The following is a 57,671-nucleotide window of genomic DNA, read 5'->3' as shown; positions in this document are numbered from 1 at the left end:
AGGGTGAGCTCGTCCTCCAGACGCGCCCTGACCTCGGGGTCCGTGCCGGGGAACTCCAGGTTGTCGACGGCCCCCCGGACGTAAAGGCCGGAGCCGCCGACGAGGATCGGCCAGCGGCCCTGGGCGAGCAGGGCGTCGATCCGCTCCCGGGCCAGTCTCTGGTACTCGGCGACCGAGGCCGTGACCGTGACGTCCCAGATGTCCAGGAGGTGGTGCGGGACACCGCCGCGCTCCTCGGGCGTCAGCTTGGCGGTGCCGATGTCCATCCCCAGGTAGAGCTGCATGGAGTCGGCGTTGACGACCTCACCGCCCAGTCGCTGGGCGAGAAAGACGCCCAGATCGGACTTTCCGGCCGCGGTCGGTCCGACGACGGCGATGACTCGGGGGGCGGAGGGTGCGCTGCTCACCGCACCAGTCTCGCAAACCCCGGGCAGTGTCCTCGAACGAGTTACGTGACGGGGCGTGACCGGCGTCGTTGCCCGTTGCGAGGTTCCGTCGCCGGTTTCGGGAGACGGCGACCCGGGCGACGCAAACGGACGCACCGGACGACGCGGGATTTCCCCCGCACGAGTAACGTATGGAGTGGATATGGGCGTTTTCGCACGACTTCTCCGGAGGTCGAAGGCTACGCAGGAGGCGTCAGCCGCCGAGGCTCAGGCCGGTGCACCGACGGCCGAACCCGCGGCGGAGGAGGCGGCAGAGGCGAAGGGGTCGGCCGAGGCCGGAGTCGTGGAGCGGACCGAGGCCGAGGAGAAGGCGGCGGAGACCGCCGAGGCCGACTCGGGCGAGGGCGTCGAGATCCCCAAGCAGCAGTCCGCCGAGGAGGCGGCCGACAGCGAGGCCGGCGAGGGCGCCCGCACGTAACCGCGCCGTGCGCGGGTACCCCCGGGAGCGAAACCGGACCCGGGCTACAGGGAAGGTGGACCATGGGTCTCCTGAACAATCTGAAGGCCAAGCTCTCCCCGGCCAAGGACAAGGTCTCCGGCCTCGCGCAGCAGCACGGGGACAAGATCTCGCACGGTCTCGACAAGGCCGCCAAGGTCGTGGACGAGAAGACCAAGGGCAAGTACAGCGGCAGGATCCAGACCGGGACCGGCAAGGCCAAGGGCGCCATGGACCGACTCGCGCACAAGGGCGACGCGGGAGCGGACGGCGGGGCGGTACCGCCGGACACCTCGACACGGCCGGCTCCCTGACGGCGGCACGGCACATCGGCAGCACGGCACATCGGCAGCACGGCCGCGGAGCCACGGAGGCTCCCGGCCGTCCGCCGTTTCCGGGTTGCGACGGCGCCCCCATGCATGGGAGCCCATACGAGGGGCCCCCATGCGACGACGGCCCTACGACCAGGTCGCGACCAGGTACCCCACCCCGTACGGCGCGTCCTCGTACAGCAGCGCGCCGGCGAGGTCCGCGTCCTCGGCCGCGCCCGCGAGGACCTGCCAGGGGGCGCGGCCCGATGCCTTCAGCTCGTACGCCAGCTCGGCGTCGAGTGCCTTCACGGCCGCCACGTCCGCCGCCCCCAGCGCCCGTGCGACCTCCGCGTCGAAGGGTGCCGCGCGCTCGTCGAGGTAACCGGGTGCCTTGAGCGTGCGGCAGGCGCTGGCGTCGCCCATCACCAGCAGCGCCACCCGCTCGGCCCGGGCGGCGATGTCCCTTCCGACTTGGATACACCGCTCGGCCGCGAGGGGTTCCCCCACACCGAGTCCCTCGACCGGTGCATCGGCCCACCCGGTCCGCTCCAGCAGCCATGCGGCGACGGCGAGCGAGGGCGGCAGCTCCGGCCCGCCCTCCGTGCCCTGCCCCGCGCCCAGCCGTACGTCGACGTCCACCCCGAACCCGCGGAAGGACCCCGGCGTGCCCTGCGGGTGCGTCCCGCGCCCGCTCGGCACGGCCGGGCCCACCGCCACCAGCAGGTCCGGACGGGCGGCGGCCAGCAGCCCGAGCGCGTCCGTGCAGGCGGCACGCGCGGCGTCCAGCTCGGGCGCGGCGCCCGCGGCGACGTCCGGCACGAGGAGGGGCGGGCAGGGGCAGACGGCTGCGGCGACAAGCATGATCGGCAGCCTAGCCCCAGGTCCAGGGCCAGGACTCGGACGCGGAGTCCGGATCCGTGCCCCACACCAGCTCGGCGAGCCGGTACACCACACGCTGTGTGGACATCACGCCTTCGATGCTCACGTAGTAGGACTCTCCGTCCCCGACCCGGTAGACCTGCCGGCGCTTCTGGCGCAGGGCGACGCCCGGGCGGTGGTTGCAGGCGATCTCGTACAGGCGAGCCCGGGCCTCCTCCACGGTGCCCTCGAAGCGCGCCACCTCGTTCAGGTCGTACTGGTTTCCCAAATGGCGGTCGACGACCACCACCCAGCGCCCCATGCCCCCGCCTCCCTGTGCCGCCCCGGTCAGTCGCAGCCGCAGCCGCTCCCCGCCGCCACCGGCAGCGCCTCCGGCACCCCGATCTTCGGGAGGCCCAGCATGACACCCGCCGGCTTCGCCGTCTCCGCCTCGTTCCGCTTCTCCCACGCGTCACCCGCGCGCGTGCGGCGCACATCGAGGACGGGGCCCTCGGCGAGGAGGTGGTGCGGGGCGGCGTAGGTGATCTCGACCGTGACGACGTCTCCGGGGCGGACGTCCTGGTCGGGCTTGGTGAAGTGGACCAGGCGGTTGTCGGGGGCGCGGCCGGAGAGACGGTGGGTGGCGCCGTCCTTGCGGCCCTCGCCCTCGGCGACCATCAGCTCCAGGGTGCGGCCGACCTGCTTCTTGTTCTCGTCCCAGGAGATCTCCTCCTGGAGGGCGACGAGACGCTCGTAGCGCGACTGCACGACCTCCTTGGGGATCTGGCCGTCCATGGTCGCCGCGGGGGTACCGGGGCGCTTGGAGTACTGGAAGGTGAAGGCGTTGGTGAAGCGGGCCTCGCGGACCACGTGCATGGTCTGCTCGAAGTCCTCCTCGGTCTCGCCGGGGAAGCCCACGATGATGTCGGTCGAGATCGCCGCGTCCGGCATGGCGGCACGCACCTTCTCGATGATCCCGAGGTAGCGCTCCTGGCGGTAGGAGCGCCGCATCGCCTTCAGGACGGTGTCCGAGCCGGACTGCAGGGGCATGTGGAGCTGCGGCATCACGTTCGGGGTCTCCGCCATCGCGGCGATCACGTCGTCGGTGAAGTCGCGGGGGTGAGGGGAGGTGAAGCGCACCCGCTCCAGGCCGTCGATCGTGCCGCAGGCGCGCAGCAGCTTGCTGAAGGCCTCGCGGTCGCCGATGTCGGAGCCGTAGGCGTTGACGTTCTGGCCGAGCAGGGTGATCTCGGAGACGCCCTCGTCGACCAGGGCCTCGATCTCGGCCAGGATGTCGCCGGTGCGGCGGTCCTTCTCCTTGCCGCGCAGGGCCGGGACGATGCAGAAGGTGCAGGTGTTGTTGCAGCCGACGGAGATCGACACCCAGGCCGCGTAGGCGCTCTCGCGCCGGGTCGGCAGGGTGGACGGGAACGCCTCCAGCGACTCGGCGATCTCGACCTGCGCCTCCTCCTGCACGCGCGCGCGTTCCAGCAGCACGGGGAGCTTGCCGATGTTGTGGGTACCGAAGACGACGTCCACCCAGGGCGCCTTCTTCACGATGGTGTCCCGGTCCTTCTGCGCGAGGCAGCCGCCGACCGCGATCTGCATCCCGGGCCGCGAGGCCTTCCTGGGGGCGAGGCGGCCCAGGTTGCCGTACAGACGGTTGTCGGCGTTCTCACGGACCGCGCAGGTGTTGAAGACGACGACGTCCGCGTCGCCGTCGGAGCCCTCGGGGGCTCGGACGTAGCCCGCGTCCTCCAGCAGTCCGGACAATCGCTCGGAGTCGTGGACGTTCATCTGGCACCCGTAAGTGCGAACTTCGTATGTCTTGGGTGACTGAACGTCCACTGCCGGGCTCCGGTCGCTGCTGATGGTCATGGGTCAAGGGTAGGCGGTCGTGAACGCCCCCGGCGTCGGCCTCCGGGAGGCACTGGAGGAACTGGCGGTCACCTCGCCACCTGCACGCATTTCCCGCCCCCCGGACCGGTGGGGCGATCGAGCCACTGACGGAGACCGGCGGGACGGTGCCGAAGCGCCGGCCCGCCGGTCGGTCATGCAGGTCGGGACCGGGTCAGGACGCGCAGTAGCGTCCGTTGCCGTCGGGACCGAGGGTGGGAGAGAACTCGCTGCACGGGGTGAAGTAGTTGACGAGCGGGTTGTATCCCTCGGCCTGGAGCACGACGTGGTCCGCGGACACCCCTCCGGAGGTTCCGTAGGGGACGTTCCAGGTGTAGGTGTAACCGCTCCTGCTGATGGTCACGGTGCCGTACGGCGCCCACGACCACTGGGAGTTCGCCGTGCCGGTGTACCTGTACAGGGTGGTGCCCTCCACCATGTAGTAGCCGCAGACGTAGGAGTCCGTTCTGTAGTTGATGGTCCAGGCGGCCCCGCCCTGGCAGCCGGTGATGCCCAGGGTCGGTGTCCAGAAGTAGAGCCGGCGGAACGAGTACGGCACCAGGAAGTCCGCGGAGATCGTGGCGGTCGTCGCCGTCGCGGAGACCCTGACGTTGGTGACGGTCTTCCCGCCGGGCAGCGCCAGGGTCTTCACCACGGCGGTGTTGCTGGGCGCCGAGTCGGTGCCACCGCCGGTCTGGGCGATCACCCTGATCTCGTAGCTGGAGCCGCCCGGCGTCAGCCCGCCGACCGTCGCGCTCGTCATCGAGCCGGGAACGGTCGTGATCACACCATTGACACTGATCTTGTAGCGGGCGGCACCGGCGGAGGCCCCCCAGGTGAGCGTCGCCGAGGTGTAGTCGTACGACTTCACCGTCAGGTTGGCCGGTGCAACGGGCGTGTTGGTGGTGCCGGCGTAGGCGCTGGCACCGGCGACCGTGGGGGTGCCGCCCTCGACCGCGTTCTGCTCGGCGTTCCAGTAGCTGTCCGCGGGCAGTGTGTCGTACGGATTGGACAGGGTGTCGTCGGTGATCTCGACGTATCCGGCGCCGCGGTCCTTGGCCTTGGCGGCCACCTCCGCGACGTGGTCGGCGCTCACGCCGTAGATGATGTGCCAGATCTCCGAGGAGCTCTTCGGGGTCCAGCCCAGGTCCTTGTAGTTCAGGGCCGCGTTGGAGTTGGTGCCGACATATCCGGTGTAGTCGCCCTCGTAGGTCAGCAGCACGTCGGCGGTGCCCTCGTAGCACTGCGGAACGATCGTGCCCGGGTTGAGGACGGTCAGCGCGCCGGGGTGGCTGCGCTTCACGTAGTCGTTGACCTCCGTGTACCAGGACGGGACCTGGTTGCCGGAGCCGCACTCGTTGTAGCCGTCGTCGAAGAAGATGCCGCCCATGGAGCTGCCGTACAGGCTGTACCAGGAGTTGATGTCCTCTTCGATCTGCTGCGTCCAGTCCGCGGGGCTTGTCGAACCCAGTCGGGTGGCGCGCCCGTCGGCCAGCCCGAAGTAGCCGGTGTCGACATAGCCGAGCACCTTCTTGCCCGACGCGGCGGCCTTGTCGATGACGTCACCCCAGGCGCTGTTCTTCTCGGCACCGGGTCCGTTGAGGACGTTGGCCACCACCACGCTGGTCTTGCCGGTGGGTGAGTTGATCAGCCGGGTCCACGCGCTGTCGGTCGGGTAGATGTACGAGGCGACGGCGATCTGCTGACCGATGGCGCCGCCGACCCGCTGGCGGATGGCCTGGATGAGGGCGGGGTCGAAACCCGCGAGGGCGTCGGCGATGGCGTTGAGCGGCTTCGAGAAGATGTTCAGCTTCGCGGCCAGGTTCTTCAGGGAGGTCTGCATGGTCGTCGTGAGCGCCAGACTGCCCTTCGTGGCCCATTCGAGGACCGTGCCGCCCGCTCCGCCGACGACAGCGCTCATCAGGCCGACGGCGAAGGCCTCGGCCAGCACCGAACTGCTGCCGATCGGCCGCCCGTCGAAGCCGACGTTCTGGATCATTTCACCGGAGAAACCGATGGCGAAGCCCATGACGGCTGCGCAGACCGGGGCGACGAAAGGGCCGCCGGTGCTGAGGATGGTCAGGCACGCCGCTCCGGCGACCACGCCGATCCCCCAGGAGGCGGCGGTGCCGATGAGCTTCTGCCACCAGTTCGCGGTGGTGGACACCTGCGCGGCGGGCACCACGAACACCATGCTGTTGCCCTTGGCGTAGACGTTCCCGTCGAAGGTGACGCCGCTGACGCTGGTGTCGCCGTCGTACAGGTGCAGGTCGTACTTGCTCGCCTGGGCGTCGGCGTACCGGCTGAGGATCTGCCCGCCGTCATGGGCGGTGTGGAAGGCGTCGACCGCCTCCTTGATCTTCGCCGACGCGTCGCCGCCGGTGATGTCGACCGACACCACGACGTCGTTGCCGCTGGTGGTCAGCGCGGCCAGGTCAGAGGGGGCGTTCGAGGCGCAGCCCATGCGGAAGGTCGCCCCGAAACCGTCGGACTGGGTGGTCGAGAAACCGGTCGCGGCGTCGACGTCGATTCCGCAGGTGCCGCTGGTCGCCGCCGAGGCGGCGGGGGCCGACAGTCCGAACACGGCCAAGGCGAACGAGAGGGCCGACAGAATCGCGCGTAGGCCGTTTCTCGACCGTGTTCGGTTCAGGCGTAACGGCCGCTGACGATGTGACATGGAGCATTTCCTCTTTCGGCAGCACAGATGTCGCAGCCAGGACGGGGAGCACGGACCGGCAGGACCCGCCCGCCCTCTCACACCGGCGTGACACGGGCAAGGCGGCCAGAGTGCCGCTCCCGAAGGCCGGGACGTGGGTGCACCGGTACCCCTCGCGGAACCCACGCCGCGTTGACCGGTGCAGATCAAGAATGTGCCGGAATCCGACAGTTCACAAAATCGTGAACGCCACGGGAGAGCCGACCGGACAGGCCCCACCCGCCCGAACGGAAGTCCTCCTCTGCCCTGCCGGACGGCTCTGCCCGGTACGCACGGACATCAGCTTCTGCTCCATCGGGCAACCTCGCCGGATCCGACCGGACACCCTGGGGGCGAGTCCGCCGAACATCCCCAGACATAACTTCGGCAAAGCCTCGAACCGTCCGGTCGGGAACGGCGCCGTCACATCCGGACCCCCACGCTCCGGTGGCCGGCACCGTGGAGCGCGGGGCCCGTCGAAGTCTGCTCCTGAGGACGGCGAAAGCGGATCGAACGGCGACTGGCGCCGACCGGGCTCGGACATGGGTGGGTCACCCGTTCTCGGAGCAGCCCCGGATCCGCGTCCTCACCGCGCCGCGCCGATCGGGACCCGTTCGTCCAGCAGGTCCTCGCCGCGCAGGTCGGACCAGAGCCGCGCCGGAATCCCGGCCTCGAAGGCGGCGACGTTGCGCCGTACCTCGTCGGCGGAGCGCATGCCGACCACGATCCCGGTGACGGCGGGGTGGAGCAGAGGGAACGCCATGGCGGCCTGGGGGACGGTCACGCCGTGCGCCTCACAGACGTCCGCGATCCGGTTCACCCGGTCCAGCAGCTCCGGCCCGGCGGGGGCGTAGTCGAAGCGGGCTCCCTCGGCGGGGCGGTCCGTGGCCAGCAGGCCGGAGTTGAAGACCGAGGCGGCCAGGACGGAGACCCCGCGGTCGACGCAGACGGGCAGCAGCTCGTCCAGGGCGCTGTGGTCCAGCAGCGTGTAGCGCCCCGAGAGCATCACCACGTCCGGGTCCGTCTCCCGCACCAGCGTGGCCAGCTTGCCGGGGTGGTACATGCCCGCGCCGATCGCGCCGACCACTCCCTGCGCGCGCAGCTCGGCCAGGGCCGGGAAACCCTCACGCAGGGCGGCCTCGAAGTGCCGCTCGGCGTCGTGCAGGTACAGCACGTCGATCCGGTCGAGGCCCGTCCTGGCCAGCGAGTCCTCGACGCTGCGCAGCACGCCCTCGCGGGTGAAGTCCCATACGCGGCGGTGGGTGGCCGGTACGGCGAACGCCTCGTCCATACGGCCTGCCGGGTCCTGGGGCACGAGCAGCCGGCCGACCTTCGTCGACAGCACGGACTCCGCCCGCGGCCTGCTCCGCAGCAGTTCGCCGATACGGCGCTCCGAGTGCCCGATGCCGTAGTGGGGCGAGGTGTCGAAGTAGCGGATACCGCTGTCCCAGGCCTCCGCCAGGGCCTCTGCGGCGGTGTCGTCGTCCAGCGGCGCGAACAGCCCGCCCAGCGGGCCTCCGCCGAAGCCCAGTTCGGTGACCTCGACGGAGCTGCGGCCGAGTCGACGTATACGCATGCTGCGTTTCCCCTCGTAAGCGGTTTCTACTTCCGTCCGGTCACACCGGTACTACACGGCCCCGGGGTTCTTCAACAGCACGCCCGCCGCACGCCCCGGCGCACCCGCCCCACGCTCCGGCGCGCCCGCCACGGGAACAACCTCCCCCCACGGGAACAACCTCCGGCGTCCCGGGCACTGACAGTCCGTCAGTGGGCGAGTAGATTACGGCCGCCAGCAATCTGCACAACGTCAACCGCCCGGTTCTCCGTCTGGAGGTCCCATGCGACGGCGCGTTCGCGGGACAGTCACAGTGCTGATCATGGTCGCCGGCGCAGCCGCGTGCGGTGGCTCCGGCTCGGGGTCGAGCGGCCCCTCCGCCTCGGACGGGAGCGGGACCACCACTGTCGAGGTCGGCGTCATCCCGATCGTCGACGTGGCCCCGCTCTACCTCGGGCAGCGGAAGGGGTTCTTCGGCAGCCGGGGCATCAAGCTGCGGATGGTGACCGCGCAGGGAGGAGCGGCGATCATCCCCGGGGTGGTGAGCGGGCAGTACCAGTTCGGCTTCAGCAATACGACGTCCCTGATGCTCGCGCAGGTCAAGGGCATCGCGATCGAGTCCGTGGCCAACGGCGCCGCCTCCAACGGCAAGGCGGGTCACGACGTCACCGGTGTGCTGGTCAAGAAGAACAGCCCCATCAAGTCCGCCAAGGACCTCGCCGGACACTCGGTCGCCGTGAACACCCTGCAGAACATCGGGGACACCACGGTGCGCGAGTCGGTCCGGCTGGCCGGCGGAGACCCGGGCGAAGTCAGGTTCGTCGAGATCCCGTTCGACCAGATGCCCGCCGCCCTGGACGGCGGCCGGGTCGACGCCGCCTGGATGGCCGAGCCCGCCCAGACCATCGCCGAGGCGCAGGGCGCGCGGGTCGTCGCCTCGCCGTTCGAGGAGACGGACCCGAAGCTGACGGTGGCGACGTACTTCACCTCCACAAGGCTCGCCCAGCAGAACCCCGGCCTGGTCAAGCGGTTCACCGAGGCGATGAACGAGTCCCTGGGCTACGCCTCCGCCCACCCCGACGAGGCACGCCAGGCCCTCACCACGTACACCAAGATCAGCGGCGATGTCCTGAAGAACCTCGCCCTGCCCAGCTGGCCCCCGCGGGTGGATATGGCCTCCCTGCGGAAACTGGCCTCCCTGAGCGAGCGGGACGGCCTCTTCGGCGGCAAGAAGCCCGATCTGGACGCGCTGTTCCCATGACCCCTTGGCCGTCTTCCCTCATGCCTCATGCCGCCTTGACGGTCGTCTCTCATGACACCGTGACGGTCGTCTTCATGCCGAGCTGCTGATGTCCGTCGACCGGGCAGTAGACCTTGTAGGTGCCCTTCTTCAGCGTCACCGTCACGGACGCCTGCTGCCCGCCCTGGATGTTCTGGGTCCTCACGTCCGCCACCCCGGGGCCGTCCACCTCCAGGGCGTGCGTCGTCTTGCCCTTGTTGTCGGCGGTGAAGGTGTACACGCCCGGCGCGAAGGCGCTCCGGGAGAGCTTCAGGGCGTACTCGGTCTCGGTCACCGTGACCTTCGTACCCGAGCCCGCCTTGGCCGCTCCGGTGCTCTCGGCGGCCTTTCCGCCACCTCCTCCGCCCCCGCTGGAGCAGGCGGCCACGAGAAGGGCGGCGGAGAACCCCAGCGCCGTGGCCTGGAGCGCGGTCCGCTTCGCGATCACCATCTGGCTCATCCCCTTCGGGGCCGCCCGTGAGACGTCGGGCTTGTCTCTTTCTGTGTCGAGAGGCCCTCTATGGGGGATACGAACGCATGGGTCACGTTGTTCAGCCATTCACGCCCGTCGTGACTCCATCAGCGGCTGGATGCGGGTGCCGAAGTTCTCGATGCCCTCCAGGAAGTCGTCGAAGACCAGCATGATCCCCTTGGTCCCGGGCACCGCGGCGATCTCGTCGAGCATCCCCGCGACGGTCTCGTACGAGCCGACCAGCGTCCCCATGTTGAAGTTCACGGCGCCTTCGGGCAGCACGATGGTGCGGGCGGTCGAGGAGTCGTCGGCGCTCGTGTCGGTGGCGGACTCCCCCGCCATGTAGGCGAGCGCCGCGTGGTCGGCGCCGTCGTGGTACTCCTGCCACTTGGCCCGGGCCGCCTCGTCGGTCTCGTCCGCGATGACCATGAAGAGGGACAGCGCCCCGACGTCGCGGCCGCTCTCCCCGGCCGCCTCGACCAGGCTCGCGGCGGTGTCCGCGAAGGCGAGCGGGGTGTTCACTCCGCTGCCCAGGATGAAGTTGTAGTCGGCGTGCTCGGCCGCGAACCGTATCCCGGTACCGCTCTGCCCCGCGGCGACGACATCGATGTGGCCGTTCGCCGGGCGCGGGGACAGCACACAGTCGTCCATCTCGTAGAACGCGCCCTTGAAGTCACTGACGCCGTCGCGCCACAACTCGCGCATCACGGTGACGTACTCGACGGCACGCGCGTACCGGTTGCCGAAGTGCTCGTCGCCGGGCCACAGGCCCATCTGGGCGTACTCGCCGGGCGCCCAGCCGGTGACGATGTTGACGCCGAAGCGGCCGGGGGCGATGGAGTCCACGGTGACCGCCATGCGCGCGACGATCGCCGGCGGCAGGGCGAGGATCGGGGTGGAGGCGTACAGCTTGATCCGGTCCGTCACCGCGGCCAGGCCGGCCATCAGGGTGAACGACTCCAGACAGTGGTCCCAGAACTCCGTCTCGCCGCCGAACCCCTTGAGCTTGATCATCGACAGGGCGAAGTCGAGCCCGTGCTCCTCGGCCTTCCGTACGACGGCCTTGTTCAGCTCGAAACTCGGCAGGTACTGGGGGGAACTCTTGGATATGAGCCAACCGTTGTTGCCTATGGGGATGAAGACACCGATGTCCATGATCGGAGAATTGCCCGCGTCACCGACGTGTACACCGGATGCCCGGTCAACTCTCCCTGCGTGACCGGCCGTTGCCACAGGGGCAGGACAGGAGAAGAACAGGAGACGGATGGCGAGAATCCGTGAAACAGGTTTCGAACTAAAAGGGGAACGATAAGTTCCCAGCATGAACGCACGGCTCGCTCTCCTCGGCACAGTGGCCCCCGGAGTGACGGAGAGCGATGTCTTCCGGCTGGCTCTCGGACACGCGGTCGGTGAGCTCGGCGCGCTGGGCGGAACGATCCATCTGCGCGGCCCGATGTCCGCCCTGCGACTGGTGTCGTCGGTCGGTCTGCCGCCCGCCCTGACCCGCTCCTGGGAGATCGTCGACCAGGAGGGACCGCTGCCCCCGGCCCGCGCCCTCCATCAGGGCAGTGGCCTGTGGACACCGATGGACGCCGTGGCGCCCGAGCCGCCGGCGGACTGGCCCGGCACCGGCCTCGCCGGCCTGCCGCTGTTCAGCGGGAAGCGCAGCATCGGCGCGCTGACCGTCCTGACCGGCGAGCCGGGCGAGCCCACCGAGGAGCAGTGGGAGTTCCTCCGGGCCGTGGTCGCCTGGACCGAGGACCGTATCGCCCAGGCGCCGCCGCCGTCCGGACCCGACCGGTCGGAGTTCCACGGCGAGCGGCTGCGGCAGGCCCTGAAGGAGGTCCGGGTCGGCTCCTGGGACTGGGACATCCGCTCCGGCGAGCTGATCTGGGACGAGGCGGCACTGGAGCTGTACGGCACCCGGCCGGCCGACTACACCGGCCGGATCGAGGACTGGATGCGGATCGTCCACCCCGACGACCTGGCACCCACTTTGGCGGCGGCCCAGCAGGCGATCCTCGACGGCACGGTCTACGAGGCCGAGTACCGGGTACGGCGCCTGGACGGCACGTTCGGCTGGACCCAGGCCCGCGGCCGGGCGACGTACGACGACCGGGGCGAGCCACTGCGGATGATCGGCGTGGGCTGGGAGAGCAACGAGTCGCGCCGGGCGCGGGACGCGCTCAGCCGGGCCCTGAGACACATGAGCGACGGCTTTCTCGCGGTGGACGACGAGTGGCGGATCACCTTCGCCAATCTGGAGGCGGAACGGCTCCTGGGCTTCTCGGAGGAGCAGTTGTTCGGACGCCTGCTGTGGGCGCTGCCCTCGGCGCGCCGGATCCCGGGCCTGAAGGTCCACTGTCTGCGGGCCGCGGCCGAGGAGAAGCCGGCCGGTTTCGACGTCCATCTGCCGGACTCCGGGCAGCGGTTCCATCTCCGGCTGGTCCCGGGGCCCGACGGGCGCACCCTCTACTTCCAGGACGTCACCGAGAAGCGGCGGCTGGCGGAGGAGCGCCAGGCCTCCGAGCGGGCCGCGGCCGAACGGGCCGTGCGTATCGCCGAGCTGACCACGGAGCTCGCCAAGGCCACGACCTCGCAGGACGTGGTGGACGCGGTCGCCCGGCGCGTGCTGCCGCCGTTCGCCGCCACGGGGCTCATGGTCCAGGTCATCGAGAGCGACCGGATGCACCATGTGGGCGCCACGGGCTACTCCGACGCCTTCCTCGACTTCGTCGACGGCCTCCCCCGGTCGCTCAAGGGCCCGATGTGGGACCCGGTCGAGACCAGCACACCGATGTTCCTGTCCTCGCCCGAGGAGTTCGTCGCGCGCTATCCCGCGCTGGGAGACCTGCCCGAGCGCTCCGGCAAACGGGCCTGGGCGTTCCTGCCGCTGACGGCGTCCGGGCACACCTTCGGCGTGTGCATCGTCTCCTTCGACCGGCCGCGCCGGCTCACCGACGAGGAGCGCGCCCTGCTGACCACGATCAGCGCGCTCGTCGCCCAGTCCCTGGAGCGGGCCCGGCTCTACGACGCCGAGCACACCCGGTCCCGCGAACTCCAGCGCAGTCTGCTCCCCCAGGCGCTGCCCGACCTGCCCGAGTGCACCGCCGCCGCCCGCTATCTCCCGGCCGGCCAGGGCGCCGACGTGGGCGGCGACTGGTACGACATCATCCCGCTCTCCGGCGGGCAGGTCGCGCTCGTCGTCGGTGACGTCATGGGTCACGGGCTGCCGGAGGCGGCCACCATGGGCCGGCTGCGCACCGCCGTGCACACCCTGGCCGACCTCGAACTGCCGCCCGGCGAGATCCTGGGCCACCTCAACGACATCGTCGCCGGGATGGGCGAGACGTCGTACGCCACCTGTCTGTACGCGCTCTACGACTCCACCACCGGGCGCTGCTCCCTGGCCCGCGCCGGGCATCCGCCGCCCGCCCTGGTCCACCCCGACGGCAGCGTGCACTTCCCGGAGCCGGACGCCGACCCACCGCTGGGGGCGGCCGAGCCGCCCTTCGAGACGGTCGACCTCCAGGTGCCCGAGGGCAGCCTGCTCGTGCTCTACACCGACGGGCTGGTCGAGTCGGCGAAGCGGGAGATCGACGAGGGCATGGCGGAGCTGGCACGGCTGCTGGGCACGGCCCACCGGGACGGGACCGCGGTGGACCTGGAGCGGCTGTGCGACACCCTGACGGCCGGTCTGCTGCCCACCGAGCAGCAGGCCGCCGACGACGCCGCCTTCCTGGTCGCCCGGCTGCACGCCCTGCCCACCGAGCGGATGGCCTCCTGGCCGCTGCCGGACGACCCGAAGGCGGCCGGCCTGGCCCGCCGCCACATCCGCGACCAACTCAGCACCTGGGACCTGGACGACCTGGTGCCCACCACGGAACTCCTGGCCAGCGAACTGGTCGGCAACGTCGTCCGCCACGCCAGGGGCCCGGTCCGGCTTCGACTGCTGTACGGCGCCGAGTTGGTCTGCGAGGTCTACGACGGCAGCCAGACCATGCCCCGCATCCGCCGCGCCACCGAGACCGACGAGGGCGGCCGCGGTCTGCAGCTGATCGCGGCCCTGTCCGGTCGGTGGGGTGCGCGCTACACCCCGAGCGGCAAGTGCATCTGGGCCGAGCAGCCCTTGCTGGCCGGGGAGGGGCCGGACCGGGAGGACACGCTGGAGTTCATGTTCCTCGACGCGGCCGGGCTGGACGGCGACTGGGACATATAGCCGCGGCCCAGCCGGTCAGGGCGAGTGGGCCGGGGCGTGGCAGCTCACTCCCCCGTCCGGTATCCACCCCTGCCGTTCCAGCACCGCAGACACGTCCGGCGCCCGGTAGTGCTCCCCCTTGAGGACCTTGCCGTCGGCGCGGCGCGCGACGCTGCCGTCGGGGCCCAGCTTGGTCATGTTGGAGCGGTGGATCTCCGCGATGACCGCGTCCAGGTCGATGCCGTGCACGAGGGCCGTGCCGTACGCCACGTAGACGACGTCGGCCAGCTCGTGCGCCAGTCTGTCCAGCGGGCCGCTCACCGAGACCTCGGCGACCTCCGCGGCCTCCTCGGCGAGCAGCTCACCGCGGTGGGCGGCCAGCCGGGGAGAGACCTCGGTCGGCGTGGCAGGGGCGTCCAGGCCGAAGGCGAGGTGGAACTGGCGGACCAGGTCGGCGGGCGATGAGCTCATACGGCGACTCTAGCGATCGCCACTGACAGTCACCCTGCCCTGCGGCCGGGCCGGCCGCCCTGGTCACCATCGTGTCCCGGCTGGCAGGATCGCCCGCATGTCGAGAGTGTTCCGCCGGGTCAGCAGGCGCCGGGCCCTGCAGGGCGCGGCCGCCGGGTTCGTCGTGGTCGGCCTGCTGCTGTGGTGGCTGCTGCCCCTGGGCGAGGCCCCGCCGAGCGGAACGATCACCTTGAGCACCGGGACCAAGGCCGGTGTGTACCAGGACTACGGCCAGCGGCTGCGCAAGGCGTTCCGCCAGGACATGCCGGGCCTCACGGTGGAGCTGCAGACGAGCGACGGCTCCCAGGAGAACGTCAAGCGGGTGGCGACCGGTGGGGCCGACTTCACCATCGCCGCGGCCGACGCGGTGGAGACGTACATACTCGGCCACCAGCCCGGTGCCGACCGCTTGCGCGGGGTCGCCCGGCTCTACGACGACTATGTGCAGCTGGTCGTCCCGCGCGACTCGGACATCCGCTCGGTCGCGGACCTGCGCGGCAAGCGGGTCGCCATAGGGCCGACCCGCTCGGGTGTGCGACTGATCGCCGACCGGGTCCTCACGGCGGCCGGCATCGATCCGGGGAAGGACATCACGCCCAGCTCCTACGGCATCGCGGACGGGCCCGAGCGGCTGAAGGCGGGCAAGCTCGACGCCTTCTTCTGGTCGGGCGGGCTGCCGACGGAGGGCCTGGCGAAGCTCGCCGACTCCTTCACCTTCCGGTTCGTGCCCATCGGCGCGGATCTCGTCGCCAAGCTGCACGCGCAGGGCGGCGCCACCCGCTACTACCGGTCGACCAACATGCCGGAGTCGGCCTACCCCAGCATCCAGAACGGTCTCGCCGTGCCGACGATCGCGGTCGCCAACCTGCTGATGACGCGCGAGGACATCAGTCCCCGGCTCACCGAGTGGGTGACCCGCACCGTGATCAAGAGCCGTGACGAGATCGGCGCCCATGTCCACTCCGCCCAGCTCGTCGACCTGCGCACAGCGATCTACACCGACCCGCTGCCCCTGCAGGAGGGCGCCCGGCGCTACTACCGGTCGGTGAAGCCGTAGGGCGGGCGGTGAGCCTACGGCAGCCGACAACATCCCGCGCGGAGTCGGCGGCGGCCCGCGAGGCCGGATCCGCCGCCAGTCCGCCGGCTAGGGCGTCGGCGACCTCGGCACCGACACCGTGACCGTCAGTCCGTGCGGCTCGTGATGGCCGTAGGAGAGGGTGCCGCCGCCCGCCGCGAGGAGGGTGCGCGAGATGGACAGACCGAGGCCGGAGCCCTTGATGTTCTGGTGGCGGCCGCTGCGCCAGAAGCGGTCGCCGACGCGGGCGAGCTCCTCGTCGGTCAGGCCGGGGCCGCTGTCGCTGACGACGACCGTCGAGGTGGCGCCGTCGGCCACGACCGTCACCTCCACGCACTGGTCCTCCGGCGTGAACTTGACCGCGTTGTCGATCACCGCGTCCAGGGCGCTGGAGAGGGTGACGGGGTCGGCCCAGGCGGTGGTCGGCGGGCAGTCGGCCACCAGCCGGACCCCCTTGGCCTCGGCGGTCGGGGTCCAGGCGGCGACACGCTCGGCGGTCAGCGCGCCGATGTCGGTGACCCGGAGGTCGGCCTCGGTGTGCTCGGCCAGGGCGAGGTCGAGCAGGTCGTCGAGGACCTCGGCGAGGCGCTTGCCCTCGGTACGGACGGATGCGATCTCCTCGTTGTCCTCCGGAAGTTCGAGCGCGAGCAGTTCGATCCGCAGCAGCAGCGCCGACAGGGGGTTGCGCAGCTGGTGCGAGGCGTCGGCGACGAAGGCGCGCTGCTGCTCGAGCACGTCCTCGACGTTGTCCGCCATCTCGTTGAACGCCTGGGACAGGCGCCGTAGTTCCGGCGGCCCGCCGGCCGCGGCGACCCGGGACTTCAGCCGGCCGCTGGCGATCGCGTGAGCGGTGGTGTCGAGGACACGAACCGGCCTGAGCACCCACCCCGTCAGCCGGAGGGCGGCACCGACCGCCAGCAGCATCGCGGCGATCTCACCGAGCCCGACGACGAGCCAGCCGTGCAGGATCCGCGAACGCATCGGTCCGGTCGGCGAGTCGGTGACGACGACCGCGACGACGTCGCCGTCCCGGATCACCGGCGAGGCGACGACGAGACGGTTGCGCTGCCAGGGCCACACCTGCTTCGGGTCGTGGCTGCGGCGACTGAGCTTGGCCTCGTCGAACGCCTCGCGCACCTCGCCCTCGCGGGGCAGGAAGAAGGTCGACGGCGCCATGGCCATGGGGATGTCGGTACGGCAGAACACCCCGGCACGGATGCCGTAGACGCCGTAGTAGCTGGTGAGTTCGCTGCTGAGGGTGGAGAGCCGCTCGTCCGTGGAGGTGGCCGTGGAACTGCAGGCGTCGGTGACGAACTGGGCGAGCGCGGCGAAGCGCGCGGTGTCGTCGATCCGGTCGACGACCACCTTCTGCTGCTGGGCCGCCGCCACGCTCACGGCGAGCGGGATGCCGAGGGCGAGCAGCACGGCCGCCATCAGGACGATCAGCAGCGGGAGGAGTCGGGTACGCACCCGTGCACGTTACGAGGCCGGGGCGACGAGCCGGTAGCCGACGCCGCGTACGGTCTCGATCAGGGCCGGCATGCGCAGCTTGGCGCGCAGGGAGGCGACATGCACCTCCAGGGTGCGTCCGGTCCCCTCCCAACTGGTGCGCCACACCTCGCTGATGATCTGCTCCCGGCGGAAGACCACCCCGGGACGCTGTGCGAGCAGGGCGAGCAGATCGAACTCCTTGCGGGTCAGCTGGACGACCGAACCGTCCACGCTGACCTGGCGGGTGGGCAGTTCGATGAGCACCGGGCCCAGGCGCAGCGCGCTCTCGCCACCGGCCTCGGCGTCCTCGTGGGCGGTGCGCCGGCTGACCGCGTGGATGCGGGCGAGCAGCTCACCGGTGTCGTACGGCTTGACCACGTAGTCGTCGGCGCCCAGGTTGAGGCCGTGGATGCGGGAGCGGACGTCGGAGCGGGCCGTGACCATGATGACCGGGGTGCTGGTGCGCTTGCGGATCTTGCCGCAGACCTCGTAGCCGTCCTGGTCGGGCAGGCCGAGGTCGAGCAGGACGACACCGAAGCCGGCGCCTTCCGGAACGAGTGCCTGGAGGGCCTCCTCGCCGCTGCGCGCGTGCGTGACGTCGAAACCATGCCGTGCCAGAACCGCTGAGAGAGCGGCGGCGACATGGTTGTCGTCCTCGACGAGGAGCAGTCTCATCCGGGCCTCCTTCGGTTCATCGGCCGTACCAACAGGATGGGTAGAAACGCGTCCACGCGCGCGTGCACCAAGGCAGTCACGCTGATGGACGAGGACGGCGTCAAGCCGGTTCCGGTTGCGCGCCGGTTCCGTTACCCGGCCGATACGGGTTGCGCTCGCAAGTGCCACAACACGTGTCCGATTGCTATCGGATCGTGATGCTCAGATCTCCCTCAGATGTAATGACGCTGGTCGCGGCCCGTCATTACTGTCCTCCGAAACCGAGGAGGACGGAGCCCGATAGCGATGACCGAAGTATCGGTGGCCAAGAACGATGTGGTCCCAACCGGCGAGCTGGTCGTTCTGAAGAGTGTCAACAAGCACTTCGGCGCGTTGCATGTACTCCAGGACATCGACCTGACGATCGCCCGCGGCGAGGTCGTCGTGGTCATCGGGCCCTCCGGGTCCGGCAAGTCGACCCTGTGCCGCACCATCAACCGCCTGGAGACCGTCGATTCGGGCACGATCACCATCGACGGCAAGCCGCTGCCCCAGGAGGGCAGGGAGCTGGCCCGGCTGCGGGCCGACGTCGGAATGGTCTTCCAGTCCTTCAACCTCTTCGCGCACAAGACCGTGCTCGAGAACGTGATGCTGGGCCAGATCAAGGTCCGCAAAGCCGACAAGAAGCAGGCCGAGGAGCAGGCGCGCACGCTCCTGGACCGCGTGGGCGTGGGCACGCAGGCCGACAAGTACCCCGCGCAGCTCTCCGGCGGTCAGCAGCAGCGTGTAGCGATCGCGCGGGCGCTGGCCATGGGACCCAAGGTCATGCTCTTCGACGAACCGACCTCGGCGCTCGACCCGGAGATGATCAACGAGGTCCTCGAGGTCATGCAGCAGCTGGCCCGCGACGGCATGACCATGATCGTCGTCACCCACGAGATGGGCTTCGCGCGATCGGCCGCGAACCGCGTGGTGTTCATGGCCGACGGCCGGATCGTCGAAGAGGCCACGCCCGAGCAGTTCTTCAGCAACCCGCGCAGCGACCGTGCCAAGGACTTCCTCTCCAAGATCCTGCACCACTGACGCTCCGCCCCGTTCCGCCCGCGACGGCCCCCATCTCTTCACCAGCCAAAGGATGTTCATGATGAAGCTCCGCAAGGTCACCGCCGCCTCGGCCGCCGTCCTCGCCCTCGCCGTGGCCGCCACGGCGTGCGGGTCCAGCGACAGCGACGACAGTGGTTCCTCCGGTGGCGGCAAGAAGATCAAGGTCGGCATCAAGTACGACCAGCCCGGTCTCGGCCTGAAGGAGCCGAGCGGTTCCTTCTCCGGTTTCGACGTGGACGTGGCGACGTACGTGGCGGGCAAGCTCGGCTACAAGCCCAGCCAGATCGAGTTCGTCGAGACCAAGAGCGCCGACCGTGAGAACGCGCTGGCCCGTGGTGACGTGAAGTTCATCGTGGCCTCGTACTCGATCAACGACGAGCGCAAGCAGAAGGTCGACTTCGCCGGCCCGTACTTCCTGGCCCACCAGGACCTGCTGGTGAAGTCGGGCTCGGACATCTCCAAGGGCACGGACCTCAACGGCAAGCGGCTGTGTTCCGTGACCGGCTCGACCTCCGCGCAGAACGTCCAGAAGACGATCGCCCCGAAGGCCCAGCTCAAGGAGTTGAGCGGCTACTCGGAGTGCATCGCGGGCCTGCAGAGCGGCGCCGTCGACGCGGTGACCACCGACGACTCGATCCTCGCGGGCTACGCCTCGCAGGACAAGTACAAGGGCCAGTTCCAGCTCGCCGGGCTGAAGCTCAGCAACGAGAACTACGGCATCGGCGTGAAGAAGGGCGACAGCGCGACCCTCGACAAGATCAACAAGGCGCTGGAGACGATGGTCAGCGACGGCACCTGGAAGACGGACGTCGAGAAGAACTTCGGCCCGTCCAACTACAAGTACGAGCCGGCGCCGAAGATCGGCCAGATCGTCAAGTAAGGCAGGCAGACCCAGCCACGCAGGGTTCCTCGGGCGTGCCGCCGCCCACCGCGATCACGGCGGCGGCCCGCCCGAGCTGGGGCCTGGCCCTCCTCGTACGCCACACACCCGGAAGCGCGGGAGATCGTGTTCGACTTTCTTCAAGGTTATGACGTTTTGGGGGCGTTCTGGATGACGGTGAAACTCACCGTCCTCTCCGCCCTCGGCTCCCTGGTCTGGGGCACTCTGCTGGCCGCGATGCGGGTCAGCCCGGTCCCGCTCATGCGCGGGTTCGGCACCGTCTACGTCAACATCGTCCGCAACATCCCCCTGACGGTCATCATCGTCTTCACCTCGCTCGGTCTGGCCGACATCTTCGGCATGACCCTGGGCGCGGCCGACGACTTCAAGGCGCAGGGCTTCCGGCTCGCGATCCTCGGTCTCGTCGCCTACCACGCGGCCTTCGTCTGCGAGGCGCTGCGGTCCGGCATCAACACGGTGCCCCTGGGACAGGCCGAGGCGGCCCGGGCGATCGGGCTGAGCTTCAGCCAGACACTCCGGCTCGTCGTGCTGCCGCAGGCGTTCCGCTCGGTCATCGGCCCGCTGGCCAACGTACTGATCGCGTTGACCAAGAACACCACGGTGGCGGCCGCGATCGGCGTCGCCGAGGCCGCGTACCTGATGAAGACGATGATCGAGAACGAGGCACAGACGCTGCTCATCGGCGCGGTCTTCGCCTTCGGCTTCGTGGTACTGACCCTGCCCACCGGCCTCTTCCTGGGCTGGCTGGGCAAGCGACTGGCGGTGAAGCGATGAGTTCCGTCCTCTACGACACTCCCGGCCCGAACGCCAAGCGGCGCAACGTCCTCCTCTCGGTGGTCTTCGTCGTCCTGTTCGCCCTCGCCCTGTGGTGGGTGTGGCAGAAGATGGACGACAAGGGCCAGCTGAAGTGGTCCCTGTGGCAGCCGTTCACCACCTCCGAGGCGTGGACGACGTATCTGCTGCCGGGTCTCGGCGACACCCTGAAGGCCGCCGCCCTGTCCATGGTCATCGCGCTGCCCCTGGGCGCGTTCTTCGGCATCTCCCGGATGTCGGACCACCGGTGGGTGCGGGTGCCGGCAAGCGTCGTGGTCGAGTTCTTCCGCTCGATCCCGGTGCTGCTGCTGATGCTGTTCGCGAACGAGTTCTACGCCCGCTCGACGGGCGTCTCCACCGAGGAGCGGCCGCTGTACGCGGTCGTCACCGGTCTGGTGCTCTACAACGCCTCGGTCCTCGCCGAGGTCGTCCGCGCCGGCATCCTCGCGCTGCCCAGGGGGCAGACGGAGGCCGCGTACGCGATCGGTCTGCGCAAGGGCCAGACGATGACCAGCATCCTGCTGCCGCAGGCGGTCACGGCCATGCTGCCGGCCATCGTCAGCCAGCTGGTGGTCATCGTGAAGGACACCGCGCTGGGCGGTGTGATGATCGGCTACACCGAGTTGCTCAACTCGCGCAGCACACTGGCCGCCAACTACGCCAACGTCATCCCCAGTTTCATCGTGGTGGCGATCATCTTCATCGTCGTCAACTTCATCCTCACCAGCTTCGCGAGCTGGCTCGAGGGCAGGCTGCGCCGCAGCAAGCGCGGCACGGGCGCGGTGCTCACCGAGGACACGGTGGAGGTCAACCCGGCCGCGGTGGGCGGTGGCTTCGGGACCGGTGCGGGTGGCGCCTCGGTATGATCTGATGACCAGTCACCTCGTATGACCCGTACGGAGGCAGTGGCATGATCGCCACTGCCTCCGTCACTTGACGCAAACAACGACAATGGGTTGCATACGTTCTGTGATCGTGCACCCTGCTCAAACTTCCTGTTCACATACGTCCCTCGGGACACCGCCGCGGGCAGGGGGCGCCACGCCGTGGACCCGGTGATCATCGTCGGAGCGGGGCCCGTGGGGCTCACGCTCGCCCTGGCGCTGGCGCGTCAGGAAGTGCCCTCCCTCGTGCTCGACGAGGGTCCCGGCAAGGACGAACCGCGCCCCGCGCGCACGGTGGTCCTGCGCGAGGACACCGCCGCCCTGATGGAGCGGCTGACGGGGCTGCCGGTGGAGCGGGCCGGGGCGCGTTGGGCCGGATGGCGGTCCTTGCGCCGCAAGCAGGTGATGCGCGAGATCACCTTCGACGACGAGGCCGACCCCTCCCCCCTGCACATCGCCCAGCACGTCCTGACCGGCGCCCTGCGGCAGGCCCTGGCGGGCGAGCGGCTCGTCAGGATCGCCACGGACAGCCGCCTGGACACCATCGAGCAGGAGCCCTCCGGCGTCACCGCCCACACCCGCGGCCCCAAGGGCACATGGTGGCGCGGCAGTTACCTGGTCGGCTGCGACGGCACCCGCTCGACGGTCCGCAAGCTCCAGGACATCCGCTTCCCGGGCCGTACCGCGGTGGAGCGACACGCCGTGGCCGCGCTGCGTACGGAACTTCCGTGGGAGGGCCAGGCGTTGCTCCATCGGATGCCGCCGTGGCGGACGTCCGGTCCTTCGGCGGGGGAGGTCACCGGGCGCCCGCTGCCGGACGGGGTGTGGCGCCTCGACTGGTTGCTGCCGCCGGGCAAGGACCTGGTCACACCCGAGCTGCTGCTGGCCCGCATCCGGGAGACCCTGGCCGGCTGGACCGGTGGCTCCACACCGCCGTACGACCTCCTCGACACCGGAGTCCACACCGTCCACCACCGTCTCGCCCGCCGGTGGCGGGTCGGCCGGGTCTTCCTCGCCGGTGACGCGGCACACCTGCTCGGCGCGCTCGGCACCCAGGGACTCGACGAGGGGCTCAGGGACGCCGACAACCTGGCCTGGAAGCTGGCCCTGGCCTGGCACCACGGTCCGCACGAGGCGCTGCTCGACAGCTACCAGGCCGAGCGGCGCGGCGCGGTCGCCGCCCGGCTGCGCGCCGCCGACCAGGTCCTGCCGCTGCTGCGCGGCGGCGGAGGGCTGCGCGCGTACGTCCCCGGCTCGGCCCGGGGGCACGACGCGCTGCTCGCCGACGGCCACCTGGGGCGCGGTGCACTCGGCACGCCGGGGGCGTACGCCGCCTCACCGCTCGCGCCCCGGCACCTGGAGGGCGAGGTCCCGGTCGACACGGCGCCCGGCGCCCCCGTCGCCGACGTCCGGGTGACCGCGGAGGACGGCTCCTTCGTACGGCTGCGCGACCGGCTCGGACGCGGCGCGCTGCTCGTCGTCCTGGTCGCGCCGGGCACCGGCGTGTGGGACCGCAAGCACTGGGTCACCGCGGGTGTGATGCCCCGGCTGGCGGCCGCGGTGGCCGCGCTCCCGTACACGGCCGAGCTGCTGGTCGCCGAGAGCTATCCGGGCGCCGCCGCACACACCGTCCTGCTCGTCCGCCCCGACGGCCACCTGGTCACGGCCCTGAGCGGCGTACGCCCGGCCGACCTGTACGCGGCGGCGGAGGCGACGCTGGGGGGACCGGCGAAGACGGGGGCGGGGGCCGAGACGGGCGCGGGGGCCGAGGCCGGGGCCGGGGCGCGCTGAGGCTGCTGGGCGGCCCCACCGAAGCAGTCATACCTATGAATGTCGTACTCACTGTCACTGTGCGGTCCACATAGTGACAGTGAGTTGACCCGTCCGCACCGTCATGGTGTACTCCGGATCGTGACCGACACCTGTGTGCGCCTGTGGCGGAGGGTCCATATGGACCTCGTCCGCTATGCGGGCTGCGTGTGTCGTCCGTCCTGCTGAATTCGCATCTTTCTCCCTCCGCGCGCGCCGCCGTGCTGCCGCGCGCTCTCGCGAACGCTCTTCAGGACGGTGCCCCTTGTCTGTCTCGCCCTCTGCCTCCGCGCCTACGGCGGTTTCCGCCCCGACGCAGGCCGACCTCCTCGACTTCGTGCGGCGCACGGCCGCCGACGCCGAGCTGATCGCCTCGCTCCCGCTGGACCCCGAGGGCCGCACCTGGGTGCGCCTGGAGGGGCCCGGCGGCAGTGAGGCCTGGCTGATCGGCTGGCCGCCCGGCACGGGGACCGGCTGGCACGACCACGCGGAGTCCGTCGGCGCCTTTGTGACGGCGGCCGGCGAGCTCAAGGAGAACTCGCTCGCCGCACGGCTGCCCGCCGACGGCTGGCGGACCCTCGAACTCACCGACGGAGTGGACCGGGAACGGCGGTTGCCCGCCGGCAAGGGCCGCGCCTTCGGCCGCCACCACGTCCACGAGGTGCTCAACGAGTCCGGCGACGAGCACGCGATCTCCGTCCACGCCTACTACCCGCCCCTGCCGCAGATCCGCCGCTACAGCCGCGTGGGCCAGGTGCTGCGGCTGGAACACGTCGAGCGGCCGGAGGACTGGCAGTGAGCGGCGGGGCGGGCGAAGAACCCCAACAGCCCCTCGGCATCGACGAGTTGCTGGAGCGGGTACGCGAGGGCTACGCGCGCATCGGGCCCGAGGAGGCGTACGACGCCTCCCTCGTCGGCGAGGCGCTGCTCGTCGACATCCGGTACGCGGCCCTGCGCGACCGGGACGGCCTGATCCCCGGCGCCCTGGTCGTCGAGCGCAACGAGCTGGAGTGGCGGCTCGACCCACGCGGCAGCCACCGTGTCCCCGCGGCCACGAGCCATGACCTGCGGGTCGTGGTGATCTGCAACGAGGGCTACGCATCCAGCCTCGCGGCCGCGTCCCTGCACCAGCTGGGCCTGCACCGCGCCACCGACCTGGTCGGTGGCTTCCAGGCGTGGAGGGCGGTGGGCCTGCCGGTGACGTCGTAGCGGCAGCAGCGGGGCCGCCCTCGCCCTCGGCCCCTCCGTTCAGATCCCCTCCGCACGGTCCCCGTCCGTGCACACCCCGTCCGTGCGGACCGCGTCGCTCAGAATCCCTCGTCCCCGAGTGACTCCGTGTCCTCCCCCTCCTCCTCCAGCGCCTGTCGGACCACCCGCAGGGCCATGCCCTCGGAGTAGCCCTTGCGGGCGAGCATGCCGGCGAGACGGCGGAGTCGCTTGTCGCGGTCGAGGCCGCGCGTGGCGCGCAGCTTGCGGGCGACGAGCTCGCGTGCGGTCTCCTCCTCCTGCTCGGAGTCGAGCCGGCCGACGGCCGCGTCGATCAGTGTGGAGTCGACGCCCTTGGTCCGCAGCTCCTGCGCCAGGGCTCTGCGGGCGAGCCCCCGGCCGTGATGCCGGGATTCCACCCAGGCGTCCGCGAACGCGCTGTCGTCGATCAGTCCGACCTCCTCGAACCGCGACAGCACCTCCTCGGCCGCCTCGTCCGGGATCTCCCGCTTGCGCAGGGCGTCCGCGAGCTGCTTGCGCGTGCGCGGGGTCCCGGTGAGCAGGCGCAGACAGATCGCCCGCGCCCGCTCCACCGGGTCCGCCGGAGCCTCCTCCTGCTCGGCCCTCGACGAGAAGGAGGAACCCCCGTCCTCACCGAACGGCTCTCCGCCGCGCCGCTGCCGACGCCCACGGGAGCCGCCCGCACCACGGGCCCGGTCACCACGGCGACGCGAGCCACCACCGGCCGAGGCAGAGTCGCTCACAGAGTGGGCCGAACCGTCACCCGACCACACCCCGCCACCCGACTCGTCGCCGTACGGCTGGTCGGCATACGACTGGTCGCCGCCGTACGCCCCGCCGCCGCGCCGCGGTACCCCGGCGCCGTAGGAACCGCCGTCCTCGTACGACACCCTCGTGCCGTACGAGCCCCCCGCACCCGTGCCGTGCGGCTCCCCGCGGCCGTCTCCCCCGTCCGCGCCGCGCATGGTGCCGTCCCCGTGGTGCTGACCGCCGTGAACACTGCCTCCCGGCCCGGCAGATCCCCCGTCGCCTGTCCTGTCGCCCCGCTCGCGCGGAGTGTCGGGGTAGGCGTACTCGGCCCAGTCGGTTCGCCGTGTCACCGGGTCAGCTCTTGGCCGCCGGTGCCTTGGCCTTCGCCTTGGCCGCCGGTGCGGGCACCGTCTTCGCGGTGTCGTCCGGAGCGGCGGTGACGGCGGCGGCGTCCGCGCCCGGCTCGGCGGTGGGCTCCTCCGGCCGCACACCCACGCCCAGCTTCTCCTTGATCTTCTTCTCGATCTCGTTGGCCAGGTCGGGGTTGTCCTTGAGGAAGTTGCGCGCGTTCTCCTTGCCCTGGCCGAGCTGGTCGCCCTCGTACGTGTACCAGGCGCCGGCCTTGCGGACGAAGCCGTTCTCCACGCCCATGTCGATCAGACCGCCCTCGCGGCTGATGCCCTGGCCGTAGAGGATGTCGAACTCGGCCTGCTTGAAGGGCGGCGCGACCTTGTTCTTGACGACCTTGACGCGGGTGCGGTTGCCGACCGCGTCCGTGCCGTCCTTCAGGGTCTCGATGCGACGGATGTCGAGTCGCACCGAGGCGTAGAACTTCAGCGCGCGGCCACCGGTCGTGGTCTCCGGGGAGCCGAACATCACGCCGATCTTCTCGCGGAGCTGGTTGATGAAGATGGCGGTGGTCTTGGACTGGTTGAGCGCGCTGGTGATCTTCCGCAGGGCCTGGCTCATGAGGCGGGCCTGCAGACCGACGTGGCTGTCGCCCATCTCGCCCTCGATCTCCGCGCGCGGGACGAGCGCGGCGACGGAGTCGATGACGATGAGGTCGAGGGCGCCGGAGCGGACCAGCATGTCCACGATCTCCAGGGCCTGCTCGCCGTTGTCCGGCTGGGAGAGGATCAGGTTGTCGATGTCGACGCCGAGCTTCTTCGCGTACTCGGGGTCCAGGGCGTGCTCGGCGTCCACGAACGCGACCTGGCCTCCGGCCTTCTGCGCGTTCGCCACCGCGTGCAGGGTCAGGGTCGTCTTGCCGGAGGACTCGGGTCCGTAGACCTCGACGACACGGCCGCGCGGCAGGCCGCCGACGCCGAGGGCCACGTCGAGCGCGGTCGACCCGGTCGGGATGACCTCGATGGGCTCCATCGACCGGTCACCCATGCGCATGACCGCGCCCTTGCCGAATTGCCGTTCAATCTGTGCGAGTGCGGCATCCAGGGCCTTCTCGCGGTCGGTTCCTGCCATGGGTTCCACCCGATTTGCTTGAGTCGATCGCTTCACGTCAAAGACGCTAACGCCTGCCACTGACAATGCGCCCCGACGCCCGTCCGGCCTGTGGATAACTCGGGTACTTCTCCATCAAAAACGTGCCGAATCACCCGTGGAGAGCTTCACCGGAGCCTCCATAAGAATGGATGTTCGATTTTCGTGTCAAGCGCACCACGCGGCACCTCCGAGACTGGCTCCGCGGTCCGGCAGTGGGCTACTTCCTCCGGCGTACGGCGGGTGTCTCCGGCGGGACGACGACCGGACGGAGCACTCCCGCGAGGCTGACCGCATGCAGACGCGGACCGAGAAGAGCACCCAGGACAACACCGGGACACGTCCGGTGGAACGCCTCTGCCACGCCACCGGCCTCCTCCTCATCCTCTCCGGCCTGCTGCACCTGGTGGTGTTCGCCGTCGACGGCGGCCCCTGGTACGGCCCCGTCTCCTGGCGCAAGCCCGTGACGTTCGGCCTGTCCTTCGGGGTGACGTTGATCGCGGTCACCTGGGTGACGTCGTATCTGCGCGTCGGATCGCGTCCGCGCACCGTGCTGCTCGCCGTGTTCGCCGCCGACTGTGTCGTGGAGGTCGGCGGCATCACCCTTCAGGCATGGCGCCGGGCGCCCTCGCATCTCGACATGGAGACGCCCTTCGACACCGCGGTGTCGATGACCCTCGCCGTGGGCGGCGGTGTTCTCGTGGTGCTGCTCACCGTGTTCGCGCTCGCCTCGTTCCGGCACCCGCCCACAGGTCCTGCGGGGATGGCGCTCGCGGTGCGGTCCGGGTTCGCGATCCTGCTGGTCGCGCTCGCTTCGGGCGCCGCGATGATCGCGCGCGGGGTGGTGCTCGCCCGTACCGGCCACCAGGAGGTGGCGTACCACTCGACGGCTCCACTCAAGCCGCTGCACGGGGTCAGCCTGCACGCCGTGCTGGTGCTGCCCGCGCTGGCCCTGCTGCTGTCCCGCACATCCTGGAGCGAACCGGTCCGGCGACGCGTCGTGGCCACGGCGACCGGCTGCTACGTCGCCGCCGTCATCGGTGCCGGGGTGTGGGCGGTCCTCACGTACTGAGCCGGCCGGGCGCCTGTCGGCCCGGCCCCGAACCCCGTGGCGGTCCTCAGGACACGCTGTCCCCGGGCTCGCCCTCCTGGGGCACCGCCGCTCCCGGCCGCCGCCCCCACAGCCCCCTCGCGCGCGTGAAGAGGCCCGGCCCCGCCCCGCCGCCCCGGTGACCGTGGACGCGGGGGTCGTCCGTGACCGCGTACCGCTTCACATACGCCCCCAGGAACGCCTGCAGCGTGGCGACCGCCGGGATGGCGATCAACGCGCCGACCGCACCGAGGAGCGCGGTGCCGGCGATGACCGAACCGAAGGCGACGGCGGGGTGGATGTCGACGGTCCTCGCGGTCAACTTGGGCTGCAGCATGTAGTTCTCGAACTGCTGGTAGACCACCACGAAGACGAGCACCCACAGCGCGTACCAGGGATCGACGGTGAACGCGATCAACATGGGCAGCGCGCCCGCCAGATATGTGCCGATGGTCGGGATGAACTGCGAGACCAGGCCCACCCACACACCGAGCACGGGCGCGTACGGGACCCCCAGGATCTGCAGCAATATGTAGTGCGCGATACCGGAGATGAGCGCCATCAGACCGCGCGAGTAGATGTATCCGCCGGTCTTGTCGACGGCGATCTCCCATGCGCGCAGCACCTCGGCCTGCCGGGCGGGCGGCAGTACGGAGCAGATCGCGCGGCGCAGGCGGGGGCCGTCGGCGGCGAAGTAGAACGAGAACAGGGCGATCGTCAGCAACTGGAAGAGACCGCCGAGGACCTGGGCGGACACGTCCAGGACGCCGGTGGCGCTGTGCTGCACGTAGTTGCGCAGCCAGTCGGAGCGGAGCAGCCCCTCCTGGACGTCCACCCGCTTCAGGTCGGTGTGGAAGTGCGTGTTGATCCAGTTGATGACGGAGTCGAGATAGTCCGGGAAGTCCTCGACGATCTTGATGATCTGGCCCGCCAGCATCGACCCGAGCAGGGTGACGAAGCCCGCGGAAAGGATCATGACGGCGAGGAAGACGAGACCGGCGGCCAGCCCCCTGCGCATACCGCGCGAGGCCATCCAGCTCACCGCGGGCTCGATGGCGAGGGCCAGGAAGAACGCGATGAGGATGTTGATCAGCAGGCCGGTGAGCTGGTGGAACGCCCAGGTGCCCAGCTGGAAGGTGGCGTAGAGGGCGAGCACGAGCACCACGGCGCGCGGCAGCCAGCGCGGCATGCGGGCGCTCGACACGGCGTCGGCCGGGGGTCGGTCGGGAGGCGTCGTGCCGAACGGGGATGCCTGCTGGGCCTCGGGCCCGGTCTCGTCAGTGGGTGACACGGACCAAGTCTCGCGCACTTGTCCGACTGCCAGCTGCCGTCCTGCGATCTTCGTGCGCGATCAGTGCTTCTCCCCCGGAACGTTCATGACCGTGCAGACCACCCGCCACACGTCCTTCGCGTCCCAGCCGGAGTCCAGCGCCTCGTGCACCGTGCGCCCGCCGAGCTCCGTCATCACGTGGTCGCGCGCGAAGGTGTCGGCGTACCCGGAACCGAAGTGATCCGCCATCCGCTGCCAGAAGACCGTCAACCGCATGCCTCCAGTATCCCGCCCCTGGGGGTGGGCCTTGGCCGGGACCGCTTGCCGAGACCGCTTTCCGCCCTACGGTCTGTCGCATGTCCGAAACAGGAGCTTCTCCACTCCCCGTCCCGCCCACGGCGCGCTCCCCGCTCTTCCGCGCCGAGCACTTCGTCTGGCTCACCGCGCGCGTGCTGGAACAGCGCCTCTTCGCGCACCACTTCCTGAACGGGGGCGCCGACCCGGTGGAGACCGCGCTGGACGCCTACCGCAACGAGGACGGCGGCTACGGCCACGCCCTGGAGCCCGATCTGCGCGGCCCGGTCAGCCAGCCGCTGCACACCGGGCACGCGCTGCGTGTCCTGGACTCCATCGGGCGCTGCGGCGGACAGCGCGTGGAGCGCGTGTGCCGCTATCTGACCTCCGTCTCCACGGCGGACGGCGCGCTGCCGGCGATCCATCCCAGCCAGCGCGGCTACCCCGCGGCCCCGTTCATGCCGATCGTGGACGACCCACCGAGCGAACTCCTGGCCACCGGACCTGTGGTGGGCCTGCTGCACCGCAACGAGGTGTGGCACGCCTGGCTGTTCCGCGCCACCGACTTCTGCTGGCACGCGGTCGAGTCCCTGGAGAAGTCCCACCCCTACGAGATCGAGGCCGCGGTGGCCTTCCTGGACTCCGCGCCGGACCGCCCGCGCGCGGAGGCGGCCGCCGACCGTCTCGGCCGCCTGGTGCGCGACCACCGGCTCGCGGCACTGGACCCGGACGACCTCGCCGCGTACCCGGTCGCGCCCGGCTACGCCCCCGGGGAGCACCACTTCCCGCACGACTACGCGAGGACGCCGAGCTCCCTCGCGCGCGCGTGGTTCACCGACGAGGAGATGGAACGCTCCCTGGACTTCCTGGCCGCCGCGCAGCAGGAGGACGGCGGCTGGCCGGTCCGCTGGCGCCAGTGGGCGCCCGGTACCGCTCTGGAGGCACGCCCCATGGTGACGATCGAGGCGCTGCGCACCCTCAGGGCGCACGGCCGCCCCATCGGGTGACCGGGGCGCCCTCAGCCGCCGATGGCCCGCACGCCCGCGGTCACCACCACGGCGGCCGCCACCACGAGCAGGAAGGGCGCGCGAAGCACCAGCGCGACGGCGGCCGCGGCGACGCCCGCCACGCGCGCGTCGAGCACGAGCGCGTGCCCGTCGGCGAAGGTCTGCTGAGCGGTGAGGGCGGCCAGCAGAGCCACCGGCAGCAGCGCGGCCAGCCGCCTGACGAGCGGCCGCTCCAGGGTGCCGGCGGGAACGAGCAGACCGGCGAGCTTGACCGCGTAGCACCCGAGGGCGGTCACCCCGATCGCGAGCCAGGTGTTCACCGGTTCTCCCCTGCCGTGTCGTCGGACGAGGAACGGCCGCCACGGGCGCGCCGGCCCTCGAGGAACAGGACGGCCGGCGCCGCCAGCGCGGCGACCAGGACGGGCACCCCGGCCGGGAGGACGGGCAGCAGCCCGAGCCCCAGCAGGACGGCGAGCCCGGCGACGGCCCGCTCGGTGGTGGTCTTCAGCATCGGTGCGAGCAGCGCCAGGAAGACGGCGGGCCCGGCGGCGTCCAGCCCCCATGCGTCCGTGTCGCCGATGGCCCTGGCGCCGAGGGCGCCGAGCAGCGTGGTGAGGTTCCACAGCACGTACAGGCTGAGTCCGGTGACGGCGAAGCCGATCCGAGCGGCCCGCCGTGTGGGCTGCGGGAGCGCGACCGCGGTCGTCTCGTCGATCACCCACTGCGCGGCGAACGGCCGCAGCACGCGCGGCAGGGCCAGCAACTGCGACAGACGCAGCCCGTAGAACGCGTTGCGCACCCCCAGGAAGAACGCGCCGGCGGCCGCCGTGAGCGGGTTGCCTCCGGCCGCGAGCGCGCCGACGAGCGCGAACTGGGAGGCACCGGTGAACACCAGGAGGCTGAGGGCGCAGGTCTGCGGCAGGGTGAGCCCGTTGCCGGCCGAGGTCACCCCGAAGGCGAACCCGGACAGTCCTACGGCGACCCCGACCCCGAGCGCGTCCCGTACGACCGCGGCGTCCGTCTTTCCACCACCGGCACCGGTGTCCGCGAGAGCTGTTTGTTCTGCCACGTCCCGGACGCTACGACCGCGGCGGCCGGGCGTCTTGTACGTTCTTGCGCTCTCGCTGGTAGGCGCCCGGAGGCACGCCGACGATCCGGGCGAAGTGCCGGTTCAGATGCGGCTGATCGGTGAACCCCACCGCGACGGCCGCCTCCGCCGGGGCGATCCCGCCGTCCAGAAGCCGTCGCGCCCGCCGTACCCGGGCGTCCGTCAGCCAGGCGTGCGGCGGCATCCCGTAGGTGTCGCGGAAGGCCCGCAGCAGCGCGAACGGGCTGGTCCCGAGATCACCCGCCAGCGTCTCCAGCGTGGGCGGCTCGGCCATCCGCTCCTCCAGCACGGCACGCGCGCGTGCGGCGACCCGGGCCCCCGCGGTCCGTGCGGGCCGCTGCGGCAGCGGCCCGCCGTTGAGCCGCAGGAGCCTTGTCACAACGACCCGCAGCAAGGTGTCGGCGGCCAGCGCGTTCCCCTCGTCGGCGGCACGCAGCACCTGATGGACGAGCCCGACGGTGTACGGGTCGTCGAGCACGGGACTGACGAACCCGGGCGTCCCCTTGATGAGCGTGGTCTCGCCCGCGATCTCGGCGACCAGCCCGGGCGACGGGTACACGGCCCCGTACCGCCATCCCTCGGGCACCCCCGCCCGCCCGGTGTGCGGGGTGTCGGGATTGACCAGCGCGAGGGCGCCCGCCCCCGCGTACTGATCAGCTCCACGATGGTGAAAGACCTCGACCCCGTCGGCGATCGCGGCGATCACGAAGTTCTCGTGGGTGTGCCGGACGAACTGCTTGCGCACGTACCGGGCGCGCAGCAGATCGACGCCCGGCAACTCGGCGTACCGCCAGTGCCGCGCCGCTTCCCTGCCCGAAGCCGCCATGTCCCCATTCTCCGACAGTCCGACAACCCGCGTCGGGCCCCGGCGCGCGCCCGGCCCCCGGCCGGGCTCCCGGTGGCGAACCCGCAGGTCAGGTTGATTGTCAGTGGTCGGGTGCAGGATGGACGCATGGTCAGCTCCGCACGCCGAGCCCTGGACGGCTTCTCCCCCGCGACCCGCGGCTGGTTCACGGGGGCCTTCTCCGCGCCCACCGCAGCCCAGGCGGGTGCGTGGAACGCCATCAGAGAGGGCTCGGACGTGCTGGTGGTCGCCCCCACCGGCTCAGGCAAGACGCTGGCCGCCTTCCTCGCCGCCCTCGACCAGCTCGCCTCCACGCCCCCGCCGGCCGACCCCCGCAAGCGCTGCCGCGTCCTGTACGTCTCCCCGCTCAAGGCCCTCGCGGTGGACGTGGAGCGCAACCTCCGCAGCCCTCTGACCGGTATCCGCCAGGAGTCCGTCCGCCTGGGCCTGCCCGAGCCCGAGGTGAAGGTCGGCATCCGCTCCGGCGACACCCCGGCCGCCGAGCGCCGCGCGCTGTCCACCCGCCCGCCGGACATCCTGATCACCACCCCGGAGTCCCTGTTCCTGATGCTGACGTCGTCGACCCGCGACGCGCTGACCGGCATCGAGACGGTGATCCTCGACGAGGTGCACGCGGTGGCCGGCACCAAGCGCGGCGCCCACCTCGCGCTCTCCCTGGAGCGGCTGGACGAGCTCCTGCCCAAGCCGGCCCGCCGCATCGGTCTCTCGGCCACCGTCCGCCCGGTCGACGAGATCGCCCGCTATCTCTCGCCGCAGCGCAAGGTGGAGACCGTCCAGCCGAAGTCGGGCAAGGAGTTCGACCTCTCGGTGGTCGTCCCGGTCGAGGACCTCGGCGAGCTGGGCGGCTCCCCGGTGGCCGACGGCTCCGAGGGCACGGAACGCCCCTCGATCTGGCCGCATGTCGAGGAGCGGATCACCGACCTCGTCCAGGCCCACCGCTCCACGATCGTGTTCGCCAACTCCCGCCGCCTGGCGGAGCGCCTGTGCAACAGGCTCAACGAGATCGCGTACGAGCGGGCCACCGGTGAGCCCCTGGAGGAGCACCACGCCCCGGCCGAGCTCATGGGCGGCTCGGGCGCGGCCCAGGGCGCCCCGCCCGTCATCGCCCGCGCCCACCACGGCTCGGTCTCCAAGGAACAGCGTGCCCTGGTCGAGGAGGACCTCAAGGCCGGCCGACTCCCCGCCGTGGTGGCGACGTCCAGCCTGGAGCTCGGCATCGACATGGGCGCGGTCGACCTGGTCGTCCAGGTCGAGTCACCCCCTTCCGTGGCGTCCGGTCTCCAGCGTGTGGGCCGCGCGGGCCACCAGGTCGGCGCGGTCAGCACCGGCGTGGTCTTCCCGAAGTACCGCGGCGACCTCGTGCAGGCCGCGGTGGTCACCGAGCGGATGCGCACCGGCTCCATCGAGTCCCTGAAGGTGCCGGCCAACCCCCTGGACGTCCTGGCCCAGCAGCTCGTCGCCATGACCGCGCTGGACACCTGGCAGGTCGACGACCTGCTCGCCACGGTCCGCCGGGCCGCCCCCTTCGCGTCCCTCCCCGAGTCGGCGTTCACCGCCGTCCTGGACATGCTCGCCGGCCGCTACCCGTCCGACGCCTTCGCCGAACTGCGCCCGCGCGTGGTGTGGGACCGCGTCGCCGGCACGGTCACCGGCCGCCCCGGCGCCCAGCGCCTCGCCGTCACCTCCGGGGGCACCATCCCGGACCGCGGCCTCTTCGGCGTCTTCCTCGCCGGAGCCGACCCCAAGAAGGGCGGCGGCAGGGTCGGCGAGCTGGACGAGGAGATGGTCTACGAGTCCAGGGTCGGCGACGTCTTCACCCTCGGCACCAGCTCCTGGCGCATCGAGGACATCACCCGCGACCGCGTCCTGGTCTCCCCCGCCCCGGGCGTGCCGGGGCGACTGCCGTTCTGGAAGGGCGACCAGCTCGGCCGCCCGCTCGAACTGGGCCGCGCGGTCGGCCAGTTCCTGCGCGAGGTCGGCTCGCTCCCCAAGGAGGACGCCCGGCTGCGTCTCCTGGCGGCGGGCCTGGACGCCTGGGCGGCGGACAACGTCCTGTCGTACCTGGACGAGCAGCGCGAGGCCTGCGGCCACATCCCGGACGACCGCACGATCGTCGTGGAGCGCTTCCGCGACGAGCTGGGCGACTGGCGGGTCGTCGTCCACTCCCCCTTCGGCGCCCAGGTGCACGCCCCGTGGGCGCTCGCCCTCGGCGCCAAGCTCTCCGAGCGCTACGGCATGGACGCGCAGGTGATGCACGCCGACGACGGCATCGTCCTGCGCCTGCCCGACGCCGACCTGATGGGCCTGGACCTGCTCGACCAGGAACCCAGGAAGGCGGGCACGGAGTATGACGCCGAGCAGGCGCCGGTCGGCGCGGCGGACGTCGTCTTCGACAAGGGCGAGGTCGACCAGATCGTCACCGACCAGGTGGGCGGCTCGGCCCTGTTCGCCTCCCGCTTCCGCGAGTGCGCCGCCCGCGCGCTGCTGCTGCCCAAGCGCAACCCGGGCAAGCGCACCCCGCTGTGGCAGCAGCGCCAGCGGGCCGCCCAACTGCTCGAGGTGGCGAGCGAGTTCGGCTCGTTCCCGATCGTCCTGGAGGCAGTCCGCGAGTGCCTCCAGGACGTCTTCGACGTCCCCGGGCTGACCGAGCTGATGGGCGACCTGGAGTCCCGCAAGGTGCGCCTGGTCGAGGTCACCACCCCCGAGCCCTCCCCCTTCGCCCGCTCCCTCCTCTTCGGGTACGTCGCCCAGTTCCTGTACGAGGGAGACTCCCCGCTCGCCGAGCGGCGCGCCGCGGCCCTGTCCCTGGACTCGCGGCTGCTGGCGGAGCTGCTGGGCCAGGCGGAGCTGCGCGAGCTGCTCGACGCCGAGGTGCTGACCGAACTGGAGCGGGAGCTCCAGTGGCTCACCGAGGACCGGCGGATCAAGGACGCCGAGGGCGTCGCGGACGTACTCCGCCTCCTGGGCCCGCTGACCGACGCCGAGCTGGCCGAGCGGGGCGCCGAACCACAGTGGGCGCCCGAGCTGGCCCGAGCCCGCCGCGTGATCAGGGTGCGGGTGGCCGGTGCCGACCACTGGGCAACGATCGAGGACGCGGGACGCCTGCGCGACGCCCTGGGCACAGCCCTCCCCGTCGGCGTCCCCGAGGCCTTCACGGAGCCGGTGAAGGACCCGCTGGGCGACCTCCTCGCGCGCCATGCCCGCACCCACGGCCCGTTCACGTCGGCCACCGCGGCGGCCCGCTTCGGCCTGGGCGTGGCGGTCACGGAGGGCGCGTTGCAGCGTCTCGCCGCGAACGGCCGTGTCGTACAAGGCGAGTTCCATCCCGCGGGCATCGGCCAGGAGTGGTGCGACGCCACCGTGCTGCGCCGGCTGCGGCGCCGTTCGCTGGCCGCCCTGCGGCACGAGCTGGAGCCGGTGGCACCGGCCGCGCTCGCCCAGTTCCTGCCGCAGTGGCAGCACATCGGCAAGGGCCACGGGCTGCGCGGTCCCGACGGTCTGGTGCGGGCCGTCGAGCAGTTGCAGGGAGCGTCCGTGCCCGCGTCGGCCCTGGAGAAGCTCGTCCTGCCGTCCCGCGTCGCCGGCTACACACCGGCGATGCTCGACGAGCTCACCGCGGCCGGAGAGGTCGTCTGGGCGGGAGCGGGTGCCCTGCCCGGCAAGGACGGCTGGGTCTCCCTGTATCTCGCGGACACGGCGCCCCTGCTTCTGCCCGCACCCCACCCGCTGGAGCTGACGGCCCTGCACGAATCCGTCCTGAGCGCCCTCTCCGGCGGCTACGGCCTGTTCTTCCGCCAGATCACCGACCAGGTCCGTGCCACCACCCACCCGGACGTCACCGACCCCCAACTGGCCGACGCCCTCTGGGACCTGGCCTGGTCCGGACGGCTGACCAACGACACCCTCACACCCATGCGCTCCCTGCTGGGCTCGGGCCGCACCGCGGGCTCCACGGCCCACCGTGCCAAGCGCGCGGTACCACGCGGCCGCTACGGGTCCCTGACCGGTGCCGCCCGTCCCGCCTCCCGCACCGGTCCGCCGACCGTCGCCGGCCGCTGGTCCCTCCTCCCGCCCCGCGAGGCCGACGCCACGGTGCGCGCGCACGCGCTGGCCCGCACCCTCCTCGACCGGCACGGTGTGGTCACCCGGGGCGCCGTCGCCGCGGAGGGCGTCGAGGGCGGCTTCTCGGCGACGTACCGCATCCTGTCCGTCTTCGAGGAGAGCGGCCAGGCCCGGCGCGGATATGTGGTGGAGGGGCTCGGCGCGGCCCAGTTCGCGATGGACGGCGCGGTGGACCGCCTCCGTGCGGTGTCCACCGCGCGGGACCGGGGTGAGGCCCTGCCCCTGCCGTCCGCCGACGGGGCAGCGGGCGGCTTCCCGGCCGACCCGTTCGGCTCGCCCCGCTCCTTCACCGCGCCCGGCGACCACGCCGCGGACTCCGACGCGCCCCATGGCCACGCGGCGCACGACGGCGACTTCTTCGACTGGACCGGCGGCGCCACCGGCGAAGGCACCCACCCGGGCGGCCCCGGCTTCGAAGTCACCGGCTTCGGCGACGAGTTCGGTCTCCCGCCCACCCCGTCGGCGCGCGACGAGTACGTCTCGCCCCGGGACTTCGCCGCCTCCGGCGCGGGCGGCCCCCGCGGCGGCTCCGGATACGGTTCCTACGCCTCGTACGGCTCCGCCTTCCCCAACCGCCGTACCCGCCCCGCACCCGACTCCCGGGCCGTGGTCCTGGCCGCCGCCGATCCGGCGAACGCGTACGGCGCCGCCCTGCCCTGGCCGGAGCCACCGACCGGCGCGGGCCACAAACCGGGCCGTAAGGCCGGCTCCCTGGTGGTCCTCGTCGACGGCGAGCTGACGCTCTACATGGAGCGTGGCGGCAAGACCCTGCTGGCCTGGCCCGCCGACCCGGACGGCGCCGCCACCGACGACGCACGCCTGCGCGCGGCCGCGGAGTCCCTCGCCGCGGCCGCGAAGGCGGGCTCCCTCGGCACGGTCACGGTGGAGCGCGTCAACGGCGCCTCGGCCCTCACCTCCCCCCTCGGCACCCTTCTGGAAGGAGCGGGCTTCATCGCGACCCCCCGCGGCCTGCGGCTGCGGGCCTGAGGAACGCCCCCGCGGGCCTGCGCAGAGGCGCCTCCCACCGGGCGGGGCAGGCCGTCGCCCGCCGGGCGCGCACCGCGTCCCCGCCCCGTGCGTGCCACCCTGGACCCATGCCCGAAGGAGACACCGTCTGGCAGACCGCGAGACGCCTGCACGGCGCCCTCGCGGGCAAGGTGCTGACCCGCAGCGACCTCCGGGTGCCCAAGTACGCCACGGCCGACCTGACGGGCCGTACCGTCCTCGACGTCACTCCCCGGGGCAAACACCTCCTCACCCGTATCGAGGGCGGCCTGACCCTCCACTCGCACCTGCGGATGGACGGCTCCTGGAAGGTCTTCGCGAACGGTCAGCGCTGGAGCGGTGGCCCCTCCCACCAGATCCGGGTGATCCTCGGCAACACCGAGCGCACCGCCGTCGGCTACCGCCTCCCCGTGCTGGACCTTCTGCGCACCACCGACGAGGAACGCGCCGTCGGCCATCTCGGCCCCGATCTCCTCGGCCCCGACTGGGACCCCGAGCTGGCCCTCGCCAACCTCCTCGCCGATCCCGCCCGTCCCCTCGGCGAGGCCCTCCTCGACCAGCGCAATCTGGCCGGCATCGGCAACGTCTACAAGAGCGAGCTCTGCTTCCTGCTCGGCGCCACCCCCTGGCTCCCCGTCGGCGCCCTGCCCGCCGAGCGGGCCGCGAAGCTGCCGGCGCTCGCCAAGCGGCTCCTGGAGGCCAACCGCGACCGCCCGGTGCGCACCACCACCGGCCGCCGCGGCCAGGACCTGTTCGTGTACGGCCGCGCACCCCGCCCCTGTCTGCGCTGCCACACCTCGATCCGCGTGGCCGACCAGGGCGACGGCTCCCGCGAACGCCCCACCTACTGGTGCCCCAACTGCCAGGCGGGACCGACCCCGAGCACCGCCCCACCCCGCGGAACCCCACGCCGTACGACCAATTGACGATCCGTCAGAAACCCTCGTACCGTCCCTTCATGCCCGTCAAGGCGTACGACCTCACCGGACGCACCGCATTCGTCACCGGGGCCGCCGGCGGCATCGGCCGCGCCTCGGCCGTGCTGCTCGCCGAAGCCGGCGCCACGGTCCACTGCGCCGACCGCGACGCACAGGGCCTGCACGAGACGGCGACCCTGATCAAGGACGCGGGCGGCACGGCCCGCACCCACCATCTCGACGTGACCGACCGGGACCAGGTCCGACAGGCCGTCGCCTCCTGCGAGCACCTCCATGTGATGGCGGCGATCGCCGGGATCATGCACAACAGCCCCGTTCTGGAGACCCTGGACGAGGATCTGGACCGGGTGCTGAACGTCAACTTCAAAGGCGTCCTGTACGCCTGCCAGGAGGCGGCCCGCGCGATGCTCGCCCAACGCACGAGGGGCAGCATCGTCACCATGGCCTCGAGCGCGATCGACACCGGACGCCCGGGCCTGCTCTGCTACGGCGCCGCCAAGGCCGCCGTCGTCCAGCTGACGAAGACACTGGCGAGCGAGGTCGGCCGGCACGGCGTCCGAGTCAACGCCGTCGCACCGGGCTGGACCCGGACGCCGATGACCGACCGGCACGAGGCCGAGGAACAGGCGCGGACGGAGACACTGATGGCGCGGCTGGCCCCGCTGGGCCGGGTCGGTGAGCCGGAGGACGTCGCCCACACCGTGCTCTACCTGGCCTCCGACGCATCGGCCTTCATGACGGGCCAGATCCTGCGTCCGAACGGTGGAGTGGCGATGCCGTGGTAGCCCGAGCGCCCCACCAGGCCTCCCGCCACCGCCTCACCCCCACCGCTCCCGCAGCCCGCCCCTTGGGCACACAGTGCACCGGCAACAGGCCGAGCCCCCAGCCACCGGCCGCGACAGCCCCCTCCAGCACCCCGGCATCGGGCACCAGTGCCAGCCGCAGCACAGCCCACCACCACAGCACCCCGAGCCCGAACGCCACCCCCCGGCGCACCGTCGGCCGTGCCATGGACCCACCTCCAGCCCCGAAAGCTAGACCGGCGCCCTGACTCGCGGGGAGGGCGCACCGACGGCACACGGGCGCACCGCCACGACTCCGGCGACGGCGCCCGCCCCGAGGCGCCACCGGCATCCACCATGACCGCCCCTGACCACCTCGGCAAACGGGCCCCGCGCCCGCCGCCCGCCGCCCGCCGCCCGCCGCACATACGAAAGCCCCGACCGGGCATCCCCAGGTCTCCCTGGAGAACCCCGGCCGGGGCTTCGCACACTTCTCGGTGCCGGTCGGCGCCTTCGGTCTACCGCCGCGTGAGCATCACGCGGCGACCACGTCCACCGCCTCCGCGGGCGCCTTGATGGTCACCCTTTCCGGAGGCACACCGGTCACCGACACGGAACCCAGCATCGGACGCACCGGCGCCGGGACAGACTCGGTGGCCGCAGCGGACTGGGCCAGCTCGGCGAGGGCGAGCTCGTCGCTCACTTCCCGCATGAGTTCGGACATCCGTACGTCCAGCGCGTCGCAGATCGCGGCGAGCAGCTCGGAGGAAGCCTCCTTCTGCCCCCGCTCCACCTCGGAGAGATAGCCGAGCGAGACTCGGGCGGACGAGGAGACTTCGCGCAGAGTACGGCCCTGGCGTTGGCGCTGCCGACGCAGCACGTCACCCAGCAGGCGACGGAGCACAATCATCGGTGGCTCCCTCCTCGGACCACGTAGCCGCATCCTTCACGCCCCACCGTACCGCCTTGCGCCGCGGCCGTGCGGGGAGCGATGTCGTGTTCACTCAGGGCTGCAAACATCAAAACCCCCCGTTCTGTTCCGTATCCTGTGCCCGCTCATTCCCGGTGTGTTCGCCCGCCAGCTCTGTCAGGAGCAGTGCGAGTACGCTCCGTACACTCTCCATACGAATTTCCGCGCGGCTGCCGTTCAACCGCAGGGCCTCCACTTTTCCGCCAGAGGCAGAACCGGAATCAGGGCCGAACGGCCCGTCCACGGCCACGAAAACCGTCCCGACGGGCTTCCCGTCCTGGGGATCGGGGCCCGCCACACCGGTCGTCGCGAGGCCCCAGTCGGCGCCCAGCGCCTTGCGCACGCCGGTCGCCATCTGGCCCGCGACCTGCGGATCCACGGCTCCCCGCTCGGCCAGCAGGGTGGCGTCGACCCCCAGCAGCTCGTGCTTGAGCTCGGTGGCGTAAGCGGTCACCGAGCCTCGGAAGGCCTGTGAGGCCCCCGGGACCGTTGTGATTTCCGCCGCAACCAGCCCGCCGGTGAGAGACTCGGCGACCGCGAGGGTCTGCCCCTTCACTGTCAGTAGTCGCACCACGTCGGCGGCCGGGGAATTCACGCTTCCGCCTCCTCCAACGCGGCCTTGCGCTCGGCGATTCCCTGCCGGCGCAGCACAATGGCTTGTCTTACATAGTCGAGTCCGGTCGCCACGGTCAGGACGACCGCCACCGCCATCACCCAGAACCTCATGGTGGCCAGCCATCCCGTCAGCGCCAGCACATACATCCCGACGGCCACGCCCTGTGTGAGGGTCTTGAGCTTGCCGCCGCGGCTCGCCGGGATCACGCCGTACCGGATGACCAGGAAACGCAGGAGCGTGATCCCGAGTTCCCGGCCGAGGATGACGATCGTCACCCACCACGGCAGATCGCCCAGCGAGGAGAGACAGATCAGCGCCGCCCCCATGATCGCCTTGTCGGCGATGGGGTCGGCGATCTTCCCGAAGTCGGTGACGAGGTTGTAGGTGCGGGCCAGATGACCGTCGAACAGGTCGGTGATCATGGCGATCGCGAAGGCGGCCCAGGCGAGCGAGCGCCAGGCCGGGTCATAGCCGCCGTCGGCCAGCATCAGCGCGACGAAGCCGGGGACGAGGAGCAGCCGGAGCATGGTGAGCAGGTTGGCGATGTTCCAGACGCTCGCCTGGTTGACGGCCGCGGCCACGACCTTCTTGCCCCGTGCGGGCCTCGCGTCGCCGGCCGGGTCGGAATCGGCGCCTTCGGCTCTCTGGGGACCCGCCTTGGAGGAGCCGTTGGCCGCCGATGCCGGTACTCCCGTCATCTGCCCGCCTCCTCACTACACCCGAGCGAGCCGGCCAGCGGCTCGGCGACCAGGTCGACACCTTCCGTACCGACCACCTTGGCCTCGACGATACGGCCGACGCTCAGGTCTTCGCCGCTCGTGAGCAGCACCTGCCCGTCGGTCTCCGGCGCCTGGTGCGCCCCGCGGCCGTACACACCCTCCTCGTCCACGGACTCCACGAGCACGTGCACGGTCTCGCCGAGGCGCTCCTCGGCCCGCTGCGAGACGAGTTCCTCGGCCAGCCGGGAGACCCGCGCGAGCCGCTCGGCCACGACGTCCTCGGGCAGCTTGTTCTCGTACGTCGCCGCTTCGGTGCCCTCCTCGTCGGAGTAGCCGAAGACGCCGATGGCGTCCAGACGCGCGCCATTCAGGAAGCGCTCCAGCTCCGCCAGGTCGGCCTCGCTCTCGCCCGGGAAGCCCACGATGAAGTTGGAGCGCACACCTGCCTGGGGGGCCTTGCTCCGGATGGTGTCGAGCAGTTCCAGGAAGCGGTCGGTGTCGCCGAAGCGGCGCATGGCGCGCAGCACGTCCGGGGCGGAGTGCTGGAAGGACAGGTCGAAGTACGGGGCGACCTTGGGCGTCGAGGTCAGCACGTCGATGAGGCCGGGGCGCATCTCGGCCGGCTGGAGGTAGCTGACCCGCACGCGCTCGATGCCGTCGACGTCCGCCAGCTCGGGCAGCAGGGACTCCAGCAGGCGGATGTCGCCCAGGTCCTTGCCGTAGGACGTGTTGTTCTCGGAGACCAGCATGATCTCCTTGACGCCCTGCTCGGCGAGCCAGCGCGTCTCGTTCAGCACATCGCTCGGGCGGCGCGAGATGAAGGAGCCGCGGAAGGACGGGATCGCGCAGAAGGTGCAGCGCCGGTCGCAGCCGGAGGCGAGCTTGACCGAGGCGACCGGGGAGCCGTCCAGGCGGCGGCGCAGGGGCGCGCGGGGGCCCGAGGCGGGCGCGAGACCGTCCGGGAGGTCAACGGGAGCGTGCCCGGGCAGCGCGACCTCGGCCGCCGACTCCTGGCGCTCCGCAGGACTGATCGGCAGCAGCTTGCGCCGGTCGCGCGGGGTGTGGGCGGCGTGGATACCGCCACTGAGGATGGTCTGCAGGCGGTCGGAGATGTCCGCGTAGTCGTCGAAGCCGAGCACGCCGTCGGCCTCCGGGAGGGCTTCGGCGAGGTCCTTGCCGTACCGCTCGGCCATGCAGCCCACCGCCACGACGGCCTGGGTTCTGCCATGTCCCTTGAGGTCGTTGGCCTCCAGGAGGGCGTCGACGGAGTCCTTCTTGGCGGCGTCGACGAAGCCACAGGTGTTGACGACGGCGACGTCCGCGTCCGCGGCGTCCTCCACGAGGTCCCAGCCGTCCGCCTCCAAGCGGCCTGCGAGCTCCTCCGAGTCCACCTCGTTACGGGCGCAGCCAAGAGTGACGAGTGCGACGGTACGGCGTTCAGACATGGGCTCAAGACTACTTTGTCCGACTGACAGTCCACGTCGAAGGGGCTGGCCGTTCGTGGCCGGCCCCTTCGACGTGTGTCCCACGATCAGCCGACCTGGGGGTCGCCCTTCGTGTACGTCAGGCGCTCCACCGCGCCCGGCTGGAAGTCGTCCTCGATCTTCTTGCCGTTGACATAGAGCTGGATGGCTCCGGCGTCACCGAGGACGAGGTTGATCTTGTCGCTGTCCTGGAAGGTCTTGGACTCGCCCTGCTGGAGCAGTCCGTCGAACAACAGCCGGCCGTTGTGGTCCTTGGCGGAGATCCAGCTCTTTCCGTCGGCGGCGCTGACCTGGACGGTGACCTTGTCCTGGGGCGCGGCCGCGATGGCGCTGTCGGACGGGTCGGACTTCGGCGTGGCGGACGTCTTGTCGGTGGGCGTCGGCGAGGGGGACTTGCTCGTCGTGGGCGTGGACCCCTCGGCGACCTGCGTCTTCGCTCCGCTGTCGTCGCCGCCCTTGAACGCGGTGAACCCGACGAAGCCGACCACGGCGACGATCGCCGCGACCATCGCGGCGGTCCAGTTGGGCCCGCGCCGCTCGGGGCGGATCCGTTCCGCCTCGAAGAGCGGAGCCGCCGGGGTCGGGGCCGGGCGTCCGCCGTGGTCGGCGTCGTACTGCGCGAGCAGCGGTACCGGATCGAGGTGGACTGCCTTGGCCAGGGTCCGGATGTGCCCGCGCGCGTATACGTCTCCGCCGCACGGAGCGAAGTCGTCCGCCTCGATGGCGTGCACGATGGCGATGCGGACCCGGGTGGCGTTGGTGACGTCGTCGACGGTCAGCCCGGCATCGATGCGCGCCTGTTTGAGGGCGCGACCGACGGAAAGGCGGGCCGGCTCGCGATCGTCTTCGAACGGACGCTCGTCTTCAGGGGAGTTGCCGATGGACACGGGGGCGCCTTTCGAGCGTTTAAGCCACCTGTGCTGGAGGTTCAGTCTATGGGGGGTGCGAAAGGGTGGGGCAACCGGGCGGTGGAGCTTGTTAGCCCATCGGTATGGCCGGACACGCCGATGGTGGAGTGCGCGCTTGTCGCTTCCCTCAACTTGACGTACGCGGAAGGGAAACGGTTGCTCAATGATCCCTTACGGGTGAGTCACGATCGAACATCGGTGGCGCACCCGCTCGGGGCTCTCCTCAAGCCTCCCCGCGGATCACCGACAGCACTCCGTCCAGTTCGTCAGGCTTCACAAGAACGTCACGCGCCTTTGACCCCTCGCTGGGTCCGACGATGTTCCTGGACTCCATGAGGTCCATGAGACGTCCGGCCTTGGCGAAGCCCACGCGGAGCTTGCGCTGGAGCATGGAGGTCGACCCGAACTGCGTGGAGACCACCAGTTCGGCCGCCTGGCACAGCAGGTCGAGGTCGTCGCCGATCTCCTCGTCGATCTCCTTCTTCTGCTTCGTCCCCACGGTGACGTCGTCCCGGAAGACGGGCGCCATCTGGTCCTTGCAGTGCTGGACGACGGCGTGGATCTCGTCCTCGGTGACGAAGGCGCCCTGCATACGGGTGGGCTTGTTCTGCCCCATGGGCAGATACAGCCCGTCACCCTTGCCGATCAGCTTCTCGGCACCGGGCTGGTCCAGGATGACCCGGCTGTCGGCGAGCGAGGAGGTGGCGAAGGCGAGCCGCGAGGGGACGTTCGCCTTGATCAGACCGGTGACGACGTCGACCGAGGGGCGCTGCGTGGCGAGCACCAGGTGGATGCCGGCCGCGCGCGCGAGCTGGGTGATGCGCACGATCGAGTCCTCGACGTCCCTCGGCGCGACCATCATCAGGTCGGCCAGCTCGTCGACGATCACCAGCAGATACGGATAGGTCTTGAGCTCCCGCTCGCTGCCCTCCGGCGTCTTCAGCTTGCCGTCCCGGATCGCCTGGTTGAAGTCGTCGATGTGCCGGTAGCCGAACGCCGCGAGGTCGTCGTAGCGCAGGTCCATCTCCCGTACGACCCACTGGAGGGCCTCGGCCGCCCGCTTCGGGTTGGTGATGATCGGCGTGATCAGGTGCGGGATGCCCTCGTACGCGGTGAGCTCGACGCGCTTGGGGTCGACGAGGACCATACGGACGTCCTCGGGGGTCGCACGGCACATGATCGACGTGATCAGGCAGTTGATGCACGAGGACTTGCCCGAGCCGGTGGCGCCGGCCACGAGGATGTGCGGCATCTTCGCCATGTTCGCCATGACATAGCCGCCCTCGACGTCCTTGCCGAGCGCGACGAGCATGGGGTGGTCGTCCTCGGCGGCGTCCGCGAGACGCAGCACGTCGCCGACGTTGACCATCTCCCGGTCCGTGTTCGGGATCTCGATGCCGACCGCCGACTTGCCGGGGATCGGGCTGATGATCCGCACATCGGGACTGGCGACGGCGTACGCGATGTTCTTGGTGAGCGCGGTGATCCGCTCGACCTTCACGGCGGGGCCCAGCTCGACCTCGTAGCGGGTCACCGTCGGCCCGCGCGTGAAGCCGGTGACGGCGGCGTCGACCTTGAACTCGGTGAAGACGTTCGTCAGGGAGGCGACCACGGCGTCGTTGGCCGCGCTGCGCGCCTTGCCGGGGCCGCCGCGCTCCAGGAGGTCGAGCGAGGGCAGCGAGTAGGTGATGTCGCCGGAGAGCTGCAGCTGCTCGGCGCGCGGCGGGAGGTCGCGGATCTCCTCGGGGGGCGTCTTGGTGAGGTCCAGGACCTCCGGCTTCAGCTTCTCCTGCTTGGGCCGCGCGGCCGGGACGGGGGTCGACGCGGGGGTGGGCGTGGGCGTCGTCTCCTCGCGGTCCCCCACGGTCACACCCTGGGTGAGGTCCGCGACGATCGGCGAGGGCGGCATGCCGTGCAGCACCGCTCCGTCGAGCGCCGCTGCGGCGGCCGCCGCGACGTCCACGGCGTCCATCCGGCGCTCCATGTCCGGCTGGGGCACAGCGGAGCGCCTGGGGCGGCCACGACGCCGGGAGAGGGCCTCCTGCTCCGCGCTGTCGGGGTCGTACGCCTCGGGGGCGGAGCCGCGCTTGCGCGCGCGGGCGGGCAGCGCCTCGCGCCACTGCTCGTCATAGCGCTCGTCGTCGTCGGTGTACTCGTCCTCGTCGGCGAGGTCGTGGACTACGCCCAGCTTCACTCCGAGCAACCGCAGCCGCTGCGGGATGGCGTTCACCGGGGTCGCCGTGACCACGAGCAGCCCGAAGACCGTCAGCAGCACGAGCAGCGGTACGGCGAGTACGTCGCCCATGGTGTACGTCAGCGGGGTCGCAGCCGCCCAGCCGATGAGGCCGCCGGCGTCCCTTATCGCCTGCATGCCGTCGCTGCGGGCGGGCGCGCCGCAGGCGATGTGGACCTGGCCGAGCACGCCGATGGCGAGCGCGGACAGGCCGATCACGATGCGGCCGTTGGCCTCGGGCTTCTCGGGGTGCCGGATGAACCGCACGGCGATGACGGCGAGCAGTATCGGCACGAGCAGGTCGAGGCGGCCGAAGGAGCCGGTCACCAGGATCTCCACCAGGTCACCGACGGGGCCGCGCAGATCGGCCCAGGTGCCCGCGGCGACGATCAGGGCGATACCGAGGAGGAGAAGTGCCACGCCGTCCTTGCGGTGTGCGGGGTCGAGGCCCTTGGCGCCGTTCCCTATGCCGCGGAACACGGCGCCGACGGCGTGCGCGACGCCGAGCCAGAGCGCGCGCACCAGCTTGTAGATGCCCCCGGTGGGGTTGGGCGCGGGCCTGGGCGGCGGCGCGGCTTTCCTGGCCGCGGCCTTCTTGGCGGGCGCCTTCTTCGCCGGGGCCCTTTTCGCGGCGGCCTTCTTCGCCGGAGCCGCCGCCTTCTTCGCGGGCTGCTTCTTGGCAGCGGAGGGACGTGAGGCCATAGGTGGGAGATTACCGGTGGAGACGACAGGGGACACGCGTGCGTGGTGCTTCACCCGTTCGTGTCGCCCTGGACGAGGCGCGGAACTGACGCTTCCTCAACCGCAACTGAAGCGCGGGTGAACGTCAGTTCTGCGAGGGCACCGACGACGTGCTTCCGGCGCCGGGCTCCAGGGCGTCCAGCGCCCGCCGCAAACCGGTGAGTTTGCGTTCGAGATGGGCCGCCGTGGCCACCGCGGCCGCGTCCGCCGACTCGTCGTCGAGCTGCTTGGAGAGGGCCTCCGCCTGCTCCTCGACCGCCGCGAGCCGTGCCGACAGCTCGGCCAGCAGACTGGCGGGCTCCTTGGCCTCGCCGACCGCGGCCTTGCCTCCGCCGCCCTCCAACTGGAGCCGCAGCAGCGCCGCCTGCTCACGCAGCTGGCAGTTCTTCATGTACAGCTCGACGAACACCGAGACCTTGGCGCGCAGCACCCACGGATCGAACGGCTTGGAGATGTAGTCGACGGCGCCCGCCGCATAGCCACGGAAGGTGTGGTGCGGACCGTGGTTGATCGCGGTGAGGAAGATGATCGGGATGTCCCGAGTCCGCTCCCGCCGCTTGATGTGGGCGGCGGTCTCGAAACCGTCCATGCCCGGCATCTGGACGTCCAGCAGAATGACCGCGAAGTCGTCCGTGAGCAGTGCTTTGAGCGCTTCCTCCCCGGACGATGCCCGCACCAGTGTCTGATCGAGCGCGGAGAGGATCGCCTCCAGCGCGAGCAGATTCTCCGGCCGGTCATCGACCAGGAGGATCTTGGCCTTCTGCACCATGGCCCGCCCTCCTCGCCCCGGATGTGCACCGGGCGCCGCCCCTGGGGACGACTCCCTTTCGCCGCCCGTCCTTGTGCCGGTCATCGTAGCCGCACCCCGCCTGTCGCCACACCCTGTCACCGCGATGTCACTGTGCACGTAGCAGAAACGGACCGGGAGACCAGAAGGTTCCCCGTATCCCGTACTTCTACACGGCGTCGACGACACTGAGTCAGCAACTCCGTGTGAACATCGATGATTCCCGTCACTCGCCCCGCATCCACTGCTCCATCACCGCCAACAGGTGATCGGGGTCGACCGGCTTGGTCACGTAGTCGGAGGCGCCCGACTCGATCGCCTTCTCCCGGTCGCCCTTCATCGCCTTCGCCGTCAGCGCGATGATCGGCAGCCCCGCGAACTGCGGCATCCGGCGGATCGCGGTGGTCGTGGCATATCCGTCCATCTCGGGCATCATGATGTCCATCAGGACGACCGCCACGTCGTCGTGCTGCTCCAGGACCTCGATGCCCTCACGGCCGTTCTCGGCGTACAGCACGGACAGCCCGTGCTGCTCCAGGACGCTGGTCAGCGCGAACACGTTGCGGATGTCGTCGTCGACGATCAGGACCTTCTGCCCGCCGAAGCGGATGCCCCGGTGCACCGGGGGCGCCGCGACCTGCTCGCCGGCCGCCCACTGGTCCGGTGTGCCCACCCTCAGGTCGGCGTCGAGTCCGTGCCTGCGGCGGCGCCTGAAGAGCGCCGCGGCGCCGTTCTGGGCCTGCTGGTACGACCGTACCTCGGCCGGTGTCTCGATCTCCGCCCCGGAGAGCTGGGACAGGTCGGAGGCGGCGACCAGGTCGCTGGCCCCGAGGGACGCCACGGGCTGCTGGTAGCCCTGCGGCGGCAGTTCGCTGGGGTGCAGCGGCAAATACAGCGTGAACGTCGAGCCGCGTCCCGGCTCGCTCTGCGCATGGATCTCACCGCCGAGCAGCTGGGCGATCTCCCGGGAGATCGACAGCCCCAGGCCCGTGCCACCGTACTTGCGGCTGGTCGTGCCGTCGGCCTGCTTGAAGGCCTCGAAGATCACCCGCATCTTGCTGGCGGCGATCCCGATGCCGGTGTCGGTCACCGAGAACGCGATCAGGTCACCCTCGGGATCGGTGAGCGAACCGGTCTCCAGCAGCTGCTCCCTGATCGCCATCGGCACATCCGCGCCGGCCGGCCTGATCACCAGCTCGACCGAGCCGGAGTCGGTGAACTTCACGGCGTTGGAGAGCAGGTTGCGCAGCACCTGCAGGAGGCGCTGCTCGTCGGTGTGCAGCGTAGCCGGCAGCTCCGGGGAGACCCGCACGGACAGGTCCAGGCCCTTCTCCGCGGTCAGCGGCCGGAAGGTGGCCTCCACGTAGTCCACCAGCTGGACGAGCGCGATACGGGTCGGGGACACGTCCATCTTGCCCGCCTCGACCTTCGACAGGTCGAGGATGTCGTTGATCAGCTGGAGCAGGTCGGAACCGGCGCCGTGGATGGTCTCGGCGAACTCGACCTGCTTGGGGGTGAGGTTGGCGTCCGCGTTGTCGGCGAGCAGCTTGGCCAGGATCAGGAGCGAGTTGAGCGGCGTACGCAGCTCGTGCGACATGTTGGCGAGGAACTCGCTCTTGTAGCGCATCGAGACCGCGAGTTGCTCGGCGCGCTCCTCCAGGACCTGCCGCGCCTCCTCGATCTCGGTGTTCTTGACCTCGATGTCGCGGTTCTGCTGGGCCAGCAGCTCGGCCTTCTCCTCCAGTTCGGCGTTGGACGCCTGGAGGGCCTTCTGCCTGTTCTCCAACTCGGCCGAGCGCTCCCGGAGTTGCTCGGTGAGCTCCTGCGACTGCTTCAGCAGCTGCTCCGTCTTGGTGTTGACGGAGATGGTGTTGACGCTGGTCGCGATCATCTCGGCGATCTGGTTGAGGAAGTCCTTCTGGATCTGCGTGAAGGGAGTGAAGGAAGCCAGTTCGATGACGCCGAGCACCTTGCCCTCGAACAGCACCGGGAGGACGATCACTTGCGCGGGCGGCGCCTCTCCGAGGCCGGAGGAGATCTTCAGATAGCCGCTGGGCGCGTTCTCCACCAGGATGGTGCGCTTCTCCTCGGCGGCCGTCCCGATCAGCGCCTCCCCGGGCCTGAACGACGTCGGCATGGAGCCCATCGAGTAGCCGTACGACCCGAGCATGCGCAGTTCGTACGAGTCCTCGCCCTCGGCGCCGAGGTCCTTGCCGTCGACAGGGGTCATCGCCACGAAGAACGCGCCGTGCTGCGCCGAGACCACCGGGGTCAGCTCGCTCATGATCAGCGAGGCCACGTCCTGAAGGTCGCGACGCCCCTGCATCAGAGCCGAGATACGGGCCAGGTTGCCCTTGAGCCAGTCCTGCTCCTTGTTGGCGATCGTGGTGTCGCGCAGGTTGGCGATCATCTTGTTGATGTAGTCCTGCAGCTCCTGGATCTCGCCGGACGCGTCGACGTCGATCTTCAGGTTCAGGTCGCCTCGGGTCACCGCGGTCGCCACGCGCGCGATGGCGCGCACCTGGCGAGTAAGGTTTCCTGCCATTTCGTTCACGGACTCGGTGAGGTCGCGCCAGGTTCCGTCGACGTCACGCACGCGTGCCTGACCGCCGAGCTGGCCCTCGGTACCCACCTCGCGGGCGACCCGGGTGACCTCCTCCGCGAAGGACGACAGCTGGTCGACCATCGTGTTGATCGTCGTCTTCAGCTCGAGGATCTCGCCACGGGCGTCGATGTCGATCTTCTTGGTCAGGTCGCCCTTGGCGATGGCGGTGGTGACCATGGCGATGTTGCGCACCTGACCGGTCAGGTTGGAGGCCATCTGGTTCACCGACTCGGTGAGGTCCTTCCACGTACCCGCCACGCCCGGTACATGCGCCTGGCCGCCCAGGATGCCGTCCGTGCCCACTTCGCGGGCCACCTTGGTGACCTGGTCGGCGAACGAACTCAGCGTCTTCACCATGGTGTTGAAGGTGTCGGCGAGCTGCGCCACCTCGCCGCGCGCCTCGATCGTCACCGTCCGGGTCAGGTCGCCGTTGGCGACCGCGTTCGCGACCTGGGAGATGTTGCGCACCTGCATGGTCAGGTTCTTGGCCATCAGGTTCACGTTGCCGCTGAGGTCCTTCCAGATGCCCGTGACACCCGGAACGTGCGCCTGGCCGCCCAGGATGCCCTCGGTGCCCACCTCGCGGGCCACCCGGGTCACCTGTTCGGCGAAGCTGGACAGCTGGTCGACCATCGTGTTGACGGTCGTGACGAGTTCGAGGATCTCGCCCTTCGCGTCGACGGTGATCTTCTTGGACAGGTCGCCCTTGGCGACCGCGGTCGTGACCTCGGCGATGTTGCGCACCTGGATGGTCAGGTTGTTCGCCATGAAGTTCACGGACTGGGTGAGGTCCTTCCAGGTGCCGGAGACACCCTGCACCTCGGCCTGACCACCGAGCTGGCCCTCGGTACCCACCTCACGGGCGACCCTGGTGACCTCCTCCGCGAAGGACGACAGCTGGTCGACCATCGTGTTCAGGGTGTTCTTCAGCTCCAGGATCTCCCCGCGCGCGTCCACGGTGATCTTCTGCGACAGGTCACCCCGGGCGACCGCCGTGGCGACCTGGGCGATGTTGCGCACCTGGGCGGTGAGGTTTCCCGCCATCCCGTTCACGGAGTCGGTCAGGTCCCGCCACACACCGGCGACGCCCGGCACCTGCGCCTGGCCGCCCAGACGGCCCTCGGTACCCACCTCGCGGGCCACCCGGGTCACCTGGTCGGCGAAGCCGGAGAGCTGGTCGACCATCGTGTTGATGGTGTTCTTCAGCTCCAGGATCTCCCCGCGCGCGTCGACGTCGATCTTCTGCGACAGGTCACCCCGGGCGACCGCGGTGGTCACCTGGGCGATGTTGCGGACCTGGGCGGTGAGGTTCCCCGCCATTCCGTTGACGGAGTCGGTGAGTTCCTTCCAGGTACCGGCGACGCCCGGCACGTCCGCCTGCCCGCCCAGGCGGCCCTCGGTACCCACGTCCCGGGCCATCCGCGTCACCTGGTCGGCGAAGGCCGACAGCTGGTCGACCATCGTGTTCACGGTGTTCTTCAGCTGGAGCATCTCGCCGGAGACGTCCACGGTGACCTTCTGGGAGAGGTCACCGTTGGCCACCGCCGTCGTCACCTGGGCGATGTTGCGCACCTGCCCCGTGAGGTTGCGGAACGCGGTGTTGACGGAGTCCGTCAGGTCCTTCCAGGTGCCGGCGGCGCCCGGCACCTGCGCCTGACCGCCCAGCTCACCCTCGACGCCGACCTCGCGCGCCACGCGCGTGACCTCGGAACCGAACGACTGCAGCTGGTCCACCATGCCGTTGACGGTGTTCTTCAGCTCCAGCATCTCGCCGGCCACGTTGACGGTGACCTTCTGCGAGAGGTCACCGTTGGCCACGGCCGTCGTCACGGCCGCGATGTCCCGCACCTGAATGGTCAGGTTCCTGAACACCGTGTTGACGGAGTCCGTCAGGTCCTTCCAGGTGCCGGCGGCGCCCGGCACGTTCGCCTGGCCGCCCAGCTGTCCCGCGGCACCGACCTCGTTGGCCACGCGCGTGACCTCGTCCGCGAAGATCCTCAGGGTCTCGGTCATCTGGTTGATCGTGTCCGCGAGCTGCGCGACCTCGCCGCGTGCCGAGACGGTGACCTTCTGCGACAGATCGCCGTTGGCGACCGCGGTGGTGACCTGGGAGATCCCGCGCACCTGGGCCGTCAGGTTGCCGGCCATCAGGTTCACCGAGTCGGTGAGGTCCTTCCACACGCCGGCCACACCCGGCACCTGTGCCTGACCGCCGAGCTCGCCCTCGGTACCCACCTCGCGGGCGACTCGCGTCACCTCGGACGAGAAGGACGAGAGCTGGTCCACCATCGTGTTGACGGTTTCCTTCAGCTCCAGCATCTCGCCGGCCACGTGCACGGTGACCTTGCGGGACAGGTCTCCCTTGGCCACCGCCGTCGTCACCAGCGCGATGTCCCGCACCTGCGCGGTCAGCCGGTACGCCATCGTGTTGACGGAGTCCGTGAGGTCCTTCCACGAACCCGACATGCCACGCACGCGTGCCTGACCGCCCAGCTTGCCCTCGGTGCCCACCTCGCTGGCCACCCGCGTGACCTCGTCGGTGAACGTCGACAGCTGATCGACAAGGTTGTTCACCGTCCGCCCGACCTTGAGGAACTCCCCACGCAGCGGATGCCCGGTACCGTCCGGCGCCTGCGTCCGCAGCTCCATACGCGGCGACAGATCACCCTCGGCCACCGCGGAGAGCACCCGGCCGACCTCGGAGACGGGCCGTACCAGGTCGTCCACGAGGGCGTTGGAGGCCTCGATGGCAGCCACCCAGGAACCTTCGTAGGCGCCCGTCTCCAGACGCTCCGTGAGCTTGCCCTCGCGTCCCACCATGCGCCGCACCCGCGACAGCTCACCCGTGAGATGGAGATTGCGGTCGGCCACCTCGTTGAAGACCGCGGCGATCTCCGACATCACGCCGTCCCCGGACACCGTGAGCCGCTTGCGGAAGTTTCCGTCTCGCATCGAGACGAGCGCCGCCAGCAGCCGGTTCAGAGCAGCCGTGTCCACCGCCGTGGTGCCGCCGCGCGCATTGCGCCGGTTGTCCAGGGACGGTCCGCCTTTCGCGCGCGTCTTAGTGCCCCGCGTCGCTGCGCCAGACTCCACTGTGTCCCTCCCGCAGGGGTCGACCGTTGCTGCTGTGCTTTGGTACTACCGTCGGACATACCAGGTAACTGCTGTGCGTTTCTGCCGGATATACCAGGCCGCACCACGGGCTGCTGCCCGCTGCATACAGAAGTCACTCGGCCTGCCCGGACCTTCACAAGAAGCTTGCCCAGTGTTTCACCCTGCCTGAACCCGGCCATAACAGTTCGGCAGCTTCGCACATCGTCCGCACACCCTCTGGGCGGAAACACTGCAGACCGGCATCCGCACGGCCGTCGAAGGTAAGTAACCTTGCATGCGGCTGTCCAGCCGCGCCGGTCCGTCCGGCCTGGGCGGTGGCACGAGAACGAGCGGCATCGGAGGGGCGGCCGGACACATGACCACCGGACTGATCCCCGGGGGACAGCCCCCGGACCGGCCGACGGGCGCGCACATGCCGCATCAGCGGGGCGAGCCGGTCGGCCACGGAGCCCTGCACGTCGACAACAGGCCGAGGAGTTCTGTGATCACCGCGCGCGCGGCCGCCAGCTTCGAGCCCGTCGGGCGATCGGTAGCGACTGCCCGCTCCTTCGTCCGTGACACCCTTCAGGGCTGGGGCTTCGCCGACATCGTCGACGACGCCGTCGTCCTCACCAGCGAGCTGGTGACCAATGCCGTGGTGCACGCGGGCACATCCGCCGACGTCCTGTGCCTGCGCACCGACGACGGAGTCCGTATCGAGGTCGCCGACCGCTACCCGGAGCGGGAGATCCCCCTCCAGGGCCACCCCTCCACCATGGGCAGCCCCGACCGCGAGGGAGGCCGCGGACTCCAGCTGTGCGCGGCGCTGGCCGGCCGCTGGGGCGTCGACTACACGCCCACCCACAAGCAGGTCTGGTTCCAACTCGACCTCCCCCAGCGCTCCGTGGGCACCCGCGCGGCAGGCCCGTCCCTTCCCGCCGACCTCCTCCCGCTCGCCGACGGCAGAGTGCGCGTCGCGGTCGTCCAGATCGACCGCACCGGCTCCATCTCGTCCTGGAACGAGGACGCGGAGGAGCTCTTCGGCTACCAGCCCGAACAGGTGATCGGAAAGCCTCTTACCGATCTCGCCGCCTGGCCGCACACCCCCGGGACCAGCACCGGCATCGCGGAGGCACTCCAGCTCTCCCGCTGGGAGGGCAGCTACGGCATAAGGGCCGCCAACGGCCGCGTGACACCGGTCTACGCCTCCCACCTCCGCGTCCGCGACACAGGCGGCGAGCCCTCCACGGTCTGCCTCCTCGTCCGGGACCACGAGCGGGCGGTCCTGCAGACCCCGCTGCGCGTGCCGGCCTCCGACCCGGCGTCGTCCTCCGACGGCCAGAACACCGATCCGTTCGAGGTGTTCATCGGCTCCCCCGCGCCGGACGACCTCGACGGCCTCCTCCAGCGCACGGTCGAGCGCGCCCGCGACATGCTCGACGCCGACTCCGCGTTCCTGCTCCTCGCGACCGACGACGAGACCGAGCTGGAGGTCCGCGCCTCCACCGGCCTGCCCTCCGCCCGTCAGCGCTTCGCGCGCGTGCCCGTCGAGGCGGGCCCCGGCCGCTACGGCTCGGCCCGGATGCCGGCGGTCCACGACGATCTGGCGGCGGTCCCGGGCGCCGTACCGCTCCTGAGCGGCACGGGCATGCGCTCGGTCGTCACAGTGCCCCTGAAGGTGGAGGGCCGCCTCACGGGCTCTCTGGGCGTCGCCGCCGAATCCCCGGGCAGATACTCGAACGAGGAGGCCCTGCGCCTCCAGTTCGCCGCGGACCGTATCGCGTTGGCCGTCGAGTCCGCCCGCCTGGGCGAGCTGGAACGTCTGCGCCGAGGCTCGCTGAGCTTCCTGGTCGAGGCCTCCGACCTCCTGGCCGGTACCCTGGACCGCGACCAGACCCTCGCCCTCATGGCCCAGATGACGGTCCCCACCCTCGCCACCTGGTGCGCGGTCTACACGATCGCCGACCAGGCCTCCGAGCCTTACCTGTCGTACGTCCTGCACGAGGACGAGGAACTCATCGACGGCATCAAGTCGTTGCTCTCGAAGGTGCCCCCACCGGACCCGGTCCCCACCCCCGGTGCCCGCGTCTGGTCGGCTCCCGGTGAGGTCGCCCACCAGGCGGCCCTGCGCAGCTCCATGCGCAGCCTCGGACTGGCCGGCGGCCCGACCCACCAGGTCACCTCCGGTATCGGCCCCACGCTCGCCACAGCGTCCGCCGTGGGCGGCGAGACGGTCGTCCTGCCCCTGGTGGCCCGCAACCGCGTCATCGGCATGCTGACGCTCGGCAAGCCCACCGACGAACACTTCCGCCAGGAAATCCTGGAACTGGCCGAGGACTTGAGCCGCAGGGCCGCCCTCGCCCTGGACAACGCCCGCCTGTACTCGGAGCGCACGGCCATCAGCCAGTCCCTCCAGCGCAGCCTCCTGCCGCCCGAGCTCCCCGAGATCGACGGCGTAGAGGTCGAGGTCATCTACCGCGCGGCCGGCGAGGGCAACGAGGTCGGCGGCGACTTCTACGACCTCTTCCCGATCAGCGACGGCGCCTACGGCTTCGCCATCGGAGACGTCTGCGGTACGGGCCCGAACGCGGCGGCGGTCACCGGCCTGGCCCGGCATGCCCTACGGCTCCTCGCCCGCGAGGGCCTCAGCGGCCCGGCGGTCCTGGAGCGGCTGAACTCGGCGATTCTCGACGAGGGCGCCCGCAGCCGCTTCCTCACTCTCCTCTACGGCGAGATGCGCCCCCAGGACGACGGCAGCGCGGAACTCAAGGTGGTCTGCGCCGGCCACCCGCTCCCGCTCCGTCTGCGCCAGGACGGCACGGTCGAACCGGCCGCCGAACCCCAGCCGCTCCTCGGTGTCATGGAGGACCTGGAGCTCTACGAGGAGACGGTCACCCTGGACCCCGGCGACGTGCTCCTGTGCGTCACCGACGGCGTCACGGAGCGCCGCGAGGGCACGCGCATGCTGGGTGACGACGGCCTCACCGACGTCCTGACGACTTGCACCGGCCTGACCGCCGGCGCGGTGGCGGCCCGCATCATGCGCGCGGTGGAACGCTTCGCGTCGGACGCCCCGTCGGACGACATGGCGATCCTGGCGATGCGAGTGCCGGGCCTGCACAAGGACTGAACGCAAAAGAACCCCGCCCGGAATGGGCGGGGTTCTTAATTGTTGTCAGAGCCCCCTAACGGAATCGAACCGTTGACCTTCTCCTTACCATGGAGACGCTCTGCCGACTGAGCTAAGGGGGCCTGTTGCCTTTTCGGGGTTTCCCCCCGCGGCAACGGAATAGATCATACCCCGAACACACGCGTGTTCCCAACCGCGCTCAGAAGGCCGGCTGCAGCAGCCCACCCAGTGCGTTGCAGGCACCTACAATCCGCTGCATGTCCCGCTTCGTCAACGCGGCGTCCACAGGCAGTGCGAGGGTCTCGTCGGCAGCCCGCTCGGTCTCCGGCAACGCCACACACCGACGGAACTCCGGCAGCCGGTGCACGGGCGTCTTCACCGGCACCCGGCACTCAACTCCCCGGGCCCGCACGGCCCGTGCGAAGGCATCGCGATCGGGCCGCCCATTCCCCGGCACCCGCACGACGTACTGCTGATAGGTGTGCCCGTCGCCGCCGTCAGGCGTGCGCACACCCCGCAACTTGGCGTCCAGATAGGCCGCCCGCTCCCGCCGCTGAGCGATCTCGTCGTACGGCGCCTCGGACTCACCCTGCTCCAGCACCAGAAGCCCGTGCCGCTGCCCGACGGCGTGCAACCGAGCGATGTCCGCGGGCCGTCCGAAGCGGTGTACGACAACAACGGCCGCGGTACGCGGAGTTACGGCCGCGTCCACGGCGGCCGCGTCGAGGCAGTACGTCACCGGATCTATGTCGGCGAAGACCGGCAGCGCGCCGGCCATGGCGACAGTCTCGGCGAGCTCGACGTTCCCGAAGGCCGGTACGACGACCTCGTCACCGAGTCCGACGCCGGCGGCCCTGAGCATTGCAGCAGTACCCATACCGCGGATGGTTGTTGCGCAACGTGAACTTCAAGTGACGCAGAACAAAAAAGGGTTGGACCCTGAACGGAAGTTCAGGGTCCAACCCTTTGAATAATTGTTCGGCGGCGTCCTACTCTCCCACAGGGTCCCCCCTGCAGTACCATCGGCGCTGTAAGGCTTAGCT

At 70.7% G+C, this 57,671-nt stretch carries 47 protein-coding genes and 1 tRNA gene (1 of these 48 running past the window's edge); 19 read left to right on the top strand and 29 right to left on the bottom strand.

What is annotated here, in order from left to right:
* Positions 1-407: the beginning of a tRNA (adenosine(37)-N6)-dimethylallyltransferase MiaA gene (miaA, locus tag ABZT17_RS20070; protein ID WP_356350671.1), read on the bottom strand. 532 nt of this gene lie to the left of the window's left edge; only the first 407 of its 939 coding nucleotides appear in the window; the start codon lies at positions 405-407; its stop codon lies off the left edge, out of view.
* 181 nt (positions 408-588) lie between these two features.
* On the opposite strand from miaA, the gene ABZT17_RS20065 reads away from it, so the two are divergent.
* Positions 589-864, top strand: coding sequence for a hypothetical protein (locus ABZT17_RS20065; protein WP_356350669.1), 276 nt, complete (start codon positions 589-591; stop codon positions 862-864).
* Positions 865-926: 62 nt separating this feature from the next.
* Positions 927-1,196 carry an antitoxin gene (locus tag ABZT17_RS20060; RefSeq protein ID WP_356350668.1) on the top strand — a complete coding sequence of 90 codons (270 nt, stop codon included), beginning with the start codon at positions 927-929 and terminating at the stop codon, positions 1,194-1,196.
* Positions 1,197-1,340: 144 nt separating this feature from the next.
* Here the strand turns inward: ABZT17_RS20060 and ABZT17_RS20055 are convergent, their stop codons facing one another.
* From ABZT17_RS20055 to ABZT17_RS20035, 5 genes are all read right to left on the bottom strand, one after another.
* Positions 1,341-2,054, bottom strand: coding sequence for a class III extradiol dioxygenase subunit B-like domain-containing protein (locus ABZT17_RS20055; RefSeq protein WP_356350667.1), 714 nt, complete (start codon positions 2,052-2,054; stop codon positions 1,341-1,343).
* A 10-nt stretch (positions 2,055-2,064) separates the two neighbouring features.
* Complete coding sequence (locus ABZT17_RS20050; protein ID WP_356350665.1) at positions 2,065-2,373, bottom strand: hypothetical protein; 309 nt, start codon at positions 2,371-2,373, stop codon at positions 2,065-2,067.
* Between the two features lie 26 nt (positions 2,374-2,399).
* The gene (gene miaB, locus ABZT17_RS20045) at positions 2,400-3,929 is read right to left on the bottom strand and encodes a tRNA (N6-isopentenyl adenosine(37)-C2)-methylthiotransferase MiaB (RefSeq protein ID WP_356350664.1); all 1,530 of its coding nucleotides are present in this window, start codon (positions 3,927-3,929) and stop codon (positions 2,400-2,402) included.
* 193 nt (positions 3,930-4,122) lie between these two features.
* Complete coding sequence (locus ABZT17_RS20040) at positions 4,123-6,531, bottom strand: spherulation-specific family 4 protein (protein WP_356350663.1); 2,409 nt, start codon at positions 6,529-6,531, stop codon at positions 4,123-4,125.
* 697 nt (positions 6,532-7,228) lie between these two features.
* A complete protein-coding gene (locus ABZT17_RS20035) occupies positions 7,229-8,218 on the bottom strand; it encodes an aldo/keto reductase (protein ID WP_356350662.1) in 990 nt (329 codons plus the stop codon).
* A 262-nt stretch (positions 8,219-8,480) separates the two neighbouring features.
* Here ABZT17_RS20035 and ABZT17_RS20030 point away from each other — a divergent pair, with 262 nt between their 5' ends.
* On the top strand, positions 8,481-9,458 hold the full coding sequence (locus ABZT17_RS20030) for an ABC transporter substrate-binding protein (protein WP_356350661.1): 978 nt from the start codon (positions 8,481-8,483) through the stop codon (positions 9,456-9,458).
* Positions 9,459-9,507: 49 nt separating this feature from the next.
* Here ABZT17_RS20030 and ABZT17_RS20025 read toward each other — a convergent pair whose 3' ends face one another.
* Positions 9,508-9,927, bottom strand: a complete 420-nt coding sequence (locus ABZT17_RS20025) for a plastocyanin/azurin family copper-binding protein (protein WP_356350660.1) — start codon at positions 9,925-9,927, stop codon at positions 9,508-9,510.
* 108 nt (positions 9,928-10,035) lie between these two features.
* Entirely contained in the window at positions 10,036-11,103 is a 1,068-nt protein-coding gene (gene rutA, locus ABZT17_RS20020; protein WP_356350659.1) for a pyrimidine utilization protein A, read from the bottom strand.
* A gap of 166 nt (positions 11,104-11,269) precedes the next feature.
* Between rutA and ABZT17_RS20015 the strand changes: the two genes are divergently transcribed.
* A complete protein-coding gene (locus ABZT17_RS20015) occupies positions 11,270-14,167 on the top strand; it encodes a SpoIIE family protein phosphatase (protein ID WP_356350658.1) in 2,898 nt (965 codons plus the stop codon).
* Between the two features lie 15 nt (positions 14,168-14,182).
* Here ABZT17_RS20015 and ABZT17_RS20010 read toward each other — a convergent pair whose 3' ends face one another.
* Positions 14,183-14,617 carry a MazG nucleotide pyrophosphohydrolase domain-containing protein gene (locus ABZT17_RS20010; protein ID WP_356350657.1) on the bottom strand — a complete coding sequence of 145 codons (435 nt, stop codon included), beginning with the start codon at positions 14,615-14,617 and terminating at the stop codon, positions 14,183-14,185.
* A gap of 97 nt (positions 14,618-14,714) precedes the next feature.
* Here ABZT17_RS20010 and ABZT17_RS20005 point away from each other — a divergent pair, with 97 nt between their 5' ends.
* Complete coding sequence (locus ABZT17_RS20005; protein ID WP_356350656.1) at positions 14,715-15,713, top strand: TAXI family TRAP transporter solute-binding subunit; 999 nt, start codon at positions 14,715-14,717, stop codon at positions 15,711-15,713.
* 87 nt (positions 15,714-15,800) lie between these two features.
* Here ABZT17_RS20005 and ABZT17_RS20000 read toward each other — a convergent pair whose 3' ends face one another.
* Entirely contained in the window at positions 15,801-17,201 is a 1,401-nt protein-coding gene (locus tag ABZT17_RS20000; protein WP_356350655.1) for a HAMP domain-containing sensor histidine kinase, read from the bottom strand.
* 9 nt (positions 17,202-17,210) lie between these two features.
* Positions 17,211-17,897 (bottom strand): response regulator transcription factor, encoded by a 687-nt coding sequence (locus ABZT17_RS19995; protein WP_356350654.1) that lies wholly within the window; start codon positions 17,895-17,897, stop codon positions 17,211-17,213.
* Positions 17,898-18,182: 285 nt separating this feature from the next.
* On the opposite strand from ABZT17_RS19995, the gene ABZT17_RS19990 reads away from it, so the two are divergent.
* From ABZT17_RS19990 to ABZT17_RS19955, 8 genes are all read left to right on the top strand, one after another.
* Positions 18,183-18,959, top strand: coding sequence for an amino acid ABC transporter ATP-binding protein (locus ABZT17_RS19990; RefSeq protein ID WP_356350653.1), 777 nt, complete (start codon positions 18,183-18,185; stop codon positions 18,957-18,959).
* A 61-nt stretch (positions 18,960-19,020) separates the two neighbouring features.
* Positions 19,021-19,860, top strand: a complete 840-nt coding sequence (locus ABZT17_RS19985) for a glutamate ABC transporter substrate-binding protein (RefSeq protein WP_356350705.1) — start codon at positions 19,021-19,023, stop codon at positions 19,858-19,860.
* A gap of 126 nt (positions 19,861-19,986) precedes the next feature.
* Positions 19,987-20,655: an amino acid ABC transporter permease gene (locus ABZT17_RS19980; RefSeq protein WP_356350652.1), complete on the top strand. Its 669-nt coding sequence runs from the start codon at positions 19,987-19,989 to the stop codon at positions 20,653-20,655.
* Positions 20,652-21,560, top strand: a complete 909-nt coding sequence (locus ABZT17_RS19975; RefSeq protein ID WP_356350650.1) for an amino acid ABC transporter permease — start codon at positions 20,652-20,654, stop codon at positions 21,558-21,560. The genes ABZT17_RS19980 and ABZT17_RS19975 overlap by 4 nt, the downstream gene beginning before the upstream one ends.
* A 180-nt stretch (positions 21,561-21,740) precedes the next feature.
* Positions 21,741-23,369 carry an FAD-dependent monooxygenase gene (locus ABZT17_RS19970; RefSeq protein WP_356350649.1) on the top strand — a complete coding sequence of 543 codons (1,629 nt, stop codon included), beginning with the start codon at positions 21,741-21,743 and terminating at the stop codon, positions 23,367-23,369.
* A 39-nt stretch (positions 23,370-23,408) separates the two neighbouring features.
* The gene (locus tag ABZT17_RS19965; protein ID WP_356350647.1) at positions 23,409-23,576 is read left to right on the top strand and encodes a putative leader peptide; all 168 of its coding nucleotides are present in this window, start codon (positions 23,409-23,411) and stop codon (positions 23,574-23,576) included.
* A gap of 76 nt (positions 23,577-23,652) precedes the next feature.
* Positions 23,653-24,186 (top strand): cysteine dioxygenase, encoded by a 534-nt coding sequence (locus ABZT17_RS19960; RefSeq protein WP_356350646.1) that lies wholly within the window; start codon positions 23,653-23,655, stop codon positions 24,184-24,186.
* On the top strand, positions 24,183-24,596 hold the full coding sequence (locus tag ABZT17_RS19955) for a rhodanese-like domain-containing protein (protein ID WP_356350644.1): 414 nt from the start codon (positions 24,183-24,185) through the stop codon (positions 24,594-24,596). The genes ABZT17_RS19960 and ABZT17_RS19955 overlap by 4 nt, the downstream gene beginning before the upstream one ends.
* 98 nt (positions 24,597-24,694) lie before the next feature.
* On the opposite strand, the gene recX is transcribed toward ABZT17_RS19955, so the two are convergent.
* Both recX and recA read right to left on the bottom strand, forming a co-directional pair.
* Positions 24,695-25,714, bottom strand: coding sequence for a recombination regulator RecX (gene recX, locus ABZT17_RS19950; RefSeq protein WP_356350643.1), 1,020 nt, complete (start codon positions 25,712-25,714; stop codon positions 24,695-24,697).
* A gap of 4 nt (positions 25,715-25,718) precedes the next feature.
* Entirely contained in the window at positions 25,719-26,843 is a 1,125-nt protein-coding gene (gene recA / locus ABZT17_RS19945) for a recombinase RecA (RefSeq protein ID WP_356350641.1), read from the bottom strand.
* A gap of 313 nt (positions 26,844-27,156) precedes the next feature.
* On the opposite strand from recA, the gene ABZT17_RS19940 reads away from it, so the two are divergent.
* Positions 27,157-27,933, top strand: a complete 777-nt coding sequence (locus tag ABZT17_RS19940; protein ID WP_356350640.1) for a hypothetical protein — start codon at positions 27,157-27,159, stop codon at positions 27,931-27,933.
* Positions 27,934-27,979: 46 nt separating this feature from the next.
* On the opposite strand, the gene ABZT17_RS19935 is transcribed toward ABZT17_RS19940, so the two are convergent.
* Together ABZT17_RS19935 and ABZT17_RS19930 are read right to left on the bottom strand one after the other, a co-directional pair.
* Positions 27,980-29,242: an AI-2E family transporter gene (locus tag ABZT17_RS19935; protein ID WP_356350638.1), complete on the bottom strand. Its 1,263-nt coding sequence runs from the start codon at positions 29,240-29,242 to the stop codon at positions 27,980-27,982.
* A 60-nt stretch (positions 29,243-29,302) separates the two neighbouring features.
* The gene (locus tag ABZT17_RS19930; RefSeq protein ID WP_356350636.1) at positions 29,303-29,497 is read right to left on the bottom strand and encodes a DUF3046 domain-containing protein; all 195 of its coding nucleotides are present in this window, start codon (positions 29,495-29,497) and stop codon (positions 29,303-29,305) included.
* A gap of 80 nt (positions 29,498-29,577) precedes the next feature.
* Between ABZT17_RS19930 and ABZT17_RS19925 the strand changes: the two genes are divergently transcribed.
* On the top strand, positions 29,578-30,522 hold the full coding sequence (locus tag ABZT17_RS19925; RefSeq protein ID WP_356350634.1) for a hypothetical protein: 945 nt from the start codon (positions 29,578-29,580) through the stop codon (positions 30,520-30,522).
* 11 nt (positions 30,523-30,533) lie between these two features.
* Here ABZT17_RS19925 and ABZT17_RS19920 read toward each other — a convergent pair whose 3' ends face one another.
* From ABZT17_RS19920 to ABZT17_RS19910, 3 genes are read right to left on the bottom strand one after another with little or no spacing between them, the layout of a single operon-like run.
* Entirely contained in the window at positions 30,534-30,842 is a 309-nt protein-coding gene (locus ABZT17_RS19920) for an AzlD domain-containing protein (RefSeq protein ID WP_356350633.1), read from the bottom strand.
* Positions 30,839-31,591, bottom strand: coding sequence for an AzlC family ABC transporter permease (locus ABZT17_RS19915; RefSeq protein WP_356350632.1), 753 nt, complete (start codon positions 31,589-31,591; stop codon positions 30,839-30,841). Before ABZT17_RS19915 ends, ABZT17_RS19920 begins: the two co-directional genes overlap by 4 nt.
* A 10-nt stretch (positions 31,592-31,601) precedes the next feature.
* A complete protein-coding gene (locus ABZT17_RS19910; RefSeq protein ID WP_356350630.1) occupies positions 31,602-32,456 on the bottom strand; it encodes an AraC family transcriptional regulator in 855 nt (284 codons plus the stop codon).
* 126 nt (positions 32,457-32,582) lie between these two features.
* On the opposite strand from ABZT17_RS19910, the gene ABZT17_RS19905 reads away from it, so the two are divergent.
* The 3 genes from ABZT17_RS19905 to ABZT17_RS19895 all read left to right on the top strand — a co-directional run bounded on the left by ABZT17_RS19905 (position 32,583) and on the right by ABZT17_RS19895 (position 39,345).
* Positions 32,583-37,604 carry an ATP-dependent helicase gene (locus ABZT17_RS19905; RefSeq protein ID WP_356350628.1) on the top strand — a complete coding sequence of 1,674 codons (5,022 nt, stop codon included), beginning with the start codon at positions 32,583-32,585 and terminating at the stop codon, positions 37,602-37,604.
* 107 nt (positions 37,605-37,711) lie between these two features.
* Positions 37,712-38,548 carry a DNA-formamidopyrimidine glycosylase family protein gene (locus tag ABZT17_RS19900; protein WP_356350626.1) on the top strand — a complete coding sequence of 279 codons (837 nt, stop codon included), beginning with the start codon at positions 37,712-37,714 and terminating at the stop codon, positions 38,546-38,548.
* Positions 38,549-38,580: 32 nt separating this feature from the next.
* The gene (locus ABZT17_RS19895; RefSeq protein WP_356350624.1) at positions 38,581-39,345 is read left to right on the top strand and encodes an SDR family NAD(P)-dependent oxidoreductase; all 765 of its coding nucleotides are present in this window, start codon (positions 38,581-38,583) and stop codon (positions 39,343-39,345) included.
* Here the strand turns inward: ABZT17_RS19895 and ABZT17_RS19890 are convergent.
* The 9 genes from ABZT17_RS19890 to ABZT17_RS19850 form a co-directional block, all read right to left on the bottom strand.
* On the bottom strand, positions 39,293-39,571 hold the full coding sequence (locus tag ABZT17_RS19890) for a hypothetical protein (protein WP_356350623.1): 279 nt from the start codon (positions 39,569-39,571) through the stop codon (positions 39,293-39,295). The genes ABZT17_RS19895 and ABZT17_RS19890 overlap by 53 nt on opposite strands.
* Before the next feature lie 306 nt (positions 39,572-39,877).
* On the bottom strand, positions 39,878-40,252 hold the full coding sequence (locus ABZT17_RS19885) for a helix-turn-helix transcriptional regulator (RefSeq protein ID WP_356350621.1): 375 nt from the start codon (positions 40,250-40,252) through the stop codon (positions 39,878-39,880).
* A gap of 109 nt (positions 40,253-40,361) precedes the next feature.
* Positions 40,362-40,907, bottom strand: coding sequence for a CinA family protein (locus ABZT17_RS19880; protein ID WP_356350620.1), 546 nt, complete (start codon positions 40,905-40,907; stop codon positions 40,362-40,364).
* The gene (gene pgsA, locus ABZT17_RS19875; RefSeq protein WP_356350618.1) at positions 40,904-41,626 is read right to left on the bottom strand and encodes a CDP-diacylglycerol--glycerol-3-phosphate 3-phosphatidyltransferase; all 723 of its coding nucleotides are present in this window, start codon (positions 41,624-41,626) and stop codon (positions 40,904-40,906) included. Before pgsA ends, ABZT17_RS19880 begins: the two co-directional genes overlap by 4 nt.
* Positions 41,623-43,092 carry a 30S ribosomal protein S12 methylthiotransferase RimO gene (gene rimO, locus ABZT17_RS19870; RefSeq protein ID WP_356350616.1) on the bottom strand — a complete coding sequence of 490 codons (1,470 nt, stop codon included), beginning with the start codon at positions 43,090-43,092 and terminating at the stop codon, positions 41,623-41,625. The genes pgsA and rimO overlap by 4 nt, the downstream gene beginning before the upstream one ends.
* 86 nt (positions 43,093-43,178) lie before the next feature.
* The gene (locus ABZT17_RS19865; protein ID WP_356350615.1) at positions 43,179-44,018 is read right to left on the bottom strand and encodes a RodZ domain-containing protein; all 840 of its coding nucleotides are present in this window, start codon (positions 44,016-44,018) and stop codon (positions 43,179-43,181) included.
* 244 nt (positions 44,019-44,262) lie between these two features.
* Complete coding sequence (locus ABZT17_RS19860) at positions 44,263-46,974, bottom strand: DNA translocase FtsK (protein ID WP_356350613.1); 2,712 nt, start codon at positions 46,972-46,974, stop codon at positions 44,263-44,265.
* A gap of 124 nt (positions 46,975-47,098) precedes the next feature.
* Entirely contained in the window at positions 47,099-47,782 is a 684-nt protein-coding gene (locus ABZT17_RS19855) for a response regulator (RefSeq protein ID WP_356350612.1), read from the bottom strand.
* Positions 47,783-48,026: 244 nt separating this feature from the next.
* Complete coding sequence (locus tag ABZT17_RS19850) at positions 48,027-53,498, bottom strand: HAMP domain-containing protein (RefSeq protein WP_356350610.1); 5,472 nt, start codon at positions 53,496-53,498, stop codon at positions 48,027-48,029.
* 376 nt (positions 53,499-53,874) lie between these two features.
* Between ABZT17_RS19850 and ABZT17_RS19845 the strand changes: the two genes are divergently transcribed.
* A complete protein-coding gene (locus ABZT17_RS19845) occupies positions 53,875-56,628 on the top strand; it encodes a SpoIIE family protein phosphatase (protein ID WP_356350609.1) in 2,754 nt (917 codons plus the stop codon).
* Between the two features lie 49 nt (positions 56,629-56,677).
* Here ABZT17_RS19845 and ABZT17_RS19840 read toward each other — a convergent pair.
* Together ABZT17_RS19840 and ABZT17_RS19835 are read right to left on the bottom strand one after the other, a co-directional pair.
* Positions 56,678-56,750: transfer RNA gene (locus ABZT17_RS19840), tRNA-Thr, on the bottom strand.
* Positions 56,751-56,827: 77 nt separating this feature from the next.
* Positions 56,828-57,490 (bottom strand): DegT/DnrJ/EryC1/StrS family aminotransferase, encoded by a 663-nt coding sequence (locus ABZT17_RS19835; RefSeq protein ID WP_356350703.1) that lies wholly within the window; start codon positions 57,488-57,490, stop codon positions 56,828-56,830.
* Positions 57,491-57,671 lie beyond the last annotated feature (181 nt).

The organism is Streptomyces sp. NPDC005648 (assembly GCF_040605395.1).
In the GTDB taxonomy this organism is placed as follows: domain Bacteria; phylum Actinomycetota; class Actinomycetes; order Streptomycetales; family Streptomycetaceae; genus Streptomyces.
This window is presented reverse-complemented; position numbering and strand designations above follow the sequence as displayed.

Excerpts from the sequence above, each read along its gene's own strand:
- ABZT17_RS20065 (WP_356350669.1), top strand. The coding sequence starts at position 589 with ATGGGCGTTTTCGCACGACTTCTCCGGAGGTCGAAGGCTACGCAGGAG.
- ABZT17_RS20060 (WP_356350668.1), top strand. The coding sequence starts at position 927 with ATGGGTCTCCTGAACAATCTGAAGGCCAAGCTCTCCCCGGCCAAGGAC.
- ABZT17_RS20055 (WP_356350667.1), bottom strand. The coding sequence starts at position 2,054 with ATGCTTGTCGCCGCAGCCGTCTGCCCCTGCCCGCCCCTCCTCGTGCCG.
- ABZT17_RS20050 (WP_356350665.1), bottom strand. The coding sequence starts at position 2,373 with ATGGGGCGCTGGGTGGTGGTCGTCGACCGCCATTTGGGAAACCAGTAC.
- miaB (WP_356350664.1), bottom strand. The coding sequence starts at position 3,929 with ATGACCATCAGCAGCGACCGGAGCCCGGCAGTGGACGTTCAGTCACCC.
- ABZT17_RS20035 (WP_356350662.1), bottom strand. The coding sequence starts at position 8,218 with ATGCGTATACGTCGACTCGGCCGCAGCTCCGTCGAGGTCACCGAACTG.
- ABZT17_RS20030 (WP_356350661.1), top strand. The coding sequence starts at position 8,481 with ATGCGACGGCGCGTTCGCGGGACAGTCACAGTGCTGATCATGGTCGCC.
- ABZT17_RS20025 (WP_356350660.1), bottom strand. The coding sequence starts at position 9,927 with ATGGTGATCGCGAAGCGGACCGCGCTCCAGGCCACGGCGCTGGGGTTC.
- rutA (WP_356350659.1), bottom strand. The coding sequence starts at position 11,103 with ATGGACATCGGTGTCTTCATCCCCATAGGCAACAACGGTTGGCTCATA.
- ABZT17_RS20015 (WP_356350658.1), top strand. The coding sequence starts at position 11,270 with ATGAACGCACGGCTCGCTCTCCTCGGCACAGTGGCCCCCGGAGTGACG.
- ABZT17_RS20010 (WP_356350657.1), bottom strand. The coding sequence starts at position 14,617 with ATGAGCTCATCGCCCGCCGACCTGGTCCGCCAGTTCCACCTCGCCTTC.
- ABZT17_RS20005 (WP_356350656.1), top strand. The coding sequence starts at position 14,715 with ATGTCGAGAGTGTTCCGCCGGGTCAGCAGGCGCCGGGCCCTGCAGGGC.
- ABZT17_RS19995 (WP_356350654.1), bottom strand. The coding sequence starts at position 17,897 with ATGAGACTGCTCCTCGTCGAGGACGACAACCATGTCGCCGCCGCTCTC.
- ABZT17_RS19990 (WP_356350653.1), top strand. The coding sequence starts at position 18,183 with ATGACCGAAGTATCGGTGGCCAAGAACGATGTGGTCCCAACCGGCGAG.
- ABZT17_RS19985 (WP_356350705.1), top strand. The coding sequence starts at position 19,021 with ATGAAGCTCCGCAAGGTCACCGCCGCCTCGGCCGCCGTCCTCGCCCTC.
- ABZT17_RS19975 (WP_356350650.1), top strand. The coding sequence starts at position 20,652 with ATGAGTTCCGTCCTCTACGACACTCCCGGCCCGAACGCCAAGCGGCGC.
- ABZT17_RS19965 (WP_356350647.1), top strand. The coding sequence starts at position 23,409 with ATGTCGTACTCACTGTCACTGTGCGGTCCACATAGTGACAGTGAGTTG.
- recA (WP_356350641.1), bottom strand. The coding sequence starts at position 26,843 with ATGGCAGGAACCGACCGCGAGAAGGCCCTGGATGCCGCACTCGCACAG.
- ABZT17_RS19940 (WP_356350640.1), top strand. The coding sequence starts at position 27,157 with ATGCAGACGCGGACCGAGAAGAGCACCCAGGACAACACCGGGACACGT.
- ABZT17_RS19930 (WP_356350636.1), bottom strand. The coding sequence starts at position 29,497 with ATGCGGTTGACGGTCTTCTGGCAGCGGATGGCGGATCACTTCGGTTCC.
- ABZT17_RS19925 (WP_356350634.1), top strand. The coding sequence starts at position 29,578 with ATGTCCGAAACAGGAGCTTCTCCACTCCCCGTCCCGCCCACGGCGCGC.
- ABZT17_RS19910 (WP_356350630.1), bottom strand. The coding sequence starts at position 32,456 with ATGGCGGCTTCGGGCAGGGAAGCGGCGCGGCACTGGCGGTACGCCGAG.
- ABZT17_RS19905 (WP_356350628.1), top strand. The coding sequence starts at position 32,583 with ATGGTCAGCTCCGCACGCCGAGCCCTGGACGGCTTCTCCCCCGCGACC.
- ABZT17_RS19900 (WP_356350626.1), top strand. The coding sequence starts at position 37,712 with ATGCCCGAAGGAGACACCGTCTGGCAGACCGCGAGACGCCTGCACGGC.
- ABZT17_RS19895 (WP_356350624.1), top strand. The coding sequence starts at position 38,581 with ATGCCCGTCAAGGCGTACGACCTCACCGGACGCACCGCATTCGTCACC.
- ABZT17_RS19890 (WP_356350623.1), bottom strand. The coding sequence starts at position 39,571 with ATGGCACGGCCGACGGTGCGCCGGGGGGTGGCGTTCGGGCTCGGGGTG.
- ABZT17_RS19885 (WP_356350621.1), bottom strand. The coding sequence starts at position 40,252 with ATGATTGTGCTCCGTCGCCTGCTGGGTGACGTGCTGCGTCGGCAGCGC.
- pgsA (WP_356350618.1), bottom strand. The coding sequence starts at position 41,626 with ATGACGGGAGTACCGGCATCGGCGGCCAACGGCTCCTCCAAGGCGGGT.
- rimO (WP_356350616.1), bottom strand. The coding sequence starts at position 43,092 with ATGTCTGAACGCCGTACCGTCGCACTCGTCACTCTTGGCTGCGCCCGT.
- ABZT17_RS19860 (WP_356350613.1), bottom strand. The coding sequence starts at position 46,974 with ATGGCCTCACGTCCCTCCGCTGCCAAGAAGCAGCCCGCGAAGAAGGCG.
- ABZT17_RS19855 (WP_356350612.1), bottom strand. The coding sequence starts at position 47,782 with ATGGTGCAGAAGGCCAAGATCCTCCTGGTCGATGACCGGCCGGAGAAT.
- ABZT17_RS19845 (WP_356350609.1), top strand. The coding sequence starts at position 53,875 with ATGACCACCGGACTGATCCCCGGGGGACAGCCCCCGGACCGGCCGACG.
- ABZT17_RS19835 (WP_356350703.1), bottom strand. The coding sequence starts at position 57,490 with ATGCTCAGGGCCGCCGGCGTCGGACTCGGTGACGAGGTCGTCGTACCG.